Below are 55,252 nucleotides of genomic sequence, written 5' to 3'. Positions count from 1 at the left end.
GGTGCAGCGCAACCTCGGGATGTTCCTCGCGCAGCGGTGCCCACTTGGCCTGGGCTTCCTGCACGCGGTTTTCCCCGAACACGGTCTGCCCGGCGGCGATCAGCGGGCGGATCGCCTCGGCCGGGTGGGTCTTGGACACGGCGACCAGCGTCACCGTCTCGGCCTTGCGGCGGGCGATGCGCGCGGCCTGGTCGATGCGGGCGCGGATGTCGTTCAAGTGGGGATGCTCTGGTCCGGTCATGGCGCGGTGCTATAGCGTGGTCATGGCAAAGCGCTACCCCGTGCCGCGATTGGTCCTGCTCAGCGATGCGCGCAACGATGCCGTGCTCGACCGGGCCTTGGCGCGCCTGCCGCGCGGCAGTGCGCTGGTCTTTCGCCATTACCACCTGTCCGCGCCCGAGCGCCGCCGTCGCTGGGCCGCGTTGCGGCGGCAGGCGGCGAGCCGTGGCGTGGCCCTGATCGCGGCCGGGGCGTCGTGCGGGCGCGGGGCGCAGGGGCACTATGGAGCGCCGTCCGCGCTTGCTGGCGGCGGCTTGCGACTGGCCACGGCGCATTCGCTGCGGGAAATCGGCGCGGCGGCGCGGGCGGGTGCCGATGCCGTGCTGCTGTCCCCGGTGCTGCCCACGCGCAGCCATCCCGGCGCCCCGGTGCTGGGCATGGTGCGTTTCCTGCTGCTGGCCCGGCAGAGCCCGTGCCCGGTTCTGGCCCTGGGCGGGATGACGCGACGCGCGGCGCGCCGCCTGCCGCGCGGCGGGCGGGTGCAGGGCTGGGCGGCGATCGACGGCCTGTCGTGAAAAGCCCGCACAATCCCTGGCTTTTCCCGCAGGATTCTTGACCGGTCGGGCACTTGGGACGATGATGGGGGCCAGAAGGGAACACTTGGCATCATGGCTTCGCGGGCACTCACCCCCAATCGTTCGACCCCCGGCGCGGGCCGGGGCAACCCCAATTGGCGGGCCGTGCTGCGGCGCAGCTTCCGGCGCAGTGCCGAACTGATCGGTGGCGCCACGCTGTTTGGCGCCATGGTGTTCCTGGCGCTGGCCTTGGCCAGCTATACCCAGACCGATCCTTCGGGCAGCACCGCTTCGGGCAGCCCGGTGGACAACTGGATGGGCCTGCCCGGTGCCTGGGCGGCAGAGCGCGTGCTGGTCTTGTTCGGCCTGCCGGGCGGCCTGCTGGTGCCGCTGCTGTTCGTCTTCGCCCGCCGCCTGTGGGATGCGGCTGGTGACCTGATCGACGTGGACGAGGAAGACGAGGAAGCCACGCCCGATCCGGCATGGTGGCGGCTGGCGCTGGGCCTTGTGCTGGCCATGATGCTGTCGGGCAGCGCGCTGGCCCTGGCTTTCACCGGGCGCGGCGGCGGCTTGCCCGCAGGCTTTGGCGGGCTGACCGGCTTGCTCGGCGCGGCCGGCGTGCGTGCGCTGGCCGGGCTGGTGCCGGTGGCGCAGGGCTGGATCATCCTGGGTTTGGCGCTGGTGGCGCTGGGCGGAGGCCTGTTCCTGACCGGCCGGGTCTTTGCGCTGGACTGGGGGCGCCTGCTGTCCATTCCCGCGTTCCTGCGCCGCTCCCCGCGCGCCGACGATGCCGAGGCAGCCCCCGCGCGCCAGCGCCGTGCGCCCAAGGCCAAGGCGGCCGCTGCCGACGCCCTACTGGCCGATGACGACGACGCCGACGACGAGCCGCCGTTCGAAACCCGCAGCCCGGTGATTCCCGCCGATGCCGCAGCGCCGCGCCGCCCCACCGAGATCAGCGATCCGCAGCGCGGCCCGGCTCCGGCCGCCAAGGCCCAGGCGCGGCAGAACGACCTGTTCGACAAGTTCGCGCTGCCCGCGATCGACATCCTCGAGGAAATTCCCGCCAGCGCGCAGCCCAAGATCGACAAGCTGGCGCTGGAACGCAACGCGCGCCTGCTCGAGAACGTGCTCGACGATTTCAACGTGAAAGGCGAAATCACCGCCGTGCGCACCGGCCCGGTGGTGACCATGTATGAACTGGAACCGGCGCCCGGCATCAAGGCGAGCCGGGTGATCGGCCTGGCCGACGATATCGCCCGCAACATGAGCGCGGTTTCCGCGCGCGTTTCGGCCATTCCGGGCCGCACCGTGATGGGCATCGAATTGCCCAACCAGATCCGCGACATGGTCTCGTTCCGCGAGCTGGTGGCCTGCGACAAGTTCGTCAATGCCAAGGGCCTGCTGCCGATCATTCTGGGCAAGGACATCGCCGGCGAACCGATCGTGGCGGACCTTGCCACCATGCCCCACCTGCTGGTGGCCGGCACCACCGGCTCGGGCAAGTCGGTGGGGCTGAACTGCATCCTGCTCTCGCTGCTCTACCGCCTCACGCCCGCGCAGTGCCGCATGATCCTGGTCGATCCCAAGGTGCTGGAACTCAAGTCCTACGACGATATCCCGCACTTGCTTTCGCCGGTGGTGACCGAGCCGGCCAAGGCCGTGCGCGCGCTGAAATGGGCGGTCGAGGAAATGGAGCGGCGCTATCGCCAGATGTCGTCGATCGGCGTGCGCAACCTGTCGGGCTTCAACGAAAAGGTCCGCGCCGCGCAGGCCAAGGGCAAGCCGCTCGGCCGCCGCATCCAGGTCGGCTTCGATCCCGAGACCGGCGAGGAGCTGTTCGAGGAACAGCAGCTTGAATACCAGGTGCTGCCGCAGATCGTGGTGATCGTGGACGAGCTGGCCGACCTGATGGTCACGGTGGGCAAGGAAGTGGAAGTGCTGATCCAGCGGCTTTCGCAAAAGAGCCGTGCGGCGGGCATCCACCTGATCATGGCCACGCAGCGCCCGTCGGTGGACGTGATCACCGGGGTGATCAAGGCCAACCTGCCCACGCGCATTTCCTTTGCCGTGACCAGCCGGATCGACAGCCGCACCATCCTGGGCGAACAGGGCGCCGAACAGCTTCTGGGCAAGGGTGACATGCTCTACAAGCCCAACACCGACCCGATCAAGCGCGTCCATGGTCCCTTCGTCAGCGACGAGGAAGTGGAGCGCGTGGCCGATCACTGGCGCGGGCAGGGCAAGCCGGAATACGTCGATTCGGTCACCGAAGAGCCCGAGGAAGGCTCCTTTGGTTTCGACGAGCTGGACACCTCGGACAATCCCGAAGACCGCAAGTATCGCCAGGTCTGCCAGCTCGTGTTCGAAAGCCAGAAGGCCTCGGCAAGCTGGATTCAGCGCCAGATGGGCGTGGGCTACAACACCGCGTCAAAATGGATCGAGCGGATGGAGCAGGATGGCTTGGTCGGCCCTGCCAACCACGTCGGCCGCCGCGAGATCTATCGCGACAAGGACGGCAACCCGCTGTGATGGCGGCAGGGATTGAAGATGTCGGCCTGATCTGCTCGCGTTTCGAGCATCGGAAATTATGCCCCCCGTTCGCCCTGAGCCTGTCGAAGGGCGCTGACGCAGCGCTTGCAGGCCAGCAGGCTTCGACAAGCTCAGCCCGAACGGTGGCTGTGAAATCTGATGTGTGAAACCCGTTCGCCCTGAGCTTGTCGAAGGGCGCTTTGGTTCAGGCCACCGATCGTATCGCTGCCGTCGCTTCGCCCACCAGCGCCGTCACTTCGGCTTCTGCCAGCACGCGGCGCGGTTCATAGCCCAGGCCGAGCCGCGCGGTGCGGCGCCAGGCTTCGCAGAACAGGCCCTTGCCCGGCCCGAAGGCGCGCAGCACATGGGTGGCGAGGCGCGGCGGCGCATCGGGGGCATAGGCGCGGGAAAACAGCGCCATGTCGGCCACCCAGGGGCCGATCATCACCCAACCATGGTCTTGTGCCATGGCTTCGCCGGCCACGCTCAGCGTGCCTTCCACCACGATGATCGGCGCGGTCAGCGCGCGGCCGAGATGCACGGCATAGGCGGCATTGAGCATCGGCGCGGTCACGTCCTTGCCGGCCATCACCTTGAGCACGTCTTGCGCGCGGCTGGCCATCACCGCCATGTCGTCCTCGCCCGGTACATAGGCCTTGAAGGCGCGGGCGGTTTCCCACGAATGGCTGGCGGCAATCAGGCGGGACAGGCGGGTCAGGGCAAGCGAAGCGGTCATGATCGCTGCGCCTTAGGCGCAAATCGGCCCCAGGCAAAGAGTGGGGTTCCGGATCATTTCCCCTGCTTGCCGACGATCACCCCACCCATGTCGAGGTTGCTGCCCCCTTTGGGATCGATCATCCCGGCGTGCCAGGAGGCATAGAATTCCTCGGCATGGGGGCCGGTGAATTGCCCGTTGATCGCGCCGTTGGTATTGCCGAGGCCCAGCACGTTGATGGCCTTGTCGAACGTGGCAGCGAATGTGGCCTTGCCGGCAGTGCCCTGGCCGGTGAACGTATAGGCGTCCAGGGCATAGGCCGTGCCGGTGTCGCGGTCGGTTGCCACCGGGTTGAGTGTGCCGGTCAGCGTGGAGCCTGCGAAATTGTAAGCCATGTGCGCCTCACCGCTGATCGCGTAGGGGCGGGTGGTGCCGTCTGATGGCGCGCCGGAATAGCCCAGGATCACGCCGCTGTAGGTGGCGCTGCCACTGGTCGGAACCGCAGACGCCGGGGTCGCCTCACCAAAGGCAAAGGCGAAATCGCTATACGGCGAGCCGGTGTCGGGCCTTACCGTCGCGGATTCGAACGTGCCGAAGCCGGTATAGGTCAGGGCCACGACCGGGTTGGCCGGGCCGGGCCGGGATATGCGAAGCGTGCCGGTGCGCGCGCCATGCGTCACGTCCTCGGCGGCATAGACATCGTAGGCGGCGTTGCTCAGCGCCGTGTCAAGGATCGCCGGCGTGAGCGTCGCGGAAATGCCGGTGTATCCGTTGATCGGCGCTTCCACCACCAAGGCCTTGGCCGTTTCGGAATAGCTGACATTGAAACCCTGGCCGAACAGATTGCCGCTCGACCAGGCATTGGTGCCTCCGGCTCGGTAATAGTTGACGACCATGGCCGCGCCGCCCAGGTCCTCGTTTATCACAAGATTCGACAGGCCGTTGTTGGATGGCATCGTTGCCGTATCGCGACCCCTGATCGTGCCGGTTGCCACCACGTTGTCGAGCAGCTTACTATCCCATACCGCGCCCAATTCCTCGTGATTGGGGCCGTAGAATCGGCCATTGATTGTGCCCGGCCGATAGAGGGTACTGAAGCTGCCGGAAAAGGTGGTGCCCCCCGATGCCAAGGTCGCTTGCGACGACCAGATCATATCGGTGTGCTTGAGCGCACCCGCGATATAGCCGTCCATCGTGCCGCTGCCGGTCAGCTTGCCGCTGGCGAAATCGACGGAAAAGCGGCCGCCACCTTTCAACACCAGGATATAGTTGCTGTAGCCGGCTTCGCCATCGATACGCACGCCGAACGTGGCTGTCCCCGATTTGGGCATGGCCGACGCGGGCGTGGGCACGCCATAGGTGAAATAGTCCATCGTTGCGGTGCTGTTGGGCGCATCGGTCTGCGTGCGCTGCCACAGGCCGGAACCGACATAGCGGAACAGCGGAGCATCGGGCGTACCGGGATCGGTGCTGTTCGTCGACAGGGACAGCGTCTCGGTCAGCGCGCCGGCAGAGCGGCTGTAGACCGTGGCCTCGGCGGTGCTGAGTGTGGCATCCTTCTGCGCCGGCCCGAAGTCTTGCGTGCGGCCCTGGGTGGTTACGGTGTAGGTCTGGGTCGAGGCCTTGTATTCGATGGTGAGCGGACTGCTCGTCGCGGTGTTGGGCTGGGCGGTGGTGATCGGCATATAGGCGGTTTGCGTGCGCGCGTCGTTGACGAACGCCTCGCTCACCAGGGTTCCGACCAGATCGTCGTTGGTGGGCTTGGCGGGGGGAGACGGCGGGGTGTTGGGTTCGTTGGTGCTGGCCACGCCGCCGCCATCGCCGCATCCGGTGAGGGGCGCGGCCAGCGCCAGGGCGAGAAATGGCAGCGACTTGCCCATCTTTCCAGGAAGCACACGCGCCATGGCCTTATCCTTCTGGACGGAGAAAGAGCATCCAAATCGGCGCGATAATACGCTATTTTACTTATTGTTCCAGAACATCCGTATCTTGTCGCACAGAAATGCGTCAGCATGTGGCGACAATCGCGACGTCAAAGGCCCTCGCGCCACCGGGCGAGGCGCGCCACCGCGTCGTGAAGCATGGCTGTCGGCTTGCAGTGGCACAGGCGCACGATGTGGCGCGGCGCGGGCGGGCCTTCCCACAGCGCTGAGAGCGGGATGGTGGCGACGCCGGCTTCGGTAACGGCACGTTTGGCGAAAGTGGCATCGTCGAGGGCAAAGCCGCTCTGGCGCAGATCGATGCACGAAAACCAGGTGGCGGTGCCGGGTAGCGTGGCAAAGCCATGGGCCGCCAGCGCCGTCAGCAGCGCCTGGCGCGAGGCGGCCCAATCGGCCACCTGCCCATCGATCAGCGCGTCATCGGCCAGGCCCTCCGCCACGGCCCATTGCAGCATGGGCGGCGTGGTGAAGGTGAGGAACTGGTGCGCGCGGGCGACCACGCCGGACAGCGCCGGGTCGGCCACCAGCCAGCCCACTTTCCAGCCGGTGGCGCCAAAGATCTTGCCGGCCGAGCCGATCTTGATCGTGCGTTGGGCCATGCCCGGTTCGGCCATCAGCGAGGCATGGGGCTGGCCATCGAAGCGGACCACTTCCCACACTTCGTCGCAGATCGCGACGAGATCGGCTTCGACGCACAACGCGGCAAGCGCGGCGCGCTCCGCAGGGGTGGTGATCGTGCCGGTGGGATTGAGCGGATCGTTGAGAATCAGGGCGCGGGTGCGCGGGGTGAGCGCCGCGCGCAAGGCGGCAAGCGGCATGGCCCAGTCTGGCGGGGTGAGCGCGACGAACACCGGCACGCCGCCGGCGCGACGCACCAGCGGCGCATAGGCATCATAGGCCGGGGCCAGCACCAGCACCTCATCGCCGGGCTGCACCGTGGCGAGGATGGCAGCCGCCACCGCCTCGGTCGCGCCGGAGGTGACGATCACGTGTTCGCGCGAGAGGTTCAGCCCCTGGCGCTGGGCGTAGAACGCGGCGACGGCATCGCGCAGTTCGGGCACCCCGGCCATGGGCGGATATTGCTGAGACCGCTCCGCCATGGCGCGCGTGGCAGCCTGCGCCAGGGCAGGCGGGGGCGGACCGTCGGGAAAGCCCTGGCCCAGGTTGATTGCGCCATGCTGCCGCGCGAGGCCGGACATTGCCTCGAAAATCGTGGTGGGCATCTGGGCGTAGAGCGGATTGAGGCGCGGCATTGGCTAGTCCTAGCCGCTCGGGCGGGCTGGGGCAAAGGGTGGGTTTGGCCGCCTGTACCACCCCCCGACCCCCTCCCCTGAAGAGGAAGGGGAGCAGAAGGACCGCGCCCGCGTCTTCAGAGGAGAGAGCGGGCTTGGCGTTGCTGTTCGAGAATCAATGCGCGGTGGCGGGATTGTAGCCGGGATAGAGCAGCTTGATGCTTTGCGGGGCGTGGCATTGCTTCACCGCGGCCGTGGCGTGGCGCAGGCGCTCGGCGGTGAGCGAGGCGTTGGACAGGGCGTGCTGGCGCTCGCGGCCCACTTCCTCGGCGGTGAACGGGCGGGTGCCGGCAGGCACGCTGTTGCCGCCGAGCACGAAGACCACGTAGTTCATCAGGTCTGCCAGTTCGGCATTGTCGTGAATGCGGCTGTGCGCCACGTTGGGCAGGCGCAGCAGATAGGCGCGGCTGTCGGGCGTGCACATGAACCAGCCGACGCGGCCCATCAGCTCGGGCAGTTGCGCGGGCACCGTGCTGCCGTTCACGCCGTGGCAGCCGCCGCAATTCTCGATGTAGTCGACGCGGGCCTGGTTGGGGTCTTCCATCACGTGTTGCGCCGGGGCGGCTGCCGCGCCGTCGTGCGCGGCGCTCAGCCGGGTGGCGAGGCCCGCACTGAACAGGGCCGTGGCGGCGAGCAGGGACAGGCGGGCGATCCGCATCATCGGCCTTGCCCTCAGGCCGCGCCGACCAGCACGGCGGTGGAGCAGTGGTATTCCATGCTCTGCGTGCCGAAACACCAGATGATGTCGTTGTTCAATTGCGGCACGTAGATCTGCGTCTCGCGGTCGGCATTGTCGCAATTGCACTTGTTGCAATAGGATTTGCCGCAGCAATCGCGGTAGGCAATGAGGTAGGACTTGCCGTCTTCGGGATTGACGCAAGTGCCCACCCACGAGACGGGGGACGGTTCGGCACCTGGCGGGCAGGTGTGTACCCCACCACCGCAGCAGGTGCACAGCGCGCCGTCGATCGCGCAATAGCGCCAGTAATCGCACTTGGTGTTGTCGGTCACCTGCGCGCCGCGCGCGAACGTGGTCTTGGCTTCCGGGCCGCGATCGGGCTTGGCCGGTGCGGCGTTGGCGCGGCTGACCGGCAGCACCGGGAACAGTGGCGCGGCGACCAGCGCGGTGCCGAGGCGGGCGAGGATGCCCCGGCGCGAGGTGCCGCCGGCAAAGCGCCGCAGGACCTTTTCGCCCAGGCTGTCAGCGTCGAAATGGATCATGATCGTTGCCCCTCAAAACGCGCGTTGTTCAGGCGACCGCGCCATGCATGCGCGCGACATAGTCCTGCACCGAGTGGACTCCCATTTCGTGGGCGATCACCAGGCTTTCGAGATGTTCGCGGCTGTTGACCAGGCCCTTGGACAGCACCACGCCCTTGTCATCGAGCAGCACCGCGAAGGGCAGCTTGCCCACGGCGAAAGCCTGGCCTACTTCCGGCCCGTTGACGAAAGGATAGGCTTCCAGGCCATGGCGGGCGATCATCTCGCGCTGCGCATCCACGCTGTCATCCCCCACAAACGTCAGTGCCACCCGCTCGTCGCGGGCGAAGGACTTGGCCATGGGGATCAGGTTCTTGCACAGCGGGCACGAGGCCGAGACGAACATCAGCAGGCGCAGCGGCGTGCCGGGCGCGGCGCCGCCCACGCTGATCGCCGCGCCATCGAGCGTGTGGCTGGCGACCGCCTGGCTGGCGCTGCCGACCGAAGGCCCACCGGCGGTGGTAAGCGCGCCAGCAGGCGCCACGCGCATGTGCAGCACGCCCACTTGCCGGGCCAGCGCGAGCAGCGCCACCACCAGCAACGCGATGATCACCCAGGAAATTCCTTGCGAAACGATCAGAGCCGTCATCATCGCCTGCTTACCTCCGCGCGGCGGCGAGCGGCGAACCCGCCAGCGCCACGATCGCATTGAACAATTGGAACAACAGAAACAGCACCGCGCCGCCTGCCCAGGCGAGCGGCCAGGTGCCGGCCGGGGCGGGCAGGCCCGCCAGGGCCGGCAGCAGCAGCGCCGCCAGGCCGAGGTTGCGCAGCACCAGCGGCCAGGCCAGCGGCTGGCGCAGCGCGGCATGGCCGCACCCACAGTCGATATGCCCGCGCCCACGCCGCAGGTTGACCGCCATGGCCCAGGCAAACAGCGCGAGCAGCGCTATGGTCAGGGCCGCTGCCGGGGCAACCAGCGCGCCGCTCAGCAGCCACAGGCCCAGCCCCAGTTCGGCGCCGGGCAGCACGGTTGCAGCGGGCGCCACCAGCGCTTCGGGCAGCAGGCGGTAATTGGCGATCACGCCGGGCAGCAAGGCGCGATGGCGCAGCTTGGCAATCGCCGCCGAGACGAACACCAGCCCCACGCCCACCATGGCGATCCGCCCGGTGAGCGCCAGCGCCACGAGACCGACGGGATCCGGGGCGGAGAGCGTGATCACTGCGCCTGTGCCACGGTGATCACGCCATTGCCGGCGTGATCCAGCTTCCACGCCTGCTTGCCGGTGGCCAGATCATAGACATAGACCGTCTCGTCTTCTCCGGCGAAAACCAGATGCGGGGCGGCTTCCTGCGTCACCGCGATCATGCGCGGTTCGCCCGGCACTGTCATGCGCTTGACCACTTTGTGGCTGGCCAGATCGAGCTGCCACACTTCGTTGGCCCCGGCCTTGTGCGACCAGAATTCGCCCATGTGCATCAGCACGTAGAGCTGGCCGGTGGCGCGGTGCAGGGCCATCTGCTGCACCCCGCCGGGATACCAGTTGACCTGGTTGGGGGCGGCCGATCCGGCCGGAACGCCGGCGGCTTCCTGAAGCGAGAACGGCGCGGAAATCACCGGCTTGGCGCCCAGCGTGGCGGTGTAGATCTTGCCCGTGTAGCTGAGCATCACGATCTGGTTCTTCGCCCGGTCGACCTGGAAATTGTCGAAGATCGGATCGTCGGTTGCCGAAAAGAACGGTTCGCTGCGGGTGATCTGGCTTTTGGCGCCCGACAGCGTGAGCGTGGCCAGCGACCCGTCGGAACACAGCGCGGACACGCCCACGCCGGGCACGGCGACCATGCTGGCGCAGCCGGGCAGTTCCACGGTCTTGACGAACTTGCGCGCGACAAGGTCGATCACGTTGACCGACGAGGCCGGGCTCATGTTGTAGACATAGCCGAACTTGCCATCGGGGCTGATCACGAAGTTGTTCAGGCGGCCGCCGACCAGGAGGCGGCCGGGCATGGGAATATCGGCCTGGAGCTTGAGATCGACGCTGTCGAACACCGAGACATAGTCCTGCCGTGTGCCGCGCGAGGCCTTGGTCCACAAGGTGGACGAGACGTAATAGAACTTGCCCGCCGGATCGAGCGCCAGGTCGGTCAATTGCGGGGTTTCGACATGGCCGAGCAGCTTGCCGGTCACCGTGTCATAGATCGCCGACGAATTCTCGGTGAAGCCGCGGTTGATGAAGAACCAGCTCGGCTGTGGCGGGGTGAGTTGCGCCACGTCGGACTGTTCGGGCTCGACCGAAGCGACCGGGGCCGCGCGGGCCGGGGCCATGCTCGCCACGGCGAAGGCACCAGCCAGCGCCATGACCCATGTTGCAGATGCGAAGAAATGCCCCTTGGTGGCAGCAAACGTCATCGTGGCCGGCCCCTGTTCGTATGTAACAGCCCGTGGTGAGCGCGAAGGTGTGTGCGGCAGGGCGATGGAGCGCAGCAGACCGGGGCTTTCCCCCGATTCCGGCATGCCCCCGCCTGCCGTTGCGATCTCAAGTCTTGACGAATGTCCTATTTCAGTCAAGCCGCATTCGCAGGTGCCGCAAAACTTTTTGCCCGATCTGGCATCACATCATGTTTGCGGCAGCAGGCAGGGCTGCGGCAGGCCGGCGATGTCATCCGGGGTGATCGTGCAGGCCAGGTCCACCAGCGCCTTGCCGGCGATGGCGATGAACGCAGGCATGCGATCGGCCCAGGGCTTTTCATGGCCCAGGAACGGCGTGGCCCCTTCCATCGAGGCGCTGATGTAGAGCGCAACCGTCTGGGCTTGCGCGGCATCAAGCGCAGGGTTCAGTTCGCTCACATATTCGCAGATCACGCCATGGACGCGGGCGTAAAACTGGGCGACGCGCTCTGCCACCACGGCGTTGTGGTTGGCCATGGCCCACAGTTCAGTGAACAGGCGGGTGGTGCGCTTGCCGGCAATGTCTTCCAGGCACAGCGCAATGACGCGGCGCAGCCTTTCCCGCGCGCTGAGCCCGGGTTGGCGCACCTGGCTGTCGAGCACTTTGTCATAGCTTTCCAGCATGTCGGCCAGCATGACCTGGACCAGCATGTCCTTGCGCGGGAAGTGATAGCTGACATTGCCGACTTTCATCCCGCATTCGGCAGCGATGCGCCGCACGGTAAACTGCGCCGCGCCTTCCTCGATCAAGACCTTGAGCGCGGCCTTGACGATGGCTTCGGCCGTGGCGGCGCCGCGGGCATAGCCGCCGGGCCGGGGCAGGGTGAGGGGCAGGGCAAGAGCGCGGTCTGCTGGCGTCATTGCCTTGAGGCTATCACGCCGCGCCGGTGGCGGCCAGTTGCGATCGCAGCAACCGGAAAAATCCCCGCCGTGCCGGGGCACGACGGGGACAGGCATGGCGTGATCCGGGATCGCGTAAACCCCCGGCAGCGCGTCAATAGCGTATCGAGTACTTCAATCCGAAATACTGCGGCTTGATCGGCATGGTGCGAGACGAGCCGGAGCAGTATTCGATGGCACAGAAGGTGTTCTTGGAAAGCTGCCCGCGCCGATCGAACATGTTTTCCACGAAGGCCGTCAACGTCCAGTTGTCCTTCGACACCCCGGTCGAGAAATCGAAGCTGACGAAGCCCGGCGTGTTGCCCAGCAGCCCGTTCTTGACAGTATCGAGATTGGATGTGGACAGGGTCTGCGCGTGCATGGTCAGTTGCGCGAAGTCGTTCAGCGAGCCCCAGTTGCCGTCATAGCGCGCGGAAAGTTGGCCCTTGAAGCGCGGCTGGCGCGGCAGGCGGGTGCCCTTGGCAGCGGCAAGATGGTCTGAATTGGTGTCGCAATCGGTGAACGGTACCAAGGTGTCAGGGTTGAGCAAGCAGAAATCCTGCGTCAGCTTGGCGTCGTTGTAGGCGCCCGAACCGCTCAGGGTGAACTGCCCCAGCTTGAGGTCGAAATCGGTTTCGATGCCCAGCACCCGCGCCGCGCCGGCATTGACCGTGCCGCCGTTGCCGAAATAGCCGAGCGGAATGACGGTGTACTGCACGCCCGTCCACTTTTCGTAATAGGCAGCAAGGTTCCAGCGCAACATATTGTTCCAACTGGTCTTGAAGCCCACTTCGTAGTTGGTCAGGCGGTCGGCGTTGTAGGTGCCCATGGCCGGCAACTGGTTGGTGCCGCCGGGACGGAAGCCGGTGGAGTAGGTCGCGTAGACCATCTTGTCCGGGGTAACCTGCCAGGCGACGCTGACTTTGTGCGTTTCGCCGGTTTCATTGTAGGCGGGCTTGTTGTTGTTGACGCAGGAAAAGCGCTGGTCGGCCGGGAACGGCACGGTGCAGCCCAGGGCGATTGCCGTGGAAGCCACGCCGCTGAAACCATAGACCGAGTTGTTGGCCTTGAACACGCGGATGCCGCCGGTCACCTTGAGCTTGGACGTGACCGGCACCGTGCCTTCGGCAAACACCGCATAGTCGCGGAATTTCTGGTCGAGATCCTGGTTGTAGAAGGCGTCACGCTTGATCGCCGGGTTCCACTCGCAGCCATCGGCGCACGAGGTGGCAAGGTCGATCTGGCTCAGGCCCGGAATCTGGTAGTCGTCGTCCTGCGACATCTTCTGGAACTGGAAGAACCCGCCGACCGTGAGGTCGAAGCCCCATTCCTTGGGCACCGACAGGCGCAACTCCTGTGTCACCTTGGTCTGGGTGAGGCGGCCGATGTAGGATTGGGTGGGGTTGATGAAGTTGCCGCTCTTGTCGCGGAACTTGAGATAGTTCTCGTAGCCGTCGCCCAACTGGTCATAGTGGACCGAGTAATAGGTGTAGTCGCTGGTGTTGTGGATCTTGCGGCGGAAATATCCCGAGGACGACACCAGGTCGAAATCGCCGATCTTGCCCTGGATGGTCAGCGAGGCCTGGACCCACTTGTCGATATTCTCGGTCGGGCTGTAATCGTGCACTTCAAGATCGCCGACGCGCGGATCGTAGTTGAAGAAGCCCTTGGCATCGAGATATTGATAAGTGACGGACGGATAGAGCTTCCAGTCGCCCGCCTCGATCGTGGCGTTGATGCGCCCGCCATAGCTGTCGACCGGATTGTAGTTCTTCTGCACCAGCGTGGCGTTGTCCACGGTATAGGTGGTGCTGGGATCGTCGTCGCCCAACTGGTAGGTATAAGTGCCGTGGGTGTTGTCGATGTAGCCGCCTTCGTGATCGTAGAAGCCCATCATGCGCACGGCGACATGTTCGTTGACGGGAATGTTGACGAAGCCTTCGAGCATCGCCCCGGCCGCGCCCTTGCCATAGGCATCCACTTGCGCGTCGGTGCCCGCTTCGAACTTGCCGATCTTGGCCTTGTTGGTGATGATGCGCAGCGTGCCGGCAAGCGAGCCGGCGCCATAGAGCGTGCCTTGCGGTCCGGACAGGGCCTCGACACGCTCGATATCGTAGATGTGGACTTCGGGCATGCGCGCCGGCGCGGAAATCGGCACATCGTCGAGATAAGTGCCACTGGTCGACAGCGCACCGCCATCCACGGCGATCCCACGGAAATAGACTTCGCTCTGGCCCGGCCCGAGGCCGGAGAAGCTGACCGATGGCAGCATGCCGGCATAGTCGGCGAAGGTGGCGACCTGGTGCTGCTCCAGCTTTTCCGCGCCGAGGGCCTGGATCGAAATCGGCACCTTCTGTACGCTTTCGGCCTTGCGCGTGGCGGTCACCACGATTTCGCCGAGCCCGCCCGTTCCCGCATCGGCGGCATCGGGCGCCGGGGCTGCCGCCGGTGCGGTTTGCGCGAGGGCCGCGACAGGCAGCGCCAGGCTGGAAAGGACGGTCGAAGCGCCGAGGAAACCCAGCGCGCGCTTGATCGGCGACCGTTGTTCAAACACCATTGTTCATGCCCCCTGATGGCCTGACATTCTTGTTGCCGTCTTCCTGCGGACGGTAATCGTGGCGGTGTTCCTGGTATTCTATTGTTGTTATGCCGCTTCTTGTGCAGTCGCCGCACCGTCGTGGGCACTTGTGCGATCAAACCCTGTACAGGCTAGCCATTGCGAGAAAGCCCCGCCGCGCAAATGGCAACAGGGCTGCGCGATCGCAGCGCAGCGTGTGCAAGGTATTGATTTGGCCACATAGTGCCGCGTTGCGGCGCATTTTGTACGACTGTCTGGGATTGGATAGTGCCAGCAAAACAGGCGCTGTCAACAAAAATTCATGATCTGGCATCGCAGATGGCGCCGGAACGTGCTGCGGGCGCGGGATTGTGCTGTTCGCAGTTGCGTAATCGTGCGGGCGTGGCATGCTTGCCTTCGGGTAAACACGGATGGCGGGAACTGTGATGGCAAATGAATGGGCCGGCCAGCGCGGGGCGAACACGGCGCAGCAGGCCGCGCGCTTGGGTGAGCCAGCCAAGGGCGGGGCGGCCAGTGGCACGGTCGAGGCCGCGCTGGGCCATGCAGCCCGCCTGCTGGCCCGGCAGCCGGCGCTGGCCCTGGCGCAGGCCCGCGAAATCCTGCGGGCTGTGCCCGGCCATCCCCATGCGGTGCTGATCGAAGGCCAGGCGCTGCGCGCGCTGGGGCGGCTGGATGAGGCTCGTGGCGTGCTGGCCGCGCTGGCAGCGGCGCAGCCGCGCGCGGCGGCGGCGGCGGCGGAACTGGGATTGACGCTGGCCGCGCTGGGGGCGGTGCCCGAAGCCATTGCGCAGTTGCGCCGCGCGGTGGCGCTCAAGCCGGACATGGCCCATGCGTGGCAGGCCCTGGCCGGGCTGCTGCGCGCGACGGGGGACGAAGCCGGCGCGGCCCGCGCCGATGTTGCCGGGATCGAGGCCGCATCGAAAGATCCGGTGCTGCTGCGCGCCGCCATGGCCATGGGGGAAGGGCGGCTGGAGGATGCCGAGGCGCAAGTGCGGGCGCGGCTGGCGGCCTGGCCGGCCGATCCGGCTGCCTTGCGCCTGCTGGGCGAAGTGTTGTGGCGGCAAGGCGAGATCGAGGCGGCCGTGCCGCTGCTGCGCGCCGCCGTGGCGCGGGCACCGGCCTTTGCCGCCGCGCGCGAACTCCTGGTGCGCCTGCTGGCCATGGGGCCGGACGTGGCCGAGGCGCTGGACCATGCCACGCGGCTGGTGGCGGACGATCCCGAACACGGCGGTCATGCCATGCTCAAGGCCTCGCTGCTGGTGCGGATCGGCGACCAGGAGGGCGCGCGCGATCTCTACCGCGCGATCCTGGCCCGCGATAAGGGGCGGCCGCGCGTCTGGCTCAATCTGGGGCACGTGGAAAAGACCATCGGCAACCAGGCCGCCGCGATCGAGGCCTATCGCCGCGCCGCCGCGCTCGATCCCGCGACAGGGGAAGCGTGGTGGAGCCTGGCCAATCTCAAGACCGTGCGGCTGGACAAGGCGGACATTGCCGCGATGCGCGCCGCGCTGCCGCACGATGCCGTGGGCGGGGACCGGGCCGAGGACGTGGCGCAACTGCATTTCGCGCTGGGCAAGGCCTTTGAGGACCAGAGCCGCGACGACCCCGCTGCTGCCGAAAGCGCCTTTGCCCACTATGCGCGCGGCAATGCCCTGCGCCGCAGCGTGCTCGATTATGATCCCGCCCGCACCGAGGCGGCGGTGGCCAGCCATGCCGCGCTGTTTACCGCGCCGTTCCTGGCGGAGCGGGCGGGCTGGGGCTGTCCGGCGGCCGATCCGATCTTCGTCGTCGGCCTGCCGCGCAGCGGATCGACGCTGGTCGAGCAGATCCTGGCCAGCCATTCGCAGATCGAGGGCACGATGGAACTGCCCGACATGATGCTGATTGCCGACCGCCTGCAAGCGCGGGTGGAAGAAGGCGAATTTGCCGATATGGCGGCTCTGCTCACCGCGCTGGGGCCGGAGGAATGCCGCCGCCTGGGCGAGGAATACCTGGAGCGCACGCGCATCCACCGCAAGACCGACCGCCCCTACTTCGTCGACAAGATGCCCAACAATTGGCAGCATCTGGGCCTGATCCGCATGATCCTGCCCTATGCCACGGTAATCGACGCGCGGCGCCATCCGCTGGGCTGCTGCTTTTCGGGGTGGAAGCAGTATTTCGCGCGCGGGCAGGTGTTCAGCTATGACCTGAGCGAGATCGGCCGCTATTACGCCGCCTATGTCCGGCAGATGGCCGAGTTCGACCGGGCGGCTGCGGAGGCCGGCCATGGCGCGGTGCATCGCGTGATCTATGAAGAGATGGTGGCCGATACGCCCGGCCAGGTGCGCGCCCTGCTCGATGCCGTGGGCGTGCCGTTCGAGGACGGTTGCCTGGCGTTCTGGCAGAACCGCCGCGCGGTGCGCACGGCCAGTTCGGAACAAGTGCGCCAGCCGATCTATACCGATGCCGTGGAGCACTGGAAGCGGTTCGAGCCGTGGCTCGATCCGCTGCGGGTGGCGCTTGGCCCGGTGCTGGACAGCTATCCCGGCGTGCCGGCGGACTGGTGAACCCGCCGGCGGCCGGAAACGTCATGCGACGTTGAGCGTCACGTCGATGTTGCCGCGCGTGGCGTGGCTGTAGGGGCAGATTTCGTCGGCCTTGGCGACCAGGGCTTCGGCGGCGGCGCGGTCGACGCCGGGCAGGTGGACGGTCAGCGCCACGGCCAGACCAAAGCCGCCATCGTCGCGCGCGCCGATGCTCACAGCCGAATCCACCACGATGTCATTGGGCACGCGGGGCAGGGCCTTGTCCTGGCTGGCGGCAAACTTCATCGCGCCGATGAAGCAGGCGGCATAGCCGGCGGCAAAGAGCTGTTCGGGATTGTTGCCGGCGCCGTTGCCGCCGAGTTCCTTGGGCGTGGCGAGGGTCACGTCCAGGCCGTTGTTGACGCCGTCTTCGGCAATCGTGGCGCGGCCATCGCGGCCACCGGTGGCCTTGGCATGGGCGGTGTAAAGCGGCTTGATCGACATGGGGAATGTCCTTTCTCGGATTAATATCGAAAACGATTTGATCGTATGCGATCTAAATAAGCGAGTCGCTGGCGAAGGTCAAGCCCTTGCGATTGGATCGTGTGCGATTTATCTTGGTTCGCATGCCCCAGACCCATCCCGACCCGATCGATCCCGCGCTGACCGGCCCCCAGGCCGCCGCGCAGCTTGCCGCCCGTGGCACATCCGTGGCGCCGGGCGAGCCGGGCAAGCCCTTTGCCAACATGCTGTGCTTTTCGGTCTATGCTGCGCAACTGGCGTTCAACCGGCTCTATAAGCAATTGCTGGCGCCCCATGGGCTGACCTATCTGCAATACCTGGTGCTGGTGGCGCTGGCTCAGGCGGAGGACCGCACGGTGGGCGAACTGGGCGAAGTGCTGTTCCTGGAATCCAACACGCTGACCCCTTTGCTCAAGCGCATGGAGGCCGCTGGCCTGGTTTCGCGCCGCCGGGACAGCGCGGACGAGCGCGTGGTGCGCGTGGCCCTGGCGCCAGCGGGCGCGGCTGTGGTGGCGCAAGTCGAATGCGTGCCGCTCGACGTGCTGGCGGCGATCGACCTGCCGCTGGGTGACCTGCACCAGATGAAAAGCGCGATCGATCGGCTCAGCCAGGAATTGCGCAAGACGCCGGCTTGAGCCGCGTCAGGGAGCAGTGGGCGGCACCAGCAGGCGTTCCGCGCGGGCCAGATCGGCCGGGGTGTCGATGTCCAGCGCCTGGTCCGGCGTGAGCGGCAAGGTCGGCGCGTCGCGCAGCAGGGCGCCGGCCCCGCGATCCCCGGTGAGAGCGCCAAGGGCGGCGAAATGCGCACGGCCCAGCAGCGCGGGCGGCAGGCGCTGGCCTTCGCAGACGCTGGTCAGCCGGTCGCCGTCGAACGCCTCCAGCATGCGGGCAAAATGCGCAGGCGGCACCAGCGGCATGTCGGCCAGCGCGATCAGCACGGCTTGGGCATCGCCGACGGCAGCCAGGCCGAGCGCGAGTGAGCGCGATTGCGGTGCATCGGGCGGTTCGAGCGCCACGCGGGCGAAGCCGGGCAAGCCGGGCACATCGGGCGCGGCCACCAGGATGCGTTGTGCCAGCGGCAGGGCGTGGGTGGCAGCGGCGACGTGCGCGATCACCGGCTTGCCCGCCAGCGTGGCGGCAAGCTTGCCCCCGCCAAAGCGGCTGCCGCGACCGGCGGCGAGCAGGACGAGCGCGACCGAGCCGCTCATCGCGCGCGCCGAACCCGGCTTTCGCTGATCAGCGGCGCCGGGCGGTTGATGAAGGTTTTCAGGGCAAAGCTGCTCTGCACATGGGCCACGCCGGGAATTTGCGTGAGGCGTTCGAGCAGCTCGCGATAATGATCGAGATCGCGCACCACGCAGCGCAGCAGGAAGTCAGAGCCGCCGGACATCAGGAATCCGCTCATGATTTCGGGCAGTTCGCCCACCTGCGTCTCGAACCGGTCGAGCGCCTCGCGTTGTTGCCGCTCCAGCGTGACCGAGACGAACACGCTCATCTTCCCGGCCAGGGCGCGCTCGTCGAGTCGGGCGAAATAGCCAGTGATCAGGCCTGCGGCTTCCAGTTGGCGCACGCGGCGAATCGTGGGCGTGAGCGAGAGGCCGATTTCCTCGGCCAGATCGCGCCAACTCATCCGGCCATCGCGGGTGAGGCATTGCAGGATGCGGATGTCCCAGGAATCGAGTTCGGGTGCAGCGGTGTTTTCCGACATGAAAGCGTGAATGCACCACTCAATGGCGCGATGATAGTGCAAATTTGTGCCAAGGGCTTTTACCTGCGCCGCAATTGGCAACCCTTTCCAACCCTTTCGCGTTATGCTGCTGTTCCCGATGAAGGCTTGGGAGAGGATAGCCGTGGCCGATTTCGCCAACCAGCAGCCCCTGGCGCTGCACGTGCCCGAGCCCAAGGCCCGGCCCGGCGTCGAGCCGGACTGGAGCGGCCTGACGCTGCCGCCCGCCGGCGCGCAACCACGCCCGGACGAAACTTGCGCGGCCGCCGAGACCTGGCCGCTGTGCACCGACCTGATCCGCGTGCTGGACGAGGACGGCGTGGCGCAGGGGCCATGGAACCCCCGGCTCGATGCCGAAACGCTGCGCACCATGCTGCGCAACATGGCCCTGACCCGCGCGTTTGACGAGCGCATGTTCCGCGGCCAGCGCCAGGGCAAGACCAGCTTCTACATGAAGTGCACCGGCGAGGAAGCGACTTCGGTGGCGCCGGCCATGGCGCTGGCGGCCGATGACATGGTCTTTCCCAGCTATCGCCAGCAGGGCATCCTGATCACGCGCGGCTATCCGCTGGAAGACATGATCAACCAGATCTATTCCAACAAGGCGGACAAGCTGAAGGGTCGGCAATTGCCGATCATGTATTCGGCACGCGACTATGGCTTTTTCACCATTTCGGGCAACCTTGCCACGCAATTGCCGCAGGCGGTGGGCTGGGCCATGGCCAGCGCCATTTCGGGCGACACGCGGATTGCCGCCGCCTGGGTGGGCGAAGGATCGACTGCCGAGGGCGATTTCCATTCCGCGCTGACCTTTGCCACGGTCTACAATGCGCCGGTCGTGCTCAACGTGGTCAACAACCAGTGGGCCATTTCCAGCTTTTCGGGCTTTGCCGGGGCGGAACGCCAGACCTTTGCCGCGCGCGCGATCGGCTATGGCGTGGCGGGTCTGCGGGTGGATGGCAACGATCCGCTGGCGGTCTATGCTGCCACCCGCTGGGCCGCGAACCGCGCCCGCAGCAATGCCGGATCGACGCTGATCGAGCATTTCACCTACCGCGCCGAAGGGCATTCGACGTCCGACGATCCCTCGCAATACCGCAGCGCGCAGGAGCGCAGCACCTGGCCGCTGGGCGACCCGATCGTGCGGCTGAAGAACCACCTGATCGCACTGGGCGAATGGGACGAGAACCGCCAGGCGGCGATGGACGCGGAACTGGCCGAAATGGTGAAAGCCGCGACCCGCGCGGCCGAGGCCAATGGCGTGCTGGGCCATGGGATGCACCATCCGTTCCACACCATGTTCGAGGACGTGTTCGAGACGCTGCCCTGGCATCTGCGCGAACAGAGCGAGCAGGCCATGCGCGAGAGGCGGATCAAGTGGCCCGATTGGCGCCCCGAGGACGGAGACGAAATGCCATGAGCCGCCGCATGACAATGATCGAGGCGATCAACGACGCGCTCGACGTGACGATGGGCCGTGATCCTGCCGTGGTGATCATGGGCGAGGACGTGGGCTATTTCGGCGGGGTGTTCCGCGCGACTGCCGGCTTGCAGAAGAAGTATGGCAAGACCCGCGTGTTCGATACGCCGATCAGCGAATGCGGGATCATCGGCGTGGCCGTGGGCATGGGCGCCTATGGCCTGCGCCCGGTGCCGGAAATCCAGTTTGCCGACTATATCTATCCCGGCCTGGACCAGCTCGTTTCGGAGGCGGCGCGGCTGCGCTATCGCTCGGCCGGGGAATTCATCGCGCCGCTGACCGTGCGTTCGCCCTTTGGCGGCGGCATCTTTGGCGGGCAGACCCACAGCCAGAGCCCCGAAGCGCTGTTCACCCATGTGGCGGGCCTCAAGACGGTGATCCCGTCGAACCCGCACGATGCCAAGGGCCTGCTGATCGCGGCGATCGAGGACAACGATCCGGTAATCTTCTTCGAGCCCAAGCGCATCTACAACGGGCCGTTCACCGGCGCCTATGACCGCCCGGTGGAGCCGTGGAACAAGCACGCCGACAGCGAAGTGCCCGAAGGCTATTACACCGTGCCGCTGGGCAAGGCGCGCGTGGTGCGCGAAGGCGAGGCGGTGACCGTCCTGGCCTATGGCACGATGGTCCACGTGGCCCATGCGGTGTGCCTGGACAAGGGCGTCGACGCCGAGGTGATCGACCTGCGCACGCTGGTGCCGCTGGATATCGAGACGATCCGCGCTTCGGTGCGCAAGACCGGCCGCTGCATGATCGTGCACGAGGCGACGCGCACCGGCGGCTTTGGCGCCGAGCTGTCCGCCCTGGTGCAGGAGCATTGCTTCTATGACCTGGAAGTGCCGATCGAGCGCGTGACCGGCTTCGACACGCCTTATCCGCACAGCCTGGAATGGGCCTATTTCCCCGGGGCCGTGCGCATTGGCGAAGCCCTCGATCGCATCAGCAAGGATTGATTCGCATGGCGCTTTACACCTTCCGCCTGCCCGACATCGGCGAAGGCATTGCCGAGGCCGAAATCGTTGCCTGGCACGTGCAACCCGGCGACACGGTGGGCGAGGACAGCCCGCTGGCCGACATGATGACCGACAAGGCCACCGTGGAAATGGAAAGCCCGGTGGCCGGCCGCGTGGTTTCGATCGCCGGCGAAGTGGGGGACCGGATTCCGATCGGCTCCGTGCTGGTGGAAATCGAGGTTGAGGGCGATGTTGGGGAGGGGACTTCGACAGGCTCAGCCCGAACGGAAACCACACTGCAAAAACCCACCCCCGTTCGCCCTGAGCCTGTCGAAGGGCGGGAGCCTGGCGCCGAGGTCGCGCAGGGGGCTTCGACAAGCTCAGCCCGAACGGAACCTGACCATCTTCCTGCTACCCCCGTTCGCCCTGAGCTTGTCGAAGGGCCGCAGAGCAACGCGCGCGTGCTGGCCAGCCCGGCCGTGCGCCAGCGCGCGCGTGAACTGGGGATCGATCTGGCGCAAGTGCGCCCGTCGCAGGATGGCCGCGTGCGCCACGGGGACCTGGACCAGTTCCTGGCCTATAACCGCAGCTATGCCCCGGCCGGCGCGGCGCGGGCGGACGAACAGGTGAAAGTGATCGGCCTGCGCCGTCGCATTGCCGAAAACATGGCGGCGGCCAAGCGCGCCATTCCGCATTTCACCTATGTGGAGGAATGCGACGTGACCGCGCTGGAAGAGCTGCGCGCGCAGCTCAATGCCGGTGGTCTCGATCGTCCGCGCCTGACCATGCTGCCGCTGCTGATCGTGGCGATCTGCCGCACGCTGCCGCAGTTCCCGATGCTCAACGCGCGCTATGACGATGAAGCCGGCGTGGTGACGCGCCACGGCGCGGTGCACATGGGCATGGCCACGCAGACACCCGGCGGGTTGATGGTGCCGGTGATCCGCGATGCGCAGGCGAAGAATCCGTGGGCACTGGCGCAGGAGATTGCTCGGCTGGCGGAGGCGGCGCGCAATGGCACGGCCAGGGCCGACGAACTGTCGGGCTCCACCTTCACGATCACGTCGCTTGGGCCCTTGGGCGGCGTGGCGACGACGCCGGTCATCAACCGGCCCGAAGTGGCGATCATCGGCCCCAACCGCATCGTCGAGCGGCCGATGTTCGTGCCCGATGGCCTGGGTGGCGAACGCATTGCCAAGCGCAAGCTGATGAACATCTCGATCAGTTGCGACCATCGCGTGGTCGATGGCTGGGATGCGGCGAGCTTTGTTCAGGCGGTGAAGAAGCTGATCGAGACGCCGGCGCTTATCTTGGCGTGACCTGTTCTGGCGTTGCGGTGGGGCCTGGGTTCCTAGGGTTGCGTGGGGCCCCGGCTCGGGGCCGGGGCGACGGATATGGTGAATCGTCGCCCCGGACTTGATCCGGGGCCCTCCGCAAACCTGGATGCCTTCAGAAATCCGATGCGCGCGAGGCGGCGCGGGCCTTGGCGAAGGCATCGCGGCGGAAGGCCTCGAACGCCACGCGCTGGTCGTGGCCCGGATCCTTGGGATAGTCGCGATATTCGGCAATGATCTCGTCGAAGATTTCGCGCATCTCTTCCTTGTGATCGGGGTGCGAGAAGATGTGCAGGCGGTTTTCGCGCATGGCGTCGAGCGTGCGCTGCGCGATCACGTCGGGCTCCATGCCGAATTCGTGGACGCCGGCCAGGCGCTCCACCGCTTCGTGGTTGACCGGCTTGGCCCCTCCCTTCAGGCCTTCGGGGCGGATCGCGTCGCTGGCATAGATATAGCTTTTGACCAGGCCGGGGCACAGCACCGAAACGCCGATGCCATATGGCAGCAGGGAATAGTGCAGCGATTCGGAAAGACCGCGCACGGCGAACTTGGTGGTGTTGTAGATGCCCGGCGTTCCGGCGGCGAGGAACGCGGCCATCGAGGCGGTGTTCGTGATGTGTCCGCCCTTTTGCGTGCCGGCTTTCACCCGTTCCACCATGCGCGGCACGAAGGTCATAACCCCGTTGATCACGCCGTGGAGATTGACGCCCAGCAGCCAGTCCCAGTCGTCATAGCTCGATTCCTCGATCGGCTGGAAAAGGTTGACCCCGGCGTTGTTGAACAGCAGCGAGACCGGGCCGAATTCGGCCTCCACCCGGTCGGCCGCCTCGCGGAAAGCCTCGCGGCTCGATACGTCGAGCTGCACGCCCATGACCTCTCGGTTGTCCAGGCTGGCCAGAGCCTGGTCGATCGAATCCTGGCGAATGTCGGCAATCGCCACCTTGCAGCCTTCGTTGAGCAACTGGCGGACGAGGCCGATGCCGACGCCATTGGCGCCGCCGGTGACGAAGGCCGTGCGGCCGGCAAAGTCCTTCATGCGGTCACTCCCATGCGGCTGGCCTTGAGCGCGTTCTGTCGCTCGATTTCGGCGGTGATCGCCGGGTTGCGGAACAGCATGGCGAACGTGGCCTTGTATTCCGGGTTTTCGGGCAAGTGCGTCTGCACGGCGGCGGTCGTCGCTTCGCCGCGTTCCTGCACGCCCAGCAGGAATTCGGAGTGGGTGAGGATGTAAAGCTCGTCGTTGAGGATGCCTTCGAGCACGCGCTGCCCGACTTGCTCCTTGGTCTGGTAGAGATGTGCGAAATTGCCGCCGGCCTGGCGGCGCTTGTCGGCTTCGGCATAGCCGGTTTCGGCCAGGTCCGCCGGGCGCGTCTTGCCCGCTTCGGCAATGTTGGACTGCACCGCGCCGGGGCAGAAGGCCGAGCAGATCACGCCGCGCGATTCGAGTTCGGGGCGCATGCATTCCATCATCGACGTGACGGCCGCCTTGCCCGAGGAATAGATCGTGGTGGCCGCAGCCGGCACCAGGGCGGACATTGACGCGGTATTGACGATATGCCCGCCTTCGCCATGGGCGAGGATGCGCGGCAGCACGGTGACGATCCCGTTGATCGTGCCGCCCAGGTTCACCCCCATGACCCAGTCCCAATCGGCAAAGGTGGCCAGCTCGGTGGGACCGACCACGGCGACGCCGGCATTGTTGACCAAGAGGTGGATCCTGCCGAAGCGCGCCTCGATCGCATCGACCACCTGGGCGTAGTTGGCGCGGTCGGTCACGTCGAGCTTGAGCGCCAGGATGCGGTCGGTCTTGCCGCCGGTCACTTCGGCCAGTTCGGCGCTGCCGGCGGCGAGGTGATCGTCGCGAATGTCGGCAATGGCCACGTTCATGCCCGCGCCCAGCAGCGCCTTGGCGATGCCCAGGCCGATGCCACTGGCCCCCCCGGTGACGATTGCTGTTTTACCCGGCAGATCCTGCATGGTTCCTCTCCGCTTTGCTTGTAACGTTTGTTATCGTGATCGGCGCCGTGGGCAGCGCTGAATCTGTTTTTCACCCTACCTATTCCCTACCTGGGAATTGTATGCAAGACTAACAATGCGCCGGACGAAAAAGGCTCCGTCCGAACAGGAGCCCGCCGGGAGAGGAGACAAGCGATGGCAGGTGCAATGGCGCCGACGATTCCCGACGACGGGATGGCGGCTCTTCAGGCAGAAGCGGCGTTCGACGATGCAGCGGCAACCTTGCCGGCGCACGCGCAGGCTTGGCCCTCGGCCGGCAAGGCGTGGTTTGCGCTGTTTGCCATCGTGCTGGCCACGTTCCTCAACTTCTTCGACCAGACCGTGTTCGGCATGCTGGCGCAGCGGATCAAGCAGGATTTCGCGCTGAGTGATGAAGCGCTGGGGTTCCTGGGCGGGCCAGCCAGCGTGATCTTCTTCGTGGTAGTGGGCATTCCCCTGGCGCGGCTGGCGGATATCTATCCGCGCCGGCTGGTGCTGGCCGGCGGCATGCTGGCCACCGCGACGATCATGGCGCTGGGCGGCATGGCGCAGACATTCGGCCAGTTCGTGGGCAGCCGCATGTTCCTGGGCGCGGGCGGATCGGCCCACGCGCCGGCTTCCTATTCGCTGCTCGCCGATTTCTTTCCGCCCAAGAAGATCACGCGCGCCTTTGCCGTGCTGCAACTGGGCTTCATCGGCGGCACGACGGTGGGCGTGGCGCTGGGCGGCAAGCTGATCATGGCGCTGGCGGGCATGCCCGATCCGGTGATCCTGGGGCTGCGCGTCCATTCGTGGCAACTGATCTTGCTGGGGGAGGCCTTGGCCGGCGTGCTGGCGGCGCTGCTGCTGCTGGCGATTCGCGAGCCGGCGCGGCGGGGACAGCGGCCCGCGCCCGGGGCCAGCGGCATGGCGGCAGGAGCCGGGCTTGGCCGGCGGGTGCTGGCCTTCACCGGGCTGGACGCGATGCGCGCGATCCATGCGCGGGGCCGGGTCTATTACCCGCTGTTCCTCGGCCTGGCGCTGGCGGCGATCGAGACCTTCGGCCTGGCGTTCTGGCGGGTGCCGTTCATGATCCGCACCTATGGCTGGAACGAGGGGCGGATCGGCATGGTCATGGCGCCGATGCTGCTGGCCAGTTCGCTGCTGGGCATTTTCCTGGGCGGCGTGTTCGTGGAATGGATGGCCAAGCGCCACAAGGATGCCAACGTGCGTTGCGCGGCGATCCTGTTCGGCCTGGTCACGATCTGCGCGATCACGGCTCCGCTGATGCCCACGGGCGAGGCGAGCCTGGCCGTCATGGCGCTTGGCGGCATGTTCGGTCTGGCCGGCGCGGTGCCGCAGAACGCCGCGATCCAGCGTATCGCGCCCAATGAAATGCGCGGGCAGGTGACGGCCATCTACCTGTTCATGTTCACCTTTTTCGGGGCCATGGGCAGCTTTGTGGTCGGCGTGGTGGCGCAGCGCGTGGTGGGCGTGGAAGCGGAGCTGTGGAAAGCGCTGGTGATCACCGCCGGCGCCCTTTTGCCCATCGCCACGGTGAGCATGATCCTGGCCATCCGTCCCTATCGCGAGGAAGTGGCCCGGCTGGAAGCGCAAGGGCGTTGACAGCCCGATCCCGATCCGCAATTTGTTAGTTAGACAAACAAAATGGAGAGAGTGATGACGGGCGAGACCGGAAGCGATCGCGTGGCCGCGCTGGAGGAAAGGCTGGCGCAGGTGGAAGCGCGCCTGACCGTGCGCGAAGACGAGCTGGACGTGCGCAAGTTGCAGCATCTTTATGGCTATCTGATCGACAAGTGCCTCTACAACGAGACGGTGGACCTGTTCACGCCCGATGGCGAAGTGCGCTTCTTCGGCGGCACCTGGAAAGGCAAGGAAGGCATTCGCCGGCTCTATGTGGAGCGGTTCCAGAAGCGCTTCACTTATGGCAACAACGGCCCGATCGATGGCTTCCTGCTCGACCATCCGCAGTTGCAGGACATCATCGATATCCAGCCCGATGGCGTGACCGCATTGGGCCGCGCGCGTTCGATGATGCAGGCCGGGCGCCACAAGGATTTCGAAGGCGATGCTCCGCACCTGAAAGCCCGCCAATGGTGGGAAGGCGGGATCTACGAGAACACCTACAAGAAAGTGGATGGCAAGTGGCACATCCACATCTTGAACTACATGCCGATCTGGCACGGCGACTTTGACACTGGCTGGGCCAATACCCCGCCCGAATACGTGCCGTTTCCCAAGGTGACCTACCCCACCGATCCCACCGGGCCGGACGAACTGCTGGAAGGGCACTGGCTGTGGCCGACCCACAGGATCACCCCGTTCCACATGAACCACCCGATCACCGGCAAGCCGATCGAGGCGCAGCGCTTGCAGCGCGATCTCGACCACGATGCCGCGATCGCCGCGAAGTAAGCCCATGACGCAGGCTGCCTATCCCTCGCTGCACATGATCATCAACGGCCAGCGCGTGAGCGGGGGTGGGCGGCGCACCCATGCCGTGGTCAACCCGGCCACCGGCGCGGTGCTGGGCGAACTGCCCTTGGCCGACGCGGCAGACCTGGATGCCGCGCTGGACGTGGCGGCGCAGGGCTTTGCCCTGTGGCGCAACTCCACCCCGCAGCAACGCACCGCCGTGCTCAACGGCGCGGCGCGGCTGATGCTGGAACGGCAGGAAGACCTCGCCCGCGTTGCCACGCTGGAGCAGGGCAAGACCCTGGCCGAGGCGCGGATCGAAGTCTTGATGAACGTGGGCCTGTTCCAGTTCTATGCCGGCGAAGTGCAGCGCCTCTATGGTCGCGCGCTGGTGCGCCCCACCGGCATGCGTTCCACAGTCTGCCATGAACCGGTGGGGCCGGTGGCGGCCTTTGCGCCGTGGAACTTCCCGCTGGGCAATCCCGGGCGCAAGCTAGGCGCGCCGGTGGCGGCGGGGTGTTCGGTCATCCTCAAGGCGGCGGAGGAAACGCCGGCCTCTGCGCTGGGCGTGCTGCAATGCCTGCTCGACGCCGGGCTGCCGCCGCAAGTGGCGCAGGCGGTGTTCGGCGTGCCCGACGAAGTGAGCCGGCACTTGCTGGGCAGCCCGGTGATCCGCAAGCTGTCGTTCACCGGATCGACGCAGGTGGGCAAGCACCTGGCCAAGCTGGCCGCCGATGACATGAAGCGCACCACCATGGAACTGGGTGGCCATGGCCCGGTGCTGGTCTTTGCCGATGCCGATCTCGACCGCGCGATCGAGACGGCCGTGGCGCACAAGTATCGCAACGCCGGGCAGGTTTGCGTCAGCCCCACCCGCTTCATCGTGGAAGAACCGGTGTTCGCGGCCTTTCGCGACGGCTTTGCCGCGCGCGCGGCAACAATTCGCGTGGGCAACGGGCTGGACGAAGGCGTGCAGATGGGGCCGATGGCCAATCCGCGCCGGCCCGAGGCCATGGAGCGGCTGATCGGCGATGCCATGGCGCGCGGCGCTCGGTTGCACACGGGCGGCGAGCGGGTCGGCAATGCCGGGTTCTTTTTCGCGCCCACCGTGCTGTCCGACATTCCGCTCGATGCCGCGATCATGAACGAGGAGCCGTTCGGCCCGGTGGCGCTGATCAACCGCTTTGCCGATGCAGACGCCATGATCGCCGAGGCGAACCGGCTGCCTTATGGCCTGGCGGCTTATGCCTGGTGCCAGGGCCACGCCACCCGCGCGCGCGTGGCGGCCGAAGTGGAAACCGGCATGCTGGGCATCAACACCACGATGATCGGCGGGGCCGATGCGCCGTTCGGCGGGGTGAAATGGTCGGGCCACGGGCACGAGGACGGGCCGGAAGGGCTGATGGCCTGCCTGGTGACCAAGACCGTGCACGAAGCCTGATGCGCAACGTCATGCGCCCAGTCACGTGCAATGTCACACTCGGGAAACACTCTGGCAAGGCAAGGGGCATAGCGCGGACCGCTTGCCCCTTGCCTGCCGGAGTGCCCGATGCGCCGCTTTCCCGTTTCCGTCCTTTGTCTTGGCGCTTTCCTGGCGTTGACCGCCGGCCCGCTGCATGCAGCGGAAGAGGATGGGCAGGTGTGGCTTGCGCAGCAATCGTTCCTCAATCTCGACCAGAAGTTGGTGCTGTTCACCGACCTGCAACTGCGCCTGACCGACGATGCCGAGCGGGCCGGGCAGGCGATCGCACGCGGCGCGCTGGGGGTGAAGCTCGACCGCTCGACCACGGTGTGGGGCGGCTATGGCTATATCCGCACCGATCCGCAGGGTGGGCGGGTGAGCCACGAGCATCGCGTGTTCGAGCAGGTGACCTGGCGTGCGTTTGGCGACGGGGCCGGCAATGCCACCACGCGCCCCACGCTGACCGGGCGCACCCGGCTGGAACAGCGCATGGTGGAGGGGCAGGGCGGCACCGGCTGGCGCCTGCGCCAACTGGTGCGGCTGGACGTGCCGCTGGGCAAGCCGGGCACGCCGCAGGCCGTGCTCTGGGCCGAGCCGTTCGTGGGCCTCAACCGCACCGGCTGGGGCCAGAAATCGGGCTTCGACCAGTTGCGCGGCTTTGCCGGTCTGGCCTTGCCGGTGGGCAAGGGGATCAGCGTGGAAGCCGGCTATTCAGGACAATACGTGTCGCGCCCGGCGCGCGAGGACCGGATGAACCATATTGCCAGCCTGTCGCTGATAATCCGCAGGTGATCGCGCGCGGGCCGGCCCCTGACCAGGAGAGGCCCGCATGACCCAGGATTTGAAGACCGCCGATCTGAAAACGGGTGGCGCGCAAGGATACTTGCGCATCGCCACCGAGGAAGCCTTTGCGACGCAGGAGCAGGTCGACGCCTACTTGCGCATGATCCGCGATGGCGAGGCGGACTTGGGGCTCGTCTCGCTCTGGGGTTTCTATGCCCAGTCGCCGTCCGAACGCGCGGTGCAGATCATGGAGCGCCTGCTCGATCTGGGCGAGCGGCGCATTGCCGACATGGACGCGACCGGCATCGACAAGGCGATCCTGGCACTGACTTCGCCCGGCGTGCAGCCGCTGACCAACCTGGAGGAGGCCAAGGCCATTGCCGCGCGGGCCAACGACACGCTGGCGCAGGCCTGCACGCGCTATCCCGACCGCTTCATCGGCCTGGGCACGGTGGCGCCGCAAGACCCGGAATGGTCCGCCCGCGAAATCCATCGTGGCGCCAAGGAGCTGGGCTTCAAGGGCATCCAGATCAACAGCCACACGCAGGGCCGCTATCTGGACGAGGATGTCTTCGACCCGATCTTCCGCGCGCTCGTCGAGGTGGGGCAGCCGCTCTACATTCATCCACAGACGCCGCCCGATGCGATGATCGGCCCGATGCTGGAGGCCGGGCTCGATGGCGCGATCTTTGGCTTCGGCGTGGAAACCGGCATGCATCTGCTGCGGCTGATCACCATCGGCATTTTCGACCGCTATCCCGACTTGCAGATCATCGTGGGCCATATGGGCGAAGCGCTGCCGTACTGGCTCTATCGCCTCGATTTCATGCACCAGGCCGGTGTGCGGTCACAGCGCTATGCCCGGATGAAGCCGCTCAAGAAGACCATTGCCGAATATCTGCGCTCCAATGTGCTGGTGACCAATTCGGGCATGGCGTGGGAACCGGCGATCAAGTTCTGCCAGGAGGTGATGGGCGAGGACCGCGTGATGTATGCGATGGACTATCCCTATCAGTACGTGGCCGATGAAGTGCGGGCGATGGACACAATGGACATGAGCGCGCAAACCAAGAAGAAGTTCTTCCAGACCAACGCGGAACGCTGGTTCAAGTTGTAATCCGCCAGACCAGACCGAGGGAGAGAGACCATGTACGCTGTGGCAGGGGCATCGGGACAATTGGGGCGGCTGGTGCTGGCCGAACTGGTGGCGCGGGCAGGCGCGGCGCGGGTTGTCGCGCTGGCGCGCGATCCGGCCAAGCTGGCGGACGCGGGCGTGGCCGTGCGCCAGGCCGATTACGACAAGCCAGAAACGCTGGCCCCCGCGCTGGCCGGGGTGGAGCGCTTGCTGCTGATCTCGGGCAACGCGGTGGGCGCGCGGGTGGCGCAGCACCAGGCGGTGATCGCAGCGGCGAGGGCGGCCGGGGTCAAGCTGATCGCCTATACCTCGATCCTCCATGCCGATACCTCCACCATCGGCCTGGCGCAGGAGCATCGCGAGACCGAAGCGCTGCTGCGCGCGAGCGGCGTACCGTTCGTGCTGCTGCGCAATGGCTGGTACAACGAGAACTACACCGGCGCGCTGGCCCCGGCGATTGCCCATGGCGCCATCCTGGGCGCGGCGGGCGAGGGGCGCATCGCCAGCGCCACGCGAGCCGACTATGCGGCGGCCGCGGCGACCGCGCTGATCGGTGCCAAGGGCGGCGAGGTCTATGAGCTGGCCGGCGACACGGCCTTTACCATGGCCGAATTCGCCGCCGAAGTGTCGCGCGTGGCGGGCAAGCCGGTCGCCTATGTCGACATGACCAAGGCCGACTATGCCGCGGCGCTTGAAGGCGTGGGCCTGCCCGCTTTCCTGGCGCAGATGCTGGCCAATTCCAGCTTCGAATCGAGCAAGGACCAGTTGTTCGGCGACAGCCGCACCCTGAGCGCCCTGATCGGCCGGCCGACCACGCCGATTGCCCAGACTATCGCCAAGGCGCTGGCCTGATCGTGGCGGCAGCGGACGGGATGGCACCGCCATCGCAGGCGATTGCGCGCGGCGGCTGGTATGCCCTGGTGCTGGTGGCGCTGACCAATGCGATGAGCCTGCTCGATCGCCAGATCCTGGCGATCCTGGCGCCGGCGATCAAGCACGACCTGGGCGTGGGCGATGCCGAGATGGGGCTGCTCTACGGCACGGTCTTCGCGCTGTTCTACGCGCTGTTCTCGCTGCCGGTGGGGCGGCTGGCCGATGGCTGGACACGCACCCGGCTGCTGGGCATCAGCCTGGTGTTGTGGTCAGCCGCAACCGGGCTGGGCGGGCTGGCGACCAGTTTTGCCCTGCTCGCCCTGTCGCGGCTGGGCGTGGGCATCGGGGAGGCCGCGACGCAGCCCGCCGGCACCTCGCTGATCTATGATTTCTGGCCCCGGCATCGGCGTGGCTTCGTCATGGCGGTTTTGGCCTCGGCCATTGCCCTGGGGCTGGGCGGCTCGCTGATCCTGGGCGGCGTGGCGGCGCAGGCCTGGACCGAGCATTGGGCCTACGGCGCCGCGCCCTGGGGTCTCAAGGGCTGGCAGTTCGCCTTCCTGGTCGCGGCTGCACCGGGCTTTGTCCTGGCGGGTTTTGTCGGCACGATGAAGGAGCCGGTGCGAGGGGGGATGGATGGTTTGCCTGCGCCGCGCGATCCCCATCCGTTTCGCGCCAGTCTGGCGCTGCTGGGCGGCGTGACGCCGGGGCTGCACTGGCTGGCCATGGCGGCGCGGCGGGCGCGGGGCGCGGCCTTTGCGTTCAATCTGGGTGCGCTGGCGGCGATTGTGGCGGTGATGGCCGGGCTGGCCGTGGTCTGCCGGGGGCTGTCGCTGCGCCCGCCGGTGCCGCTCGGCCCGCTGGTGATCGATGCCCACGTGCTGCAATGGTCGGTGATCGGCTTTGGCCTGTTCGTGCTGGTCAACCTGATGCAGCGCATGCGCGCCGACGACGCCCAGGCCTTCCGCGTGATTGCCGGCTCGCCCACGCTGATCATGGCCATTGCCGTGGGCACGCTGCAATCGGCGATCAACTATGGCATGATGGCGTTCAACCCCAGTTTCCTGATCAAGACCTATCATCTGTCGATGAAGGATACGGCCTTGCAGTTCGGCTTGCTGTCTGCGGCCATGGGCATTGTCGGGCCGTTGATCTGGGGGCCGCTCGCCGATCGCCTGCACCGCCGCTGGCCGTCTTCGGGCCGGGCCATGGTGGCGCTGTTTGCCATGGGCGTTTCGCCGCTGCTCTCGTTCTGGACCTATCTCTCGCCCGACCCGGCCACGTTCTATTGGCACTTTGCGCTCTACAGCCTGGTGCTGACGGGGTGGATGCCGCCGCTCTATGCGATCATGTACGATCAAGTGCTGCCGCGCATGCGCGGGATCACCGCCAGCCTCTATCTGCTGACCATGACCATCGTGGGCATGGGCATCGGCCCTTATGCCGTGGGCCTGATTTCCGATGCGACCGGCAATCTGACTCATGCGATGCTGGCGATGAATGTGGTGGCCGTGCCGATCGTGGCGCTGATGCTGCTGATCGCGCGGCGCTGCGCCAGGGACGAGGCCGGGTTGCTGGGGCGCTAGGTGGCGTTTTTGCAAGGGTTCGCACCACCCCCCGACCCCCTCCTCTGAAGAGGAGGGGGAGTATCCATGAAAAGCCCCATCCTCTTTAGAGGAGGGGGTTGGGGGTGGTGGAAGCCGCAAGCAACGTCACAACACCCGCCACACCCACAGCTTGATACCCAGCGGATAGCGCGCGCCGCTGCACAGGAAGATCGACTGGTTCATCCATTCGTACTTGCCCACCGGCGCGATGAATTCGGGCACGGTGCGGAAATAGTATTCGGCCGGATCGACTTCTTCCCCCGCCGCCAGCCGCGCCATCACTTCGGGCGGGCCGCGGCGCAGGCCTTTGTTGCGGATCTGGATCAGCACGCCATCGTCGGTCTCGATGGCATAGAGCGCGTCGGCCACGGTCACGCCATCGGGCCGGGTGACCTGCCAGTCGGCCGAATTGCCCACAAGGCGGCCCTGGATCAGTGGCCCTTCGACGCGGCCGCCGCCCACGATGGGAATGATTCGGCGGGTGCCGTCATAGGTCGGCCCGATCTGGCGCGGGGGTTCCAGGTCGCCGCTGGCTTCGTAGACGAATTCCAGTTCGGGCTTGATCATGCGCGCTCTCCCAGCAGATGGTTATGCGTCATAGCATAGCGCGCTCAGGCGGCGAGGCCAATCTCGGCGGCATCCGCCCAGTTGCCGTGCAGGCCAAAGCGCAGACGGATGGGAATGTGCACAGTGGCCAGCGGCCCTTGGGCAATGGCCTGGGCGTCGAAGATCAGCAGGTCGCTGCGCGCTTCTTCCAGGCGGTTGCACACCTGCACGATCCACCCGTCGCCCTCGGGCGCGGTCTTGCTGCGCGGGACAAAGCAGGGCTCTTGCAGCGACGAGACCGGGCCACACCACCAGTGCTGCTCTTCACCCGTGGCGAAGTCCTTGTGGAACAGGCAGTTCATCAACAGCCCGCCAGCGCTGCCGCCGCGCAGTTCCACCGGGCGCTGCATGTCCATTTCCAGGAACCAGCCGTGCCGCGTCTGCCGCCCGGCAAAGCGATCGTCGATGCGCGGAAATTCGCAAGCTGTGTCGGACAGGCGTTCGATCGCGGCAAAGGCCTCGCCATTGCTGGCCAGGTCCACCACCCAGTCGGTGGGATAGCTCATCGCCTCGCGCCCGTTGAACGGCGCGCCGTGCACGTCGGGGAAGAACGGGAACATGTTGTTCTTCGCCTCGCAGGTGACGAAGTGGACCTTGCTGCCCTCCTGCCAGGCGTTGAGCACATGGCTGGCAAAGCAGTTGTCACGCTTGAACCAGCGGATGTCGTCCGCCTGCACATCGTCGCGGCGGGGAATGATGCCAAGATAGACCGGCTTGGTGGTGTCGAACCCGAAGTGCGGCAGGCCTGCTTCCAGCCGTTCCCAACTGCCGATCGACGGCACGATATGCAGCACCAGATAATCCTGGGTGATGCCGAAGTCATGCATCATGCAGTAATAGGGCACCTTGAACCACACCTCGCGGACCAGTTCGCCGGTGGGGCTGACTTCCATGTAGGTGACATCGTCGGTGCACAGCCCGCTGGCAGCATAGCCGATCGCGACCATGTTGCCGGTGGCGGGATCGATCTTGGGATGGGCGGTGAAAGTCTGCCCGGTCATCCGCCCGCCGAACTTTTCAAAGCCGATCGTCTCCATGCTGGCCGGGTCCATCAGCAGGGCGGGGCTGTCTTCCTTCATCGCCCAGAGCTTGCCGGCGTGGATGAACGCATTGGTGTTGGCGGTGGAGCGGATCTGTCCGTTGACGCTGTCATCGTCGGTCAGCGGGTTGCGATAGGCGCCGAACAGGCCTTTGCCGGCGGCCTTTTCCAGCTTCCACTTGTCGGTCTGCGCCCAGCGCTGGCGGAAATCGACCTGGCCATCGTGAATATGGAAGCGGGTGATCATGCCATCGCCGTTGAACGCAATATCGTCGCCCAGGCGCGGGGGGAATTGCGGGTCTGGCTGAACGCGGTAAAACGCCCCGTTCAGTTCTGCGGGAATTTCACCCTCATGGGCCAGGTCGGCGATATCGGCCTCGATCCGCGAAGGGGTGTTGAAACCGGTGAAACTGGGCGAAGCGGGAAAGTGAGACACGGACATCCTCCTGCGCATATTGTATGGTTGGCTAACAATTGCGCTCAATGGATGCGCAAGGCAATGGGGAGCAGGCATTGATCAAGGACAAGTTTGCCGATGCGGTGACCCCGCCGCCGGGCGAAGAGGCCGACATTGGCGAAATCAACGGCATTCTGGGCTTTCACATCCGCTTGGCGCACGGCGCCTGCCTGCGCCATTTCACCGAGACGTTCACCGAGCTGGACCTGACGCAGAAGCAGGTTTCGGTGCTGTGGCTGGTCGATGATCATCCCGGCATTGCCCAGACCGACCTGGCCCAGCGCCTGCGCATGGACCGCGCGACGACCATGGCGATCATCAACCGCCTCCAGGCCAAGCATTATCTGCGGCGTGACCGGTCCGCCGAGGATGGCCGCAAGCAGGCACTGTTCCTGGAGCCGGAAGGGCAGGCCATGCTGTCGCGCGCCAAGTTCGCGATTGGCGAGCACGAGGCCTGGGTGAAGCGCCACTTCACCGACAAGGAAGTGAAGCTGCTGCTGGAACTGCTGGCGCGCATTCACGAGTAGCCAGATCGCTACGGCATGTTATAAAGCATAGCAATATGCGCGTCAGCCAGGCGCGGGTGGGAGAGATACGATGCTGAACGATCCGCGCGAGGTGATTCGCCAATCGCCGATGACAGCGCGGCAATGGATTGCCGTGGTGCTGATGATCGCGCTCAACGCGCTAGACGGGTTCGACGTGCTGTCCAGCGCCTTTGCCGCACCGGGCATTGCCAAGGAATGGGGCATCGGGCGCGACGCGCTGGGCGTGGTGCTGTCGATGGAACTGATCGGCATGGGCTTTGGCTCGATCGTGCTGGGCGGCGCGGCAGATCGGTTCGGCCGGCGGCCCACCGTGCTCGGCTGCCTGGTGGTAATGGCCGTGGGCATGGGCCTGGCAACGACGGCGAGCAGCCCGACCACGCTGGGCCTTTGGCGCCTGCTGACCGGGCTGGGCATCGGCGGCATGCTGGCGGCGATCAATGCCGTCACGGCCGAGATTTGCAGCAACAAGGGGCGCAGCCTGGCGATGTCGCTGATGGTCATCGGCTATCCCATCGGCGCGACCGTGGGCGGCACGATTGCCGCGCTGCTGCTCAAGAGCGGGGACTGGCGCGTGGTGTTCGAATTCGGCGCCATCGCCACGCTGGTGTTCATCCCGCTGGTGTTCTTCCTGGTGCCGGAAACCCCGGCCTGGTTCCTGGTCAGCCGCCCGGCCGATGCGCTGGAGCGGGCGAACCGCTCGCTCGCCGCGCTGCGCCTGCCGGCGGTGACCGGCCTGCCCCCGATGGAGCCGGAAGCGGCGCGCGCCAGCCTGCTCGATATCCTGCGCCCCGGCCTGCTTGGCACCACGCTGCTGCTGACGGTGGGCTATTCGCTCCACTGCATCACGTTCTACTACATCCTCAAGTGGAGCCCCAAGATCGTTGCCGACTTCGGCTATACCCAGCCGCAGGCGGCCAGCGTCTTGGTCTGGGCCAATATCGGCGGGGCGATCGGTGGCGGCCTGTTCGGGTTCCTGATGCACAAGTTCGGCATCAAGTGGCCGACCATCGCCATGCTGGTCGCGGGCACCGTGGCCGTGTCGCTGTTCGGCCTGGGAGCCGAGAGCCTGCCCGGCTGGCGCCTGGCGGTGTTCTTCACCGGCTTTACCACCAACGCCGCGATCGTCGGGTTCTATTCGGCCTTTGCCCATGGCTTCCCGGCCAAGGTGCGCGCCACCGGCACCGGCTTTGCCATCGGCGCCGGGCGCATCGGCGCGGCCGGTTCGCCGATCCTGGCGGGCGAGCTGTTCCACACCGCCGGGTTGCCGCTGCTGCCCGTCTCGATCATCATGGCGCTGGGTTCGCTGGGCGCGGCGCTGGCGCTGCTCGCGCTGCGGCTGCGCGAGGCGCATTGAGCGGGCAGGGCGGCGTGGGGCCCCGGATCAAGTCCGGGGCGACGGGAAAGGCGGCGCGTTCCAAAGCATCGTCGCCCCGGGCTAGACCCGGGGCCCCACGCTGACCCGTCAGCCGAGAATCCCTGGCCCAAGCAGCGTGAGGATCTTGACGTCCACTGCCATCCCCTGCGCCCGGCAGGTGGCGATGTAGGCGGCGATATCGTCGAGCGGGACGTGGTGGACGGTGATGCCTTCGCCTTCCACCCCGCCGCCGGCCGAAACCCGTGTCAGGCCATGGGCGCGGAACAGGGTGAAGCTTTCCGAGACCATGCCGGGGCTCGACCAGAATTCGCCCAGCGCTTCCATGTGTGTGGCGCGATACCCGGTTTCCTCTTCCAGCTCGCGCAAGGCGGCCAGGCTGGCGTCTTCATCGGCGCTGCTGTCATCATCGCCGATCAGCCCGGCGGGCAGTTCGATGCAGGGGCGGCCCAGCGGCACGCGGAACTGTTCCACCAGAATCACGTCGCGCGCCGGGGTGATCGCCAGGATCACGGCGGCGCGGATATTGCGTGCGCGGCCGACATATTCCCAGCGGCCGCGGGTCTTGGCGGCGATGAAACGGCCTTCCCAGCGGACTTCTTCCGGGTTGTTCAGAAATTCGTCTTGCAGGCTCATAGCAGGATGGGTCCGTCGGGCAGTTCGTTGTGATCGTGGGCGCGGGCCGGCGCGGCGTCCTGCAACACGGTGCCGATCCGCGCGATCGCGGCTTCCAGCCCTTCGGCCAGGTGACCTTCGCGCAAGGGGCCAAGCAGTGCGGCCATGGCATCGCCCCAAACTTCGGGGCGCACGTGATCAGCCACGGCGCGATCGGCGATGATCTCTGCCTTGCGCTCGGCCAGCGAGACATAGAGCACCACGCCGGTGCGCCCAGTCGTGCGGCTTTCCGCGCTCAGGCGAAAGGCGGTGAGCGCGCGGGCATGAACGCGCGCGCGCTTGATCGGCGCGGGGGTGAGCCAAAGGCGCATGCGTCGCCATTGCAGCAGCGCGAGCATGGCGGCAAACTTGATAGCCGCCACGGTCAGCGCCAGGCCGAAATAGGCGCGCGCGCTCCATTCCGTGGCCCAGAGACCAAGCAGGCGATCAACCAGCGCTACATAGAACGCCGGCGCCATCTCCAGCGCGGCCAGGGCGAGAAACGCCACGAAGGCGGACCAAGCGAGCGCGACGTCGAGATAGCGATCGGATGCGGCCGTGACGACGGGCACGATTTCGCCTGCGGTATGGGCTTCGGCCTGGGCCACGGCCTGGGCAATGCGGGCCTGGTCGGCCGGTGTCAGGATCATCTCACCAGTCTCCCGTGGCGCCGCCACCGCCAAAGCTGCCGCCGCCGCCCGAAAAGTCGCTGCCGCCACCCCCGCTGCCGCCCCAATCGGAGCCGCCGCCAAAGCCGCTGCCGCCGCTGCCCCAACCGCTGCCCCAGCCGCCGCTGGGAATGACGATCACGCCGGGCCCGCTGCGATAGCGCCGGCCGCCGCCGGCCATGGCGCCCAGGAACGGCACCACGAAGACCAGCCCGAAAATCACCAGGAACACCACCGTGCCGATGGTGAAGTGTGGTTCGGCGGCTTTCCGGCTGGCTTCCTCGGACGCCTTGGCTGCTTGTGCGGCGACCTGCTTGGCCTGGTCTTCGGGCAGTTGCAGTTGCGCGATGAGCTGGTCGGTCGCCGCGTCGATGCCGCCGAAATAGTCGCCCACCTTGAAGCGGGGCACGATCTCGCGCTGGATGATCACTTCGGACAAGGCGTCGGTCAGGATGCCTTCGAGGCCATAGCCGACCTCGATCCGCACCTTGCGCTCCTTGGGCGCGACCAGCAGGATCGCGCCATCGTTGCGCTGCTTGTCGCCCAGGCCCCAGGCGCGGCCCAGGCGATAGCCATAATCCTCGATCTCCTGCCCTTGCAGATCGGGCACGGTGGCGACGACCAACTGGCGCTGCGACTGCTTTTCCAGCGCGGCGAGCTTCTGGTCCAGCGCGGCAACCTGGTCGACCGACAGCAGGTGGGCATCGTCCACCACCCGGCCGGTAAGCTGGGGAAAGGTTTGCGCCCAGGCCGAAGTGCCAAAGATTGGCGTGGCGAAGATCGCCAGCACCAGCAGGGCAAGGGTGGCGAGCCGTTTCACCGGCTTAATTGAAATTGACCTTGGGCGCTTCTTCCGCCCCCGGCGTGGTCGCCTGGAACGGCACCATCGGCTTGGCGCCATAGATCACCTTGGCGCCGATCACCGCCGGGAACGTGCGGATCGTGGTGTTGTAGGACTGGACCGCGTCGTTGTAATCGCGGCGCGCGATGGCGATGCGGTTTTCCGTGCCTTCGAGCTGGCTTTGCAGGGCCAGGAAATTCTGGTTCGACTTGAGATCGGGATAGGCCTCGACATTGGCCATCAGACGGCCAAGGCCCTGCGAAAGCTGGCCCTGCGCGCTCTGGAAGGCTGCGACCTTGGCCGGATCGGTCAGGTCGGCAGCAGTGATCTGCACCGATGTCGCCTTGGCGCGGGCTTCGGTCACTTTGACCAGGGTGTCCTGCTCCTGCTTGGCATAGCCTTTGACCGTGGCGACCAGGTTGGGCACCAGATCGGCGCGGCGCTGATACTGGTTCTGCACTTCGGCCCACTTGGCCTTGGCGTTTTCCTCGGCCGTGGGAATCGTGTTGACCCCGCAGCCGGCAAGGCTGCCCGCCGCCACGGCGGCCAGGGCAAAGCGGGGCAGGAAGCGGTGAAAAGCGCGGGACATGGATCGATCCTTATCGCAGATGCGTGAATGACATAGCGTGCAAGCGTTGCGGATCAAGGGCGGTGGCCTGCCGTTCGTCGAACTGTAAAGCATTTGCCGGGCGGAGGCCTGCACGCTTGCCGCTTGCGCCGCGCGGTGGCAATCATTCGCCATCCGATGGTTAAAAAGGGGAAAAGGGCCGTGGCCATTCTCGAAGAATTCAAGACGTTCATCGCACGCGGCAACGTGCTCGACCTGGCGGTGGGTGTGATCATCGGCGGCGCGTTTGGCAAGATCGTTACTTCGCTGACCGAAAGCGTGATCATGCCCGTGGTCGGCTTCGTGACCGGCGGGGTCGATTTCACCCGCTTCTTCGTGCGGCTCGGCCCGATCCCGGCCACGTTCAAGGGCGATCCTGAAAACTATGCCCAGCTCAAGGCGGCCGGCGTTCCGATGATCGGCTATGGCGATTTCATCACCCAGGCCGTCAACTTCCTGATCGTGGCCTTCATCATCTTCCTGATCGTGAAAGCGGCCAACTCCCTGATCCGCAAGCACGAGGAGAAGCCTGCCGCACCCGAAGCGCCCAAGGGGCCGAGCGAAGTGGACCTGCTGATCGAGATCAGGGATGCGCTGAAAGCCAGGGATTGAAGGCGGGGGGCGCGGTGTTGGCGCCCTTCGACACGCTCAGGGCGAACGGAGGGAGGTGTAGATTTCCTGAGGACCCGTTCGGGCTTAGCTTGTCGAAGCCCCCCGCATCCGGGCGCAGCGCCGGCGCCCTTCGACAGGCTCAGGGCGAACGGGGCATGGGATTTTGTTCCCTGATTCCGTTCGCCCTGAGCATGTCGACGCCCGTTTCCTATCGCCCCCTTCCCATTGCGCGCGGAATGCCTATATGGGGCTTTGCCGGGTTTGACCCGGCTATGGCGATAAACTGCGGCGTGCAATAGATGCAGCGGACCCGGGGGCGGTACCCGGCGGCTCCACCACCTTTCCCGTTCCGGCGGGCAAGATGACGGGGCCGAACTAGGATCGACGTGTGTTGAAAAGCGCTGTTTTCGCCCGGGCTGAGTAACCCGTTAAAGGCTCAAAACCTACAAGTGCCAACGACAACGAAGCACTTGCTCTCGCCGCGTAACCTGACGGCCTAACGGCCTGATCTTACAAAGCGAAAGCGCGGTCGGACACACCGGTCAACAGAAGTGATACCAGCGGCCCGGGGGGTGCCGGGCAACAGAAATCCCCCCACATTTCCCCGTTTCAGCCCCGCCCGGTCAGCCGGGCCCAATCAGCCGGGCCCAATCAGCCTGGCATCGTTTCCGCCGCGCATTCTGCCGCCGCTTCGGCCTGCTGGCGCCGTGCCGCGCCGATGGACTGTGCCCGCGCGCGCCAGCCCGGCTGGGCATAGGCAATGGCGGCCATTGCCACCGCCGCGAGCGAGCCGACCGGGAATGCCAGCCACAGCGCATCGGCGCCCAGCGTGGGATAGGCGAGGTGATAGAACCCGAGCCGCGCCGGGAACATCGCCACGGCCAGCACCATCAGCGGGGCCATGACCACGCCGCCCGCGCGCATCGTGCCGAACAGCATGATGGTCATGCCGAACAGGATGTAGCTCCAGCTTGCCAGCATCTGGATGTGGCGCGCCATGTCCACCGCCGGACTGGTGGAGCCCAGGAACAGCACCAGCACCGGCCGGTCGAACAGCAGCAGCAGCGCGGTCATCGTGCCGGTGACCGCCAGGTTGAGGATCAGCCCGGCGCGGGTGATGCGGCCGAGGCGCTCCACCAGTCCGGCACCGATTGCCTGCGCCGCCATGGCGCTGAGCGCGGCGGAAATGGCCATCGCCGGCATCTGGAGATAGGTCCACACCTGGAGCGAGGCGCCATAGGCCGCGCTTGTCACCGAGCCTTCGCGATTGACCAGGCCAAGCATGACGATGCCCGCGCCCGAGACGATCAGCATCTGCGCGCCCATCGGCAGGCCCTTGGTGACGATGTAGCGCAATTCGTCCATGCGCGGGAGCAGGTAGCCCAGCTCGTGCCCGCGCAGGCGCAGCGGCAGGTTGCGGGCATAGGCATAGATCACCAGCACCAGCATCGAGACATAGGACGAAATCGCCGTGGCCAGCGCCGAGCCGGCAATGCCCAGCGCCGGAATCGGGCCAAGGCCGGCGATGAACACCGGGTTGAGCCCGCAATCGAGCACCACCGAGACGATCATGAAATAGAGGCTGGTCTTGGCATCGCCCGCGCCGCGCAGGCCCATCGAGATCATCACCGAGATCATCGTGGCCGGCAGCGCCACGAAGATCACCCGCAGATAGGCCAGCGCAAAGGCGAAGATATCGGCCGGAGTGGACATGATCCGCAGCAGCGCCGGGGCATAGAGCCAACCGGCCGTGGCCACGATCACCGCCAGGCCGACGCAGAAGCCGACCGCCGTGCCGAACGTGCGCCGCGCCGCATCGACATTGCCCGCGCCAAACGACTGGCCCACTTTCACCGTGGCGGCCATGCCGAAGCCGAACACGGCGGCAAAGACCAGGAACATCACCACGTTGGCATTGGCCGTGGCGGCCAGCGCCGAATCGCCGAGCAGGCGCCCGACCCAGATCGCGTTGATCGATCCGTTGAGCGACTGGAGGATATTGCCCACCAGCGTGGGCAGCGAGAACAGCAGCAGGGTCTTGAGAATCGGGCCGCGCGTGAGATCGCGCGCCCCGGGCCCGCCGGGAGCGGTGTTGCCTTGCGGGCCAGCCATGGTCCTGTTTCCTTATTCCGGGTTGCGCAGCGCGGCGAGCGCGGCAAAGGGCCCGCTGGCATCGTCACCGGCGAGGTTGTGATCGGCGCGGGCCTTGTCGGCCAGGGGGCCTTCGGCAAAGGGATCGATCGCCAGCGCCAGGCTTTGCGCCACTGCCTCGCCCAGGTCGAAGGTCAGCCCGGTATAGGGGATTTCGTCGCAATCGTCGGCGGAAATCTCGATTTCCTCGTCAGGTTCGGCCGTCACCTGCGTTTCGGGCACGAAGCGCAAGTGCAGCGCCTCGTCGATCTTCACCGGGAAATCCTCGCCGGAAATGGCGCAGGCCTGCTGGATCGCGGCGGTCAGCCGGCCATCGGCGCGCACCACCGGGCCATCGGCCTTGAGCGTCACCTGCGCGCGCATCGTCTCGATCGCCGAGAGGCCGAAGCGCCCGGCCAGGCGGCGGCGCGCCGCTTCATCGGGTTCCAGCACCACGGGTGCATCGCCGATCTGGCGCAAGTCGATCACGCAGGAATATTCGGGGGTATCGCTCATCGTCCAATCTCCGCGGCGAGCACCCGGTCTGCCGGTGCCAGCGCCAGCCCGGCGGCAAAGGCGCGGGCGCGGCGGGCGAGGGGCAGGGGGGCTGCGCCGTCCGTCAAAGTCATGTTGCGGGCAAGGGCCGCGGCAAAGGCGTCTTCACCTGCCTCAAGCCCCTCGCGATAGGCGCCGAGCCGGCCGCCGAGCGTGCCCATCAGCTTGCCCACGTGCTTGCCCACCACCAGATCGCCCACGCCGCTTTCGCGGAGCTGGCCGTCCATGTCTTCCACGAAGAGTTCGGTCAACCATACCGAGGGCTGGATCAGGCCTTCGTCACGCTCCATCCGCACCAGCACCAGCGACAGGATCAGGGTGATCATGTCGAACCGCCCGGCCACCGTATCGGCCACGCCGCAATCGGCATACCATTCCTTTTCGCGCGCAATGGCCACTACGCGGTGCCACAGCGGGCGGGCGGCATCGCGATCGTCGCGGGTCTGGCCCAGCAGGCGGGCGAGCAGGGACATGGGCGGGCATCCTTTGCGATCGTGGAAGCGACGCCGGGCGCCGCCAATTGCACCTGCGTGGCGCAAACCGGCACGCCGCCATTGCGGACAACCCGTTTCGCCCCTAAGGCTTGCGCGGATATAGGGCGCTGCGGCGCGAAGGCAAAGTGGGCCTTTGTGCGTTGTGCCGGCGGATCGATGGGGGCCATGGCCCCTGGCCGGTCGGCCAAGGGTCGAATGTGGAGTGATGGAATGCGCGAGAATCGGATGGCCCTGAACGGCGCGGCGCTGGCTTTCAAGGGCGCTGCACTGGCCGGGCTGGTGGTGCTTGTCAGCGGCTGCGCCAGCATCCACGACCATCGCGGGTTCCAGATGGACAAGGCGCTGACCGATTCGGTGCAGCCGGGCGTGGACAACCGCATGTCGGTGGAACGCGCGCTGGGCCAGGCCACGTTCAAGAGCCAGTTCGGCCCGCAGAGCTGGTATTACGTCTCGATCGACACCCGCCAGAAGCCCTTCAAGCGCCCGCGCACGACCAACGAGCAGGTGATGAAGGTCAACTTCGATCCGGCCGGCAACGTCAGCACGGTCGACCGCGTGACGCTGACCCGCGTGCCGACGATCCACCCGGTGCGCGAAGCCACGCCGACCCTGGGCCGCAACCGCAGCTTCTTCCAGGATCTGTTCGGCAACATCGGCTCGGTTGGCGCCATGCCCGGCGGCACGGTCGGCCAGGGCCGTGGCCCGACCGGCTCCGGCCCGAACGGTAGCTGATCGGCCGCTGCTTGAAAGCGATCCCGGCGATCCCATATCGCCGGGATGGACGATAGCAAGGCGAGCCACGGCCTGGTCCAGTGGCATGGCACCACCATCATCGGGGTGAAGAAGAACGGCCGTACCGTGATCGCGGGCGACGGCCAGGTTTCCATGGGCAACACGGTGATGAAGCCCAATGCCCGCAAGGTGCGGCGCATTGGCGACGGCAGCGTGATCGCCGGCTTTGCCGGGGCCACGGCCGATGCCTTTACCCTGTTCGAGCGGCTGGAGCGCAAGCTGGAGCAGCATCGCGGCCAGTTGATGCGCGCGGCGGTGGAACTGGCCAAGGACTGGCGCACCGACAAGTATCTGCGCAATCTGGAAGCGCTGATGATCGTGGCCGATGCCAGCACCCTGCTGGTGCTGACCGGCAATGGCGACGTGCTGGAGCCCGAAGGCGGCATCGCGGCGATCGGTTCGGGTGGCAACTATGCCCTGGCCGCCGCCCGTGCGGTCGATCTCTATGAAGACGATCCCGAAAAGATTGCCCGCCGCGCCATGCAGGTGGCGGCAGACATCTGCGTGTTCACCAACGACCGCGTGACGCTGGAAGAAATCTGATGCTCGACAGTCTGACCCCCAAGGCCATCGTCCGCGCGCTGGACGAACATATCGTCGGCCAGGCCGAGGCCAAGCGCGCGGTGGCCGTGGCGCTGCGCAACCGCTGGCGCCGCCAGCGCCTCTCGCCCGATCTGCGCGACGAGGTTTCCCCCAAAAACATCCTGATGATCGGGCCGACCGGCTGCGGCAAGACCGAGATCAGCCGCCGCTTGGCGCGCCTCGCCGATGCGCCCTTCGTCAAGGTGGAAGCGACCAAGTTCACCGAAGTGGGCTATGTCGGCCGCGACGTGGAACAGATCGCCCGCGATCTGGCCGAAGAAGCGATCCGCCTGGAAAAGGACCGCCGCCGCGAAGCCGTGCGCGACGCAGCCAGCAAGGCGGCGATGGACCGCCTGCTCAAGGCCCTGGTGGGCGACGGCGCCAGCGAGGCAACGCGCGAAAGCTTTCGCCAGCGGCTGAGCGAAGGCGCGATGAACGACGTGGAAGTGGAAATCGAGGTGGAGGATGCACCCGCCGCCCCGATGGAAATTCCAGGGCTCGGCGGCAATGTCGGCATGATCAACCTGTCGGACATGATGGGCAAGGCGTTTGGCCGCCAGCCGCTCAAGCGGCGCAAGATGCGCGTGGCCGATGCCTGGGACAAGCTGGTGGACGAAGAGTCCGAAAAGCGCATGGACCAGGATGACGTGGCCCGCGTGGCGCTCCAGAACGCCGAAACCAACGGCATCGTGTTCATCGACGAGATCGACAAGATCGCGGTGTCCGATGTGCGCGGCGGCTCGGTCAGCCGCGAAGGCGTGCAGCGCGACCTGCTGCCGCTGATTGAAGGCACGACGGTGGCCACCAAGTATGGCCCGATGAAGACCGACCATGTGCTGTTCATTGCCTCGGGCGCGTTCCATGTGGCCAAGCCTTCGGACATGCTGCCCGAATTGCAGGGGCGCCTGCCGATCCGGGTGGAGCTGAAGGCGCTGAGCGAGGACGACTTCGTGCGCATCCTCGCCGAAACCCGCGCCAACCTGGTGGAACAGTATCGCGCGCTGCTCGGCACCGAGCAGGTCACGCTCGATTTCACCCCCGAGGCGGTGCGCGCGATTGCCCGCACGGCCGCGCAAGTGAACGAAAGCGTCGAGAACATCGGCGCCCGCCGCTTGCAGACGGTGATGGAAAAGCTGCTGGAGGAAGTAAGCTTCGATGCCGAGGATCGCGTGGGCACTACGGTGACGGTGGACGAAGCCTATGTGTCTGACCGCTTGGCGGGCCTTGCCGGCAACGCGGACTTGTCGAAGTACATTCTCTGAACAGTCATGGCAGCGCCTGCTCTCAATGGGCGGGCGCTGCTGGCTTTTCCACCAGCGGATCGGGGCCGCCGAAGGCGCGCAGCGGGCGGCGCAGGGCCAGCAGAACCACGCCGGCCACCGCCGGAATCGCGGCGGTGACGGTCCAGAACAGCGGCGGGCTGACGCGGGTGTACCAGCCGCCCATCGGCCCGCTGATCAGGCTGGCCACGGCCACGGCCATCATGTCCACCCCGATCAGCGTACCGCGCCAGCGTTCCGGCGCGCGGGCGGCGAACAGGGCGTGGGTGACCGGCGCGAAGAACATCGCCCCGAGGTTCGACAGCAGGTGGAACACCACCGGCAACCAGATCGTGCCGCGCGCGGTCGTGGGGACCAGCGCGAGCAGGATGGTGGAGCCGGCGAAGATCAGGCAGCCGGTGGCCAGCTTGCGCAGGCTGTCGGGCTCTGCCCCGCGCCGCGCCTGCCAGCGCCACAGCAGGATCAGCAGCGGCGCCTCGAACGCCGGGGCCAGCCCATCGAGCGATTGCAGCCAGGGGATCGGCACCGCAAAGCCGCCCACGACCATGTCGATATGATCGCGCACCCACAGGCTGTAGACGTTCCAGACTTGCGCCTGCGCGGTCCAGAACGCCACGCTGAACGGCCAGATCATCGCCAGCAGCCAGACATTGCGCCGGTCCGCCGCGCTCAGCGGGCCGGCCGGGCCTGATTGCCGCGGGGGCACTTGCGCGGGCAGGTAGCGTGAACCGGCCAGATACCACACCAGCCCGATCAGCATGCCCACGCCCGCCACGGCAAAGCCGGCGTGCCAGCCATAATACTTGGCCATGGTGCCGCTGGCGATCGGGGCGATGAACGCGCCGACATTGACGCAGAACGTATAGACCTGGAATGCATCGCCCAGCCGGCGATCCCCGGCTGCATAGAGCGCGCGGATCTGCGGCATCAGGTTGCCGCGCAGCAGCCCCGCGCCGATCACCAGCAAGACCAAGGCCAGCAGGAACGTGGCATCGAAGGCCATGGCGAAATGGCCGGCCGTCATGGTCAGGGCGCCCAGGCTCACCGCCGCGCGGCGGGGCATGACCTTGTCGCCGATCCAGCCGCCGACCAGCGGCAGGAAAGTGATCGCTGAAAAATAAAGCGCAAAGGTCTGCGTGGCGAGCTGCGTCACGTTCATCGGGCCAAACACGTGCTCCAGCCCGGCACGGTAAGTGGCAAATCCAACCACATGCTCCACCCGGCCGGGCAGCAGGAGTTCGCCGGTCATGTAGAGCACCAGCATGGCGACCATGCCATGCCAGGAAATGCGATCCCACAATTCGGTGCCGGCCAGAACCCAAAGCCCGCGCGGGTGATCGAGCAGGCCGCGCTTTTCTATGACGGGGGAGGCGGTTGCTGCGGCGTCTGCGATAGGTTCCATGGGCGAGGGTGGTGCCGTCAAAAGCCGGGGCTGGCAAGCCGAGCCGCGCATGATACACCGCAGCCCATGCATGAAACGCCCGACAACCGCCCGATCTATCGCCTGCTCACCGGCAAGGATGACCGCGCCTTTTGCGAGCGCGTGTCGCAAGCCCTGGCCGAGGGCTGGCGCCTCTATGGCTCACCCTCGATCACCTATGACGGCGGCATGGACTGTATCAAGGTGGCGCAGGCCGTGGTCTGGCACGAGGCCGATGTGGTGAAGTGACGGGTTTCCGGGGGATGCCGGCAGGGGGCTTCGACAAGCTCAGCCCGAACGGACGACGGTTTTCTCCCCTCCTCTTCAGAGGAGGGGGTGGGGGTGGTGTGAACCCTTGCGCGAGGCGTCCACCACCCCCCGGCCCCCTCCTCTGAAGAGGATGGGGAGAAGTGCTTGCACTTCTGACATTGGGGCCAACTCCAGAGCGCCTTACTCCGCCGCTTCGCCCAGTTCCTCGCTTTCGGCGGCCTGGCGCGCCCACATTTCGGCATAGAGCCCGGCGCGGCGCAGCAGGTCGATGTGGTTGCCCTGTTCCACCAGGCGGCCCTGCTCGATCACCAGGATCGTGTCGCTGTCGGCAATGGTCGACAGGCGGTGGGCGATCGAGAGCGTGGTGCGGTTCGTCGCCACATCGCGCAAGGTGCCGAGGATGTCCTGCTCGGTGCGGGTGTCGAGCGCGCTGGTCGCTTCGTCGAACAGCAGGATCGGCGGGTTCTTCACCAGGGTGCGGGCGATCGCCACGCGCTGCTTTTCCCCGCCCGACAGTTTCAGGCCACGTTCGCCCACTTCGGTGTCCAGCCCCTGCGGCAGGCGGGCGATGAAATCGGCAATCGCCGCGCCGCGCGCCGCCGCTTCCACCTCGGCCGCGCCCGCGCCTTCGCGGCCATAGGCGATGTTGTAGCCGATGGTGTCGTTGAACAGCACCGAATCCTGCGGCACGATGCCGATGGCCGCGCGCAGGCTGGCCTGCGTGACCGTGGCGATATCCTGCCCGTCGATGAGGATGCGGCCCGAGAGCGGATCGTAGAAGCGGAACAGCAGGCGCGCGATCGTCGATTTGCCCGCGCCCGACGGCCCAACGATGGCGACGCGGCTGCCCGCCGGCACCTCGAACGACAGGCCGTGCAGGATCGTGCGGTCAGGGTCATAGCCGAACACCACGTTGTCGAACGTGACCGAGGGATGGCGCACCACCAACGCGGGGGCGCCGGGCTTGTCCGCCACTTCGACATGGGTATCGATCAGGCGGAACATCTCGGCCATGTCGATCAGGCCCTGGCGGATCGTGCGATAGACCATGCCGAGCATGTCGAGCGGGCGGAACAACTGCGTGAGGTAGGTCTGCACGAAGACCAGTTGCCCGGCGGTGAACTGCCCACGCCACCAGCCCCACACGGTATAGGCCAGGGCCCCGGCCATCAGCAGGTTGACCACCAGCGCCTGCGCGATGTTGAGCAGGCCCAGGCTGTTTTCGCTGGCCACGGCCGCTTCGGCATAGGCCCGTGCGGCCTGGCCATAGCGGGCCTCCTCGCGCTTTTCGGCGCCGAAATACTTCACCGTCTCGTAATTGAGCAGAGAATCCACCGCGCGCGAGAGGGCCTGCCCGTCCAGCCGGTTCATCCGCTCGCGCAAGTGCGTGCGCCATTCGGTGATCGTGCGCGTGACCCAGATATAGGCCGCCACGGCCACGGCCGTCGCCGCCACCAGGCCCCAGCCAAAGCTGATCCAGAAGATCACCGCCACCACGATCAGTTGCAGGATCGTGGGCGCGATGTTGAACAGCATGAAATAGAGCATCGTGTCGATGCTCTTGGTCCCGCGCTCGATGGTCTTGGTCACCTCGCCGGTGCGCCGTGCCAGGTGAAAGCGCAGCGACAGGCGGTGCAACTGGGCAAAGACATGCTCGGCCAGCGCGCGCGTTGCATCCTGGCCGACGCGCTCGAACACGATGTTGCGCAAGTTGTCGAACGCCACCCCGGCAAAGCGCCCGGCCGCATAGCCCAGCACCGTCCACATCGCCAGCATGCCCAGGCGCGGCCCGGACATGTTCATGGCATCGACGGCCCATTTCAGCAGATAGGGCAGGTAAAGCTGCACGGCGGTGGAGGCCAGGATGAACAGGCACGCCACCACGATGCGCCAGCGCAGCGCCGGATTGTCCGCCGGCCACAGATAGGGCAGGAAACGCTGGAGCGTGCGCCAGCCATCATGGCGCTGGGCGGCGGAACGGTCCTTGGCGGTATTGGCGGCGGTATCGGCAGTTTCAGGTGGCATCGCCTTCACATAGGCATTTTGCCGCGTGTTGCCACCCGCCATCGCGCGGGCAACACGCTTTGCCCTCCGCATTCCGGGCGCGGCCTATCGTGCAGCGAGGGCTTGCGGCTGCGGCGGGGTGAAATCGAACATCACCTTGCGTCTGGCAAAATCGATGCCAACCTTCTGGAATGCGCTGAGATCGCGCATGCCGAGCAGGATCGCCGGACGACGGTTGAGCCGCAGATGGGCAAAGGCCGGGGCATCGGCAAAGGCGAATGTCAGGTTCTCGATGTTCATGCCGCCGATCCGCATGACGCGGGCATGCCCGACATCGGCGGTGATCGTCTGCCCGGTTACGGCGATCAGCTTGGCCTGCTGCTCGCCCTGCCGCTTGTTGAGCGCACGTTGCAGCGCGCGGTTGCCGATGGAGGTGTCCGAGCCGGTGTCGATCATCACATCGGTCTGCACGCCGTCGATCATCGCTTCGGTCATGATCAACTGGCCCGAGCGGCGGCGCGCGGTCACGACGATGTCGTAGCTGTCGATCTGCGGCACGTCGGGCGAGGCATTGCCGATCATCATGCGGTTGGCCGCGAAATCGATGGTCACGCGCTGGTCCTGCAAGCCATCGAGGCCGACGATGCCTTCGGCCTCCAGATCGTGACCATCCACCAGCGGGGCTTCCAGCCCGGAAAAGCGGCGCGTGCCGAGCGAGAGTTCAGCCACGGTCACCAGGTCCACGTCTTCCAGCCCGGCGACGCTGACCAGCGTGGCGCGGCCGCTTGGCGCCAGGCCCAGCGCCTGCGCGGTCTGGCGGGTCAGCACGGTGCGCTCTGCCCCGGTGTCGACGAGGAAGGCAAACGGCCCGGCGCCGCCGATCGTCACCGGCACGGTCAATCGTGCGCGGGAATCGGTGGCCAGATGGATTTCCTCCATGGGCGGCAGCGCATTGGAACCCGGCGTTCCGGGCGTTGTCGCAGCCGGAGTATTGAGCGGCGCGGTTTGCGCCGTTTGCGCGGACACCGGCAGGGCCATGGCCGCAAGGGCCAGTGGGCCGAGCGTGCCGGCAACCTTGTGGGCCAGCATCGTCATTGTCATGTTCCTCTCCGCCCGGCAGGGTACGCCTGCTTGAACGGCAGCGCCATCGTGAATTTCACGGCGGCACAAAAAGATCGTGATGAAAAAGGCCTAAAGGCGGGGGCTTCTCACCCGGAAACAGGTTGCTTGCGCCAGGGCAGGGCCGCGCCGATCTCGCCCAACAGGCCAAGCACTTCGCTCAGCAACGGATGGCGCGTGAGGCGCAGCACCAGCAGCCAGCACAGCACCCCGGCCAGGACCATGGCGGCGGCCTGGGCCAGGCTGCAATGCGCCGGCCCGGCCCACAGCGCATAGCTGGCCAGCAGGGGCGCCACCGCCGCCGCCGTTGCCGCCAGGCTCTGGGCATAGATGCGCAAAAGATCGCGCCAGGCAAAGCCGAGCATGCGGCGCATGAACGGGGCGTAGATCACCATCCACAGCAGCCCGTGCACAAAGCGCGAGATCGCCACGGCGACCAGGCCCAGCGGTGCGGCCGCGATGATCATCGACACCGAAAGCACGGTCTCCGCGACATTGCGATGGATCAACCCGCGCTTGCGGCCAAGCAGCAGCGGCAGGTCAGCATTGAGCGGGAGGGAGATATAGCACAGTTGCGCCAGTGCGACCCACCGCAGCAACGGCGCGGCGGCCACCCAGCGCGGCCCATAGAGCGCCAGGATCAGCGGCTGCGCCAGCGTGGCAATGCCGGCCATGGCCGGCCAGGTTACCCCGGTATAGGCCGCCACGACCCGAAGGTACGGCGGCCCCAGGGGCTCGCCACTGTCGCGCACGCGACGAAACGCGGGATAGAACACGCCGGTCACCGCGCCCGCCACCAGCATGCGCAGTTGCAACGCCAGGCCAGAGGCGCGGGCGAACAGGCCCACTGCCGTGTTGTCGATCAGCCGGCCGATGACCAGTTCGGGCGCGCGGGCGGTGATCGAATAGCAGGTGGAAAGCACCGAATTGGTCCCGCCCAGTTCCAGCACCGGGCGCGCGCCTTTCAGCCGCAGCGGCCAGGGCAGCATCAGCCCGGCGCGCCACTGGCTCACCACCAGGCGCGCACCCTGCTGGGCAAAAGCGCCCCAGGCCAGCGCCAGCGCGCCATGGCCCAGCACTGCCAGGGTAACCGCGGCGGCGGCGTTGGCGATCGAGGAGCCCACCTCGATCATGGTGTTGGACTTGTAATCCATGCGCCGCTGGCAGGTGGCCTGCGGCACGATCGACAGCGGCACCAGCAGATAGGACGAGGCGACGACCAACAGCACCGGCAGCAGCGCGGGATCGCCATAGAACCGCGCCACCGGCACCGCACTGGCCAAGGCGAGCAGAGCGATGCCCCAGGCGAACACCACGGAGATGGTGAACGCCGTTTGCAGCTTCTCCGGGGTCAGGTCACGCTCGCCATTCACATAGCGGGCAACGCCAAAGTCCTGAAGAAACGCCACGATCGTGACGGCGGCAAAGGCGATCGAGAACAGCCCCAGTTGCGCCGGCGTGATGAACCACCGGGCCAGCACCACGCTGGTCGCGAACTGGATCGCGAACGAGGCATATTGCGACACCAGCGCCCAGGCCGCAGCCGTGCGCACCGACATTTCCGGCGGCGGACTGCCGGTGGCGGGATGCGGCCGGCGCGGCGGGGCAGGGGGCTTGCTCATGCCGCGTGCCGGATCAGTGCGGCAGCGGTGCGCAGGGCATGGAGCGGATAGCCGGCCTTGAGCAGGCGCAGCACCACGCGCCACAGCCGCGGGCTGGCGCCAGCGTCGGCAATATGGCCAAGCAGCATGGGCCAGGCATCGCCCGCCAGGCACTCGGGCGCATAGAGTACCCGGTCGATCGTGCGGCGTCGCACATAGGCCGCGCTGCCCGCGCCGAACGCGCTATCGAGCGCCTCGACTTCCGGAAGCGTGGCCAGGTGTGCGGTCGGATCGACGCCGGTATGCTCTCGCGCCTGGTGCGCCAGCCAGGCAATGGCCGCGTTGCGGGCTTGAACGCCCAAATGGCGCGAACTCACCTGGCCAGGCGAAATCCGGTAGGCGAGCAGGTATTCCGGGAGATTGGCCATGCGCGTCTGCCCAGCCAGGCGCAGCCACAGGTCATAGTCCTCGGCGTGGACGTATGCTTCGCGATAGCCACCGGCAGCGCGCACCAGATCGGTGCGGACCATCACCGCGCTGTGGCACAGGATCGGCCCGGCCTCCAGCACGGCCAGGATTGCATCGTGATCATGTGGGCGGCGGATCGGTGCATTGCCAGCCGGGGCGCCAGCGGCATCGATGAACGTGGTCTCGCACGCGACCAGCCCATGGTCGGGATTGGCCGCCAGGAACGCGACCTGGCGCTCCAGGCGCTCGGGCATGCAGATGTCGTCGGCGTCGAAGCGGGCCACCAGCGGCGCGCGGGCTTCGGCAAAAAGCTGGTTGAGGCTGCGCACCAGTCCCTGGCGAGGCATCGCGATCAGGCGCACGCGCGCATCCTGCGCGGCATAGGCCTCGGCAATCGCGCGGCTTGCGTCGGTGGAACCATCGTCGAGCAGCAGGAACTCGAAATCGCCAAACGTCTGGGCAAGCACGCTTTCGATCGCCGGCGCCAGAGTGGCGGCGGCGTTGTGCATGCTGGTGGCTATCGTCACGGCCGGCGCGGGAGGAGCGGAAGCTGGGATGGCAGGCATCTTTCAGGATTCGGTTTCGAGAAAGCTGGGCGAGGGCGCGCCGCGCGTGCCGCCCCGACGATGGGCGCGGCGGCGCCAGCGCAGCATCGGCGCGGCAAGGCCCGGCAGCCAGTGCCACAAGGCCAGCGCGAGCTGCCAGGTCGGGCCGCTCATGTGGCTTTCCACGTGCGTGCCGATCCGGCGCAAATCCGCCAGGCCACTGCGCGCCTGTCCGGCCACGATGCGGTCGATCGCCTCTTCGAACGCCAGCGCATCGCGCGTTTCGTTCATCAGGCGCTCCACGGTTGCAATCGCGGGGGCGGTCGGCGCAAGACTGGCGCGGGCCTTTGCCTGCACTTTCAAGCTGCCGCGCAGCAGGCGCAGTGCCTGGGCAGAGGCCGAGCCGGCGCGCACGCGGTATTCGCACAGCACCTGATCGACATAATGCGCCTCGCCCCCCAGCGCCATCAGGCGCACCCACAGGTCAAGGTCTTCGGCATGGGTCATGGTTTCGTCGAAGCCGCCCAGGGTCTCGAAATCGGCGCGCCGGAAGATCGAGCCGATATAGATGTTGAACGAGCGGTCGAGCACGCTCAGCCAGGTACCGCGCGTTGGCTGGTCGTGTTCCACACAATGGCGCTCGCCGGTCACCGCGCCGAAGATGCGCGCATTGCAGGTGGCCAGGCGCACGGTGGGATCGGCTTCCAGGATCGGGAGCAGGGTTGCCAGATAGGTGGGGCGAAACAGGTCGTCCCCATCCAGCAGGGCAATCAGCGGAGCGTGGCTGGCGGCAATGGCCGTGTTGCGCGCGGCCGAAACGCCGTGGTTGGCGGTTTGGCAAAGCCGGATGCGCGGGTCGGCCAGGAACGGCGCGACGGTTCCGGCCACAGCCGGGTCACCATCGTCGATCACCACGGCTTCCCACGCAGGCAAAGTCTGCCGCTGAAGCGAAGTCAGCGCGTCATCCAGAAAAGCCGCAACGCCATAGCCTGGCACGATCACGCTGACGCGCGGGCCATCGACTGGCAGAGTGGGGGGTGAAGGTGCGACCATCGGGTTCGATCTAATCCGTTCCGGCTTAAGGATTGGCTTACAATGGCGCAAGGAATCAGGAGAATCACGGATTGATCGCAAAAGGGCCGGCGGCGCCCTGACTCAAACCCTCGCGCTAGCGGTAATTACGGTGTCAAAAACCCCGTGTTTCCGGGGCTTTTGGGGAAATTTGAAACAAAATTGCAAAAACCCGTTGACGCCTGAGCGGGTGGTCCATATATGCCGCTTCACCGACGCGGTGAGGCCGGTTTTACTGGCTCTCTGGGTGATCCTGGAGTGGTTGCGTTGGTCGCCAGATAGCTACGGACGGCTTGGGGTTTCCGGTGAGAACCGGGGATGGAAGGTTGTCCGGGTTTTGCTGTCTGGATTG

General features: G+C 66.6%; 52 protein-coding genes and 1 other RNA gene (1 of these 53 cut by a window edge). 22 read left to right on the top strand and 31 right to left on the bottom strand.

Annotated features, from left to right (window positions below; translation table 11 throughout):
- On the bottom strand, window positions 1-241 hold the 5' portion of the coding sequence (locus IE191_RS15555; RefSeq protein WP_191325305.1) for a YggS family pyridoxal phosphate-dependent enzyme. Its footprint begins 425 nt before the window's first position; only the first 241 of its 666 coding nucleotides appear in the window; the start codon lies at window positions 239-241; its stop codon lies beyond the left edge, outside the window.
- 22 nt (window positions 242-263) lie between these two features.
- Here IE191_RS15555 and IE191_RS15550 point away from each other — a divergent pair, with 22 nt between their 5' ends.
- Window positions 264-794, top strand: coding sequence for a thiamine phosphate synthase (locus IE191_RS15550; RefSeq protein WP_191325304.1), 531 nt, complete (start codon window positions 264-266; stop codon window positions 792-794).
- A gap of 93 nt (window positions 795-887) precedes the next feature.
- The gene (locus tag IE191_RS15545) at window positions 888-3,323 is read left to right on the top strand and encodes an FtsK/SpoIIIE family DNA translocase (protein ID WP_191325303.1); all 2,436 of its coding nucleotides are present in this window, start codon (window positions 888-890) and stop codon (window positions 3,321-3,323) included.
- Between the two features lie 205 nt (window positions 3,324-3,528).
- Here the strand turns inward: IE191_RS15545 and IE191_RS15540 are convergent, their stop codons facing one another.
- From IE191_RS15540 to IE191_RS15495, 10 genes are all read right to left on the bottom strand, one after another.
- Window positions 3,529-4,059 (bottom strand): hypothetical protein, encoded by a 531-nt coding sequence (locus tag IE191_RS15540; protein WP_191325302.1) that lies wholly within the window; start codon window positions 4,057-4,059, stop codon window positions 3,529-3,531.
- A gap of 53 nt (window positions 4,060-4,112) precedes the next feature.
- Window positions 4,113-5,942: a transferrin-binding protein-like solute binding protein gene (locus tag IE191_RS15535; RefSeq protein ID WP_191325301.1), complete on the bottom strand. Its 1,830-nt coding sequence runs from the start codon at window positions 5,940-5,942 to the stop codon at window positions 4,113-4,115.
- Between the two features lie 128 nt (window positions 5,943-6,070).
- Window positions 6,071-7,231, bottom strand: coding sequence for an aminotransferase (locus tag IE191_RS15530; RefSeq protein WP_191325300.1), 1,161 nt, complete (start codon window positions 7,229-7,231; stop codon window positions 6,071-6,073).
- A gap of 154 nt (window positions 7,232-7,385) precedes the next feature.
- Window positions 7,386-7,931 carry a cytochrome C gene (locus tag IE191_RS15525; RefSeq protein ID WP_191325299.1) on the bottom strand — a complete coding sequence of 182 codons (546 nt, stop codon included), beginning with the start codon at window positions 7,929-7,931 and terminating at the stop codon, window positions 7,386-7,388.
- Window positions 7,932-7,942: 11 nt separating this feature from the next.
- The gene (locus tag IE191_RS15520) at window positions 7,943-8,491 is read right to left on the bottom strand and encodes a methylamine dehydrogenase light chain (protein ID WP_191325298.1); all 549 of its coding nucleotides are present in this window, start codon (window positions 8,489-8,491) and stop codon (window positions 7,943-7,945) included.
- Window positions 8,492-8,519: 28 nt separating this feature from the next.
- Window positions 8,520-9,122 carry a thioredoxin domain-containing protein gene (locus IE191_RS15515; protein ID WP_191325297.1) on the bottom strand — a complete coding sequence of 201 codons (603 nt, stop codon included), beginning with the start codon at window positions 9,120-9,122 and terminating at the stop codon, window positions 8,520-8,522.
- A gap of 7 nt (window positions 9,123-9,129) precedes the next feature.
- A complete protein-coding gene (locus IE191_RS15510) occupies window positions 9,130-9,693 on the bottom strand; it encodes a MauE/DoxX family redox-associated membrane protein (protein WP_308432921.1) in 564 nt (187 codons plus the stop codon).
- On the bottom strand, window positions 9,690-10,880 hold the full coding sequence (locus IE191_RS15505; protein ID WP_191325296.1) for an amine dehydrogenase large subunit: 1,191 nt from the start codon (window positions 10,878-10,880) through the stop codon (window positions 9,690-9,692). The genes IE191_RS15510 and IE191_RS15505 overlap by 4 nt, the downstream gene beginning before the upstream one ends.
- A gap of 207 nt (window positions 10,881-11,087) precedes the next feature.
- Window positions 11,088-11,780, bottom strand: coding sequence for a TetR/AcrR family transcriptional regulator (locus tag IE191_RS15500; protein ID WP_191325295.1), 693 nt, complete (start codon window positions 11,778-11,780; stop codon window positions 11,088-11,090).
- Between the two features lie 133 nt (window positions 11,781-11,913).
- Window positions 11,914-14,355: a TonB-dependent receptor gene (locus IE191_RS15495; RefSeq protein ID WP_191325294.1), complete on the bottom strand. Its 2,442-nt coding sequence runs from the start codon at window positions 14,353-14,355 to the stop codon at window positions 11,914-11,916.
- A 446-nt stretch (window positions 14,356-14,801) separates the two neighbouring features.
- Here IE191_RS15495 and IE191_RS15490 point away from each other — a divergent pair, with 446 nt between their 5' ends.
- On the top strand, window positions 14,802-16,925 hold the full coding sequence (locus IE191_RS15490; RefSeq protein ID WP_191325293.1) for a tetratricopeptide repeat-containing sulfotransferase family protein: 2,124 nt from the start codon (window positions 14,802-14,804) through the stop codon (window positions 16,923-16,925).
- Window positions 16,926-16,946: 21 nt separating this feature from the next.
- Here IE191_RS15490 and IE191_RS15485 read toward each other — a convergent pair whose 3' ends face one another.
- The gene (locus IE191_RS15485) at window positions 16,947-17,387 is read right to left on the bottom strand and encodes an organic hydroperoxide resistance protein (protein ID WP_191325292.1); all 441 of its coding nucleotides are present in this window, start codon (window positions 17,385-17,387) and stop codon (window positions 16,947-16,949) included.
- Window positions 17,388-17,509: 122 nt separating this feature from the next.
- On the opposite strand from IE191_RS15485, the gene IE191_RS15480 reads away from it, so the two are divergent.
- Window positions 17,510-18,040 carry a MarR family winged helix-turn-helix transcriptional regulator gene (locus IE191_RS15480; RefSeq protein ID WP_191325291.1) on the top strand — a complete coding sequence of 177 codons (531 nt, stop codon included), beginning with the start codon at window positions 17,510-17,512 and terminating at the stop codon, window positions 18,038-18,040.
- Window positions 18,041-18,046: 6 nt separating this feature from the next.
- Here IE191_RS15480 and IE191_RS15475 read toward each other — a convergent pair whose 3' ends face one another.
- Entirely contained in the window at window positions 18,047-18,613 is a 567-nt protein-coding gene (locus IE191_RS15475; protein WP_191325290.1) for a nucleotidyltransferase family protein, read from the bottom strand.
- Window positions 18,610-19,113, bottom strand: coding sequence for an Lrp/AsnC family transcriptional regulator (locus IE191_RS15470; RefSeq protein ID WP_191325289.1), 504 nt, complete (start codon window positions 19,111-19,113; stop codon window positions 18,610-18,612). The genes IE191_RS15475 and IE191_RS15470 overlap by 4 nt, the downstream gene beginning before the upstream one ends.
- Before the next feature lie 103 nt (window positions 19,114-19,216).
- Between IE191_RS15470 and IE191_RS15465 the strand changes: the two genes are divergently transcribed.
- From IE191_RS15465 to IE191_RS15455, 3 genes are read left to right on the top strand one after another with little or no spacing between them, the layout of a single operon-like run.
- On the top strand, window positions 19,217-20,551 hold the full coding sequence (locus IE191_RS15465) for a thiamine pyrophosphate-dependent enzyme (protein WP_373299305.1): 1,335 nt from the start codon (window positions 19,217-19,219) through the stop codon (window positions 20,549-20,551).
- The gene (locus IE191_RS15460; protein WP_191325288.1) at window positions 20,548-21,564 is read left to right on the top strand and encodes an alpha-ketoacid dehydrogenase subunit beta; all 1,017 of its coding nucleotides are present in this window, start codon (window positions 20,548-20,550) and stop codon (window positions 21,562-21,564) included. The genes IE191_RS15465 and IE191_RS15460 overlap by 4 nt, the downstream gene beginning before the upstream one ends.
- Window positions 21,565-21,569: 5 nt before the next feature.
- Window positions 21,570-22,883 (top strand): dihydrolipoamide acetyltransferase family protein, encoded by a 1,314-nt coding sequence (locus tag IE191_RS15455; RefSeq protein ID WP_191325287.1) that lies wholly within the window; start codon window positions 21,570-21,572, stop codon window positions 22,881-22,883.
- 130 nt (window positions 22,884-23,013) lie between these two features.
- On the opposite strand, the gene IE191_RS15450 is transcribed toward IE191_RS15455, so the two are convergent.
- Together IE191_RS15450 and IE191_RS15445 are read right to left on the bottom strand one after the other, a co-directional pair.
- A complete protein-coding gene (locus IE191_RS15450; protein ID WP_191325286.1) occupies window positions 23,014-23,934 on the bottom strand; it encodes an SDR family NAD(P)-dependent oxidoreductase in 921 nt (306 codons plus the stop codon).
- Window positions 23,931-24,875 carry an SDR family NAD(P)-dependent oxidoreductase gene (locus IE191_RS15445; protein ID WP_191325285.1) on the bottom strand — a complete coding sequence of 315 codons (945 nt, stop codon included), beginning with the start codon at window positions 24,873-24,875 and terminating at the stop codon, window positions 23,931-23,933. The genes IE191_RS15450 and IE191_RS15445 overlap by 4 nt, the downstream gene beginning before the upstream one ends.
- A gap of 174 nt (window positions 24,876-25,049) precedes the next feature.
- On the opposite strand from IE191_RS15445, the gene IE191_RS15440 reads away from it, so the two are divergent.
- From IE191_RS15440 to IE191_RS15410, 7 genes are all read left to right on the top strand, one after another.
- On the top strand, window positions 25,050-26,498 hold the full coding sequence (locus tag IE191_RS15440) for an MFS transporter (RefSeq protein WP_229815463.1): 1,449 nt from the start codon (window positions 25,050-25,052) through the stop codon (window positions 26,496-26,498).
- Between the two features lie 54 nt (window positions 26,499-26,552).
- Window positions 26,553-27,308 (top strand): nuclear transport factor 2 family protein, encoded by a 756-nt coding sequence (locus tag IE191_RS15435; RefSeq protein WP_191325284.1) that lies wholly within the window; start codon window positions 26,553-26,555, stop codon window positions 27,306-27,308.
- Window positions 27,309-27,312: 4 nt separating this feature from the next.
- Entirely contained in the window at window positions 27,313-28,749 is a 1,437-nt protein-coding gene (locus IE191_RS15430) for an NAD-dependent succinate-semialdehyde dehydrogenase (RefSeq protein WP_191325283.1), read from the top strand.
- A 108-nt stretch (window positions 28,750-28,857) separates the two neighbouring features.
- On the top strand, window positions 28,858-29,562 hold the full coding sequence (locus IE191_RS15425; RefSeq protein WP_191325282.1) for a DUF2490 domain-containing protein: 705 nt from the start codon (window positions 28,858-28,860) through the stop codon (window positions 29,560-29,562).
- 37 nt (window positions 29,563-29,599) lie between these two features.
- A complete protein-coding gene (locus IE191_RS15420; protein WP_191325281.1) occupies window positions 29,600-30,670 on the top strand; it encodes an amidohydrolase family protein in 1,071 nt (356 codons plus the stop codon).
- A 30-nt stretch (window positions 30,671-30,700) separates the two neighbouring features.
- Window positions 30,701-31,540, top strand: coding sequence for an NAD(P)H-binding protein (locus tag IE191_RS15415; protein ID WP_191325280.1), 840 nt, complete (start codon window positions 30,701-30,703; stop codon window positions 31,538-31,540).
- 20 nt (window positions 31,541-31,560) lie between these two features.
- Window positions 31,561-33,144, top strand: coding sequence for an MFS transporter (locus IE191_RS15410; protein WP_191325279.1), 1,584 nt, complete (start codon window positions 31,561-31,563; stop codon window positions 33,142-33,144).
- Window positions 33,145-33,270: 126 nt separating this feature from the next.
- On the opposite strand, the gene IE191_RS15405 is transcribed toward IE191_RS15410, so the two are convergent.
- Together IE191_RS15405 and IE191_RS15400 are read right to left on the bottom strand one after the other, a co-directional pair.
- Entirely contained in the window at window positions 33,271-33,732 is a 462-nt protein-coding gene (locus tag IE191_RS15405; RefSeq protein ID WP_191325278.1) for a DUF3237 domain-containing protein, read from the bottom strand.
- 44 nt (window positions 33,733-33,776) lie between these two features.
- The gene (locus IE191_RS15400; RefSeq protein ID WP_505834709.1) at window positions 33,777-35,252 is read right to left on the bottom strand and encodes a lignostilbene-alpha,beta-dioxygenase; all 1,476 of its coding nucleotides are present in this window, start codon (window positions 35,250-35,252) and stop codon (window positions 33,777-33,779) included.
- Window positions 35,253-35,323: 71 nt separating this feature from the next.
- On the opposite strand from IE191_RS15400, the gene IE191_RS15395 reads away from it, so the two are divergent.
- Together IE191_RS15395 and IE191_RS15390 are read left to right on the top strand one after the other, a co-directional pair.
- Window positions 35,324-35,794 (top strand): Saro_0803 family transcriptional regulator, encoded by a 471-nt coding sequence (locus IE191_RS15395; protein WP_191325276.1) that lies wholly within the window; start codon window positions 35,324-35,326, stop codon window positions 35,792-35,794.
- Window positions 35,795-35,864: 70 nt separating this feature from the next.
- Window positions 35,865-37,169: an MFS transporter gene (locus IE191_RS15390; RefSeq protein WP_191325275.1), complete on the top strand. Its 1,305-nt coding sequence runs from the start codon at window positions 35,865-35,867 to the stop codon at window positions 37,167-37,169.
- Window positions 37,170-37,277: 108 nt separating this feature from the next.
- Here the strand turns inward: IE191_RS15390 and IE191_RS15385 are convergent, their stop codons facing one another.
- From IE191_RS15385 to IE191_RS15370, 4 genes are read right to left on the bottom strand one after another with little or no spacing between them, the layout of a single operon-like run.
- Window positions 37,278-37,823 (bottom strand): NUDIX hydrolase, encoded by a 546-nt coding sequence (locus IE191_RS15385; RefSeq protein WP_191325274.1) that lies wholly within the window; start codon window positions 37,821-37,823, stop codon window positions 37,278-37,280.
- Window positions 37,820-38,491: a TPM domain-containing protein gene (locus IE191_RS15380; RefSeq protein ID WP_191325273.1), complete on the bottom strand. Its 672-nt coding sequence runs from the start codon at window positions 38,489-38,491 to the stop codon at window positions 37,820-37,822. The genes IE191_RS15385 and IE191_RS15380 overlap by 4 nt, the downstream gene beginning before the upstream one ends.
- Before the next feature lies 1 nt (window position 38,492).
- Entirely contained in the window at window positions 38,493-39,338 is an 846-nt protein-coding gene (locus IE191_RS15375; protein WP_373299311.1) for a TPM domain-containing protein, read from the bottom strand.
- Window positions 39,334-39,939, bottom strand: a complete 606-nt coding sequence (locus IE191_RS15370; protein ID WP_191325271.1) for a LemA family protein — start codon at window positions 39,937-39,939, stop codon at window positions 39,334-39,336. The genes IE191_RS15375 and IE191_RS15370 overlap by 5 nt, the downstream gene beginning before the upstream one ends.
- A 180-nt stretch (window positions 39,940-40,119) precedes the next feature.
- On the opposite strand from IE191_RS15370, the gene mscL reads away from it, so the two are divergent.
- Together mscL and ssrA are read left to right on the top strand one after the other, a co-directional pair.
- Window positions 40,120-40,569 carry a large conductance mechanosensitive channel protein MscL gene (gene mscL / locus IE191_RS15365; protein WP_308432920.1) on the top strand — a complete coding sequence of 150 codons (450 nt, stop codon included), beginning with the start codon at window positions 40,120-40,122 and terminating at the stop codon, window positions 40,567-40,569.
- 215 nt (window positions 40,570-40,784) lie between these two features.
- Window positions 40,785-41,129: a transfer-messenger RNA gene (gene ssrA, locus IE191_RS15360) on the top strand.
- Window positions 41,130-41,220: 91 nt separating this feature from the next.
- On the opposite strand, the gene IE191_RS15355 is transcribed toward ssrA, so the two are convergent.
- The 3 genes from IE191_RS15355 to IE191_RS15345 are packed head-to-tail and all read right to left on the bottom strand — an operon-like array spanning window position 41,221 to window position 43,727.
- On the bottom strand, window positions 41,221-42,681 hold the full coding sequence (locus tag IE191_RS15355; RefSeq protein ID WP_191325270.1) for an MATE family efflux transporter: 1,461 nt from the start codon (window positions 42,679-42,681) through the stop codon (window positions 41,221-41,223).
- A 12-nt stretch (window positions 42,682-42,693) separates the two neighbouring features.
- Window positions 42,694-43,215, bottom strand: coding sequence for a YceD family protein (locus IE191_RS15350; protein WP_191325269.1), 522 nt, complete (start codon window positions 43,213-43,215; stop codon window positions 42,694-42,696).
- Window positions 43,212-43,727 (bottom strand): ubiquinol-cytochrome C chaperone family protein, encoded by a 516-nt coding sequence (locus tag IE191_RS15345; RefSeq protein ID WP_191325268.1) that lies wholly within the window; start codon window positions 43,725-43,727, stop codon window positions 43,212-43,214. The genes IE191_RS15350 and IE191_RS15345 overlap by 4 nt, the downstream gene beginning before the upstream one ends.
- Before the next feature lie 231 nt (window positions 43,728-43,958).
- On the opposite strand from IE191_RS15345, the gene IE191_RS15340 reads away from it, so the two are divergent.
- From IE191_RS15340 to hslU, 3 genes are read left to right on the top strand one after another with little or no spacing between them, the layout of a single operon-like run.
- The gene (locus tag IE191_RS15340) at window positions 43,959-44,480 is read left to right on the top strand and encodes an outer membrane protein assembly factor BamE (protein WP_191325267.1); all 522 of its coding nucleotides are present in this window, start codon (window positions 43,959-43,961) and stop codon (window positions 44,478-44,480) included.
- 45 nt (window positions 44,481-44,525) lie between these two features.
- On the top strand, window positions 44,526-45,083 hold the full coding sequence (gene hslV / locus IE191_RS15335) for an ATP-dependent protease subunit HslV (protein ID WP_308432919.1): 558 nt from the start codon (window positions 44,526-44,528) through the stop codon (window positions 45,081-45,083).
- The gene (hslU, locus tag IE191_RS15330) at window positions 45,083-46,384 is read left to right on the top strand and encodes an ATP-dependent protease ATPase subunit HslU (RefSeq protein ID WP_191325266.1); all 1,302 of its coding nucleotides are present in this window, start codon (window positions 45,083-45,085) and stop codon (window positions 46,382-46,384) included. Before hslV ends, hslU begins: the two co-directional genes overlap by 1 nt.
- A 22-nt stretch (window positions 46,385-46,406) precedes the next feature.
- Here the strand turns inward: hslU and IE191_RS15325 are convergent, their stop codons facing one another.
- Window positions 46,407-47,804 (bottom strand): peptide MFS transporter, encoded by a 1,398-nt coding sequence (locus tag IE191_RS15325; protein WP_191325265.1) that lies wholly within the window; start codon window positions 47,802-47,804, stop codon window positions 46,407-46,409.
- 66 nt (window positions 47,805-47,870) lie between these two features.
- On the opposite strand from IE191_RS15325, the gene IE191_RS15320 reads away from it, so the two are divergent.
- Window positions 47,871-48,071 carry a DUF1737 domain-containing protein gene (locus IE191_RS15320; protein WP_191325264.1) on the top strand — a complete coding sequence of 67 codons (201 nt, stop codon included), beginning with the start codon at window positions 47,871-47,873 and terminating at the stop codon, window positions 48,069-48,071.
- 201 nt (window positions 48,072-48,272) lie between these two features.
- Here IE191_RS15320 and IE191_RS15315 read toward each other — a convergent pair whose 3' ends face one another.
- The 5 genes from IE191_RS15315 to IE191_RS15295 form a co-directional block, all read right to left on the bottom strand.
- On the bottom strand, window positions 48,273-50,117 hold the full coding sequence (locus IE191_RS15315; protein WP_191325263.1) for an ABCB family ABC transporter ATP-binding protein/permease: 1,845 nt from the start codon (window positions 50,115-50,117) through the stop codon (window positions 48,273-48,275).
- Between the two features lie 84 nt (window positions 50,118-50,201).
- A complete protein-coding gene (locus tag IE191_RS15310; protein WP_229815460.1) occupies window positions 50,202-51,191 on the bottom strand; it encodes an aspartyl protease family protein in 990 nt (329 codons plus the stop codon).
- A 113-nt stretch (window positions 51,192-51,304) separates the two neighbouring features.
- Window positions 51,305-52,837 (bottom strand): oligosaccharide flippase family protein, encoded by a 1,533-nt coding sequence (locus IE191_RS15305; protein ID WP_191325261.1) that lies wholly within the window; start codon window positions 52,835-52,837, stop codon window positions 51,305-51,307.
- Window positions 52,834-53,811 carry a glycosyltransferase family 2 protein gene (locus IE191_RS15300; RefSeq protein WP_229815459.1) on the bottom strand — a complete coding sequence of 326 codons (978 nt, stop codon included), beginning with the start codon at window positions 53,809-53,811 and terminating at the stop codon, window positions 52,834-52,836. The genes IE191_RS15305 and IE191_RS15300 overlap by 4 nt, the downstream gene beginning before the upstream one ends.
- 42 nt (window positions 53,812-53,853) lie before the next feature.
- Entirely contained in the window at window positions 53,854-54,882 is a 1,029-nt protein-coding gene (locus IE191_RS15295) for a glycosyltransferase family 2 protein (protein ID WP_191325259.1), read from the bottom strand.
- Window positions 54,883-55,252: the final 370 nt, after the last annotated feature.

It is taken from the genome of Novosphingobium pokkalii (assembly GCF_014652855.1).
GTDB lineage: Bacteria > Pseudomonadota > Alphaproteobacteria > Sphingomonadales > Sphingomonadaceae > Novosphingobium > Novosphingobium pokkalii.
Note: the sequence above shows the minus strand (reverse complement) of the source record. Positions and strands in the feature narration are given on the sequence as shown.

What these genes read in the sequence shown, in the direction of transcription:
- IE191_RS15500 (WP_191325295.1), bottom strand. Translation starts at nt 11,780, where the DNA reads ATGACGCCAGCAGACCGCGCTCTTGCCCTGCCCCTCACCCTGCCCCGG.
- IE191_RS15495 (WP_191325294.1), bottom strand. Translation starts at nt 14,355, where the DNA reads ATGGTGTTTGAACAACGGTCGCCGATCAAGCGCGCGCTGGGTTTCCTC.
- IE191_RS15355 (WP_191325270.1), bottom strand. Translation starts at nt 42,681, where the DNA reads ATGGCTGGCCCGCAAGGCAACACCGCTCCCGGCGGGCCCGGGGCGCGC.
- IE191_RS15485 (WP_191325292.1), bottom strand. Translation starts at nt 17,387, where the DNA reads ATGTCGATCAAGCCGCTTTACACCGCCCATGCCAAGGCCACCGGTGGC.
- IE191_RS15420 (WP_191325281.1), top strand. Translation starts at nt 29,600, where the DNA reads ATGACCCAGGATTTGAAGACCGCCGATCTGAAAACGGGTGGCGCGCAA.
- IE191_RS15435 (WP_191325284.1), top strand. Translation starts at nt 26,553, where the DNA reads ATGACGGGCGAGACCGGAAGCGATCGCGTGGCCGCGCTGGAGGAAAGG.
- IE191_RS15550 (WP_191325304.1), top strand. Translation starts at nt 264, where the DNA reads ATGGCAAAGCGCTACCCCGTGCCGCGATTGGTCCTGCTCAGCGATGCG.
- IE191_RS15390 (WP_191325275.1), top strand. Translation starts at nt 35,865, where the DNA reads ATGCTGAACGATCCGCGCGAGGTGATTCGCCAATCGCCGATGACAGCG.
- IE191_RS15320 (WP_191325264.1), top strand. Translation starts at nt 47,871, where the DNA reads ATGCATGAAACGCCCGACAACCGCCCGATCTATCGCCTGCTCACCGGC.
- IE191_RS15410 (WP_191325279.1), top strand. Translation starts at nt 31,561, where the DNA reads ATGGCACCGCCATCGCAGGCGATTGCGCGCGGCGGCTGGTATGCCCTG.
- IE191_RS15525 (WP_191325299.1), bottom strand. Translation starts at nt 7,931, where the DNA reads ATGATGCGGATCGCCCGCCTGTCCCTGCTCGCCGCCACGGCCCTGTTC.
- IE191_RS15490 (WP_191325293.1), top strand. Translation starts at nt 14,802, where the DNA reads ATGGCAAATGAATGGGCCGGCCAGCGCGGGGCGAACACGGCGCAGCAG.
- IE191_RS15425 (WP_191325282.1), top strand. Translation starts at nt 28,858, where the DNA reads ATGCGCCGCTTTCCCGTTTCCGTCCTTTGTCTTGGCGCTTTCCTGGCG.
- IE191_RS15470 (WP_191325289.1), bottom strand. Translation starts at nt 19,113, where the DNA reads ATGTCGGAAAACACCGCTGCACCCGAACTCGATTCCTGGGACATCCGC.
- IE191_RS15445 (WP_191325285.1), bottom strand. Translation starts at nt 24,875, where the DNA reads ATGCAGGATCTGCCGGGTAAAACAGCAATCGTCACCGGGGGGGCCAGT.
- IE191_RS15440 (WP_229815463.1), top strand. Translation starts at nt 25,050, where the DNA reads ATGGCAGGTGCAATGGCGCCGACGATTCCCGACGACGGGATGGCGGCT.
- IE191_RS15415 (WP_191325280.1), top strand. Translation starts at nt 30,701, where the DNA reads ATGTACGCTGTGGCAGGGGCATCGGGACAATTGGGGCGGCTGGTGCTG.
- IE191_RS15455 (WP_191325287.1), top strand. Translation starts at nt 21,570, where the DNA reads ATGGCGCTTTACACCTTCCGCCTGCCCGACATCGGCGAAGGCATTGCC.
- hslU (WP_191325266.1), top strand. Translation starts at nt 45,083, where the DNA reads ATGCTCGACAGTCTGACCCCCAAGGCCATCGTCCGCGCGCTGGACGAA.
- hslV (WP_308432919.1), top strand. Translation starts at nt 44,526, where the DNA reads ATGGACGATAGCAAGGCGAGCCACGGCCTGGTCCAGTGGCATGGCACC.
- IE191_RS15340 (WP_191325267.1), top strand. Translation starts at nt 43,959, where the DNA reads ATGCGCGAGAATCGGATGGCCCTGAACGGCGCGGCGCTGGCTTTCAAG.
- IE191_RS15325 (WP_191325265.1), bottom strand. Translation starts at nt 47,804, where the DNA reads ATGGAACCTATCGCAGACGCCGCAGCAACCGCCTCCCCCGTCATAGAA.
- IE191_RS15350 (WP_191325269.1), bottom strand. Translation starts at nt 43,215, where the DNA reads ATGAGCGATACCCCCGAATATTCCTGCGTGATCGACTTGCGCCAGATC.
- IE191_RS15305 (WP_191325261.1), bottom strand. Translation starts at nt 52,837, where the DNA reads ATGAGCAAGCCCCCTGCCCCGCCGCGCCGGCCGCATCCCGCCACCGGC.
- IE191_RS15310 (WP_229815460.1), bottom strand. Translation starts at nt 51,191, where the DNA reads ATGACGATGCTGGCCCACAAGGTTGCCGGCACGCTCGGCCCACTGGCC.
- IE191_RS15505 (WP_191325296.1), bottom strand. Translation starts at nt 10,880, where the DNA reads ATGACGTTTGCTGCCACCAAGGGGCATTTCTTCGCATCTGCAACATGG.
- IE191_RS15545 (WP_191325303.1), top strand. Translation starts at nt 888, where the DNA reads ATGGCTTCGCGGGCACTCACCCCCAATCGTTCGACCCCCGGCGCGGGC.
- IE191_RS15520 (WP_191325298.1), bottom strand. Translation starts at nt 8,491, where the DNA reads ATGATCCATTTCGACGCTGACAGCCTGGGCGAAAAGGTCCTGCGGCGC.
- IE191_RS15400 (WP_505834709.1), bottom strand. Translation starts at nt 35,252, where the DNA reads ATGTCCGTGTCTCACTTTCCCGCTTCGCCCAGTTTCACCGGTTTCAAC.
- IE191_RS15370 (WP_191325271.1), bottom strand. Translation starts at nt 39,939, where the DNA reads ATGTCCCGCGCTTTTCACCGCTTCCTGCCCCGCTTTGCCCTGGCCGCC.
- IE191_RS15475 (WP_191325290.1), bottom strand. Translation starts at nt 18,613, where the DNA reads ATGAGCGGCTCGGTCGCGCTCGTCCTGCTCGCCGCCGGTCGCGGCAGC.
- IE191_RS15465 (WP_373299305.1), top strand. Translation starts at nt 19,217, where the DNA reads ATGCTGCTGTTCCCGATGAAGGCTTGGGAGAGGATAGCCGTGGCCGAT.
- IE191_RS15450 (WP_191325286.1), bottom strand. Translation starts at nt 23,934, where the DNA reads ATGAAGGACTTTGCCGGCCGCACGGCCTTCGTCACCGGCGGCGCCAAT.
- IE191_RS15515 (WP_191325297.1), bottom strand. Translation starts at nt 9,122, where the DNA reads ATGATGACGGCTCTGATCGTTTCGCAAGGAATTTCCTGGGTGATCATC.
- IE191_RS15345 (WP_191325268.1), bottom strand. Translation starts at nt 43,727, where the DNA reads ATGTCCCTGCTCGCCCGCCTGCTGGGCCAGACCCGCGACGATCGCGAT.
- IE191_RS15405 (WP_191325278.1), bottom strand. Translation starts at nt 33,732, where the DNA reads ATGATCAAGCCCGAACTGGAATTCGTCTACGAAGCCAGCGGCGACCTG.
- IE191_RS15460 (WP_191325288.1), top strand. Translation starts at nt 20,548, where the DNA reads ATGAGCCGCCGCATGACAATGATCGAGGCGATCAACGACGCGCTCGAC.
- IE191_RS15385 (WP_191325274.1), bottom strand. Translation starts at nt 37,823, where the DNA reads ATGAGCCTGCAAGACGAATTTCTGAACAACCCGGAAGAAGTCCGCTGG.
- IE191_RS15380 (WP_191325273.1), bottom strand. Translation starts at nt 38,491, where the DNA reads ATGATCCTGACACCGGCCGACCAGGCCCGCATTGCCCAGGCCGTGGCC.
- IE191_RS15535 (WP_191325301.1), bottom strand. Translation starts at nt 5,942, where the DNA reads ATGGCGCGTGTGCTTCCTGGAAAGATGGGCAAGTCGCTGCCATTTCTC.
- IE191_RS15530 (WP_191325300.1), bottom strand. Translation starts at nt 7,231, where the DNA reads ATGCCGCGCCTCAATCCGCTCTACGCCCAGATGCCCACCACGATTTTC.
- IE191_RS15480 (WP_191325291.1), top strand. Translation starts at nt 17,510, where the DNA reads ATGCCCCAGACCCATCCCGACCCGATCGATCCCGCGCTGACCGGCCCC.
- IE191_RS15430 (WP_191325283.1), top strand. Translation starts at nt 27,313, where the DNA reads ATGACGCAGGCTGCCTATCCCTCGCTGCACATGATCATCAACGGCCAG.
- IE191_RS15540 (WP_191325302.1), bottom strand. Translation starts at nt 4,059, where the DNA reads ATGACCGCTTCGCTTGCCCTGACCCGCCTGTCCCGCCTGATTGCCGCC.
- IE191_RS15315 (WP_191325263.1), bottom strand. Translation starts at nt 50,117, where the DNA reads ATGCCACCTGAAACTGCCGATACCGCCGCCAATACCGCCAAGGACCGT.
- IE191_RS15295 (WP_191325259.1), bottom strand. Translation starts at nt 54,882, where the DNA reads ATGGTCGCACCTTCACCCCCCACTCTGCCAGTCGATGGCCCGCGCGTC.